Genomic DNA, 55504 nt, shown 5'->3' on the forward strand with positions numbered 1-55504 from the left:
AGGCGCATCAGGTGCGGCTGCTGGCCGCCGAACTCGGCGAGCACGGCGTCAAAGTGAACGGCATCAACCCCGACGGCGTGGTCCGGGGCTCCGGAATCTTCGCCGGCGGCTGGGGCGCGCAGCGCGCCGCCGTCTACGGTGTCGAGGAGTCCGATCTGGGCGCTTTCTACGCGCAGCGCACCCTGCTCAAACGCGAGGTGCTGCCCGAGCACATCGCCAATGCCGCGTTCGCGCTGTGCAGTGCGGACTTCTCGCACACCACCGGCCTGCACGTGCCGGTCGACGCCGGGGTCGCCGCGGCGTTCCTGCGATGACCGGCACCGGCGCGATCGCCGCTGTCGATCTCGGCGCCACGAGCGGGCGGGTCATGGTGGCCCGGGTCGGACCCGGCCGCATCGATATGCGGCAGGTTGCCCGGTTCGCCAACGACCCGCTGCCGCTGTGGCACGGCGATCGAGAGGTGCTGCACTGGGATCTGCCCGGTCTTTACCGGCATATCGGACACGGACTGGCCGAGGCCGCCAGGCTGGAACCGAACCTGCTGGGCGCCGGAATCGACTCGTGGGCAGTCGATTACGGTCTGCTCCGGCACGGCGCGGCGCTAGGTCTGCCCTACCACTACCGCGACCCCCGCTCGGCCGCCGGTGTGGCCGCGGTGCACGCGGTGGTGGACCAGGAGGAGCTCTACCGCCGCAACGGGCTGCAGTTCCTGCCCTTCACCACGATCTATCAGCTCGCCGCCGAGCAACTGTCGGGTGCGCTGGAAGTCGCGGACGAGGCGCTGCTGATCCCGGATCTGCTGGGCTACTGGCTGACCGGGGCCCGGGTCACCGAAAGCACCAACGCATCCACCACCGGACTGCTCGGGCTGGACGGCCGCTGGGACGACGAGGTGCGGACCCGGTTGGGGCTGCCGGACCTTTTCCCGGACGTGGTCGAACCCGGCACGACACTCGGCCCGATATTGCCCGGTGTCGCCGCGGCTTTCGGGCTGGACCGCGCCTTCACGCTGAGCACCGTCGCCTCGCACGACACCGCATCTGCGGTGGCCGCGGTGCCGATGGTGCCGGAGGCGGCCGCCTACATCTCCTGCGGCACCTGGGGACTGGTCGGCGTCGAACTGCCCGCACCGTTGATCTCGGAAGCCGGGCAGGCGGCCAACTTCACCAATGAGGCCGGGCTCGACGGGCGCAACCGCTACTTGCACAACGTCATGGGTCTGTGGCTGCTCAGCGAATCGGTGCGGCACTGGCAGCGCACCGACCGCACGGTGGACCTCGCCCGGCTGCTCGCCGCGGCCGCCGCCGCACCCGCCCCGGCGGCCGTCTTCGATGTGGACGATCCGGTATTCCTCACCCCCGGCGATATGCCCGGCCGGATCGCCGACTGGTACACCGCCCGGGAACTCCCGGTGCCGGACGGTCCGGTTCCGATGGTGCGTGCCATCGTCGAAAGCCTCGCCGCAGCCTTCGCCGCCGGCGTGCGGACGGCCGCGGAGCTGACCGGCATCCCGGTGCGCACGATCCACCTGGTCGGCGGCGGTGCCCGCAACCGATTGCTGTGCAGGCTGCTGGCCGAGCACGCCGGTGTCCCGGTATCGGCCGGCCCCGTCGAAGCCACCTCGCTCGGGAACATACTGGTGCAGGCCCGCACACACGGCCTGCTGCACGGCGATGTGGACGCACTGCGTGCCGAGGTGGCCGCCGCGTACCCACCGCAGCGTTACGCGCCGCGCACCGAACCCGTCAGGAAGGCAAGCTGATGAAACGACAGCTCCCCAAGCCCCGCGATCTCGCGCCGCTGATGCAGTTCAAGAAGCCGCACATCGGTGTTCGGCGGCGGCTCGACGCGGCACTCACCATCGAGGACCTGCGCCGTATCGCCAAGCGCCGCACCCCGCGTGCCGCCTTCGACTACACCGACGGCGCCGCGGAGGGCGAGATCTCCTTGGATCGTGCCCGGCAAGCGTTCCTCGATATCGAATTCCACCCGGCGATCCTGCGCGACGTCTCCAAGGTCACCACCGGCTGGGACGTGCTCGGCGGCCCGGTTTCCCTGCCGTTCGGGATCGCCCCCACCGGTTTCACCCGGATGATGCAGACCGAGGGTGAGTACGCGGGCGCACGGGTCGCGGGTCGCACCGGTATCCCGTTCTCGCTGTCCACCATGGGCACCGCCTCGATCGAGGATGTCGCTGCGGCGAACCCGCACGGCCGCAATTGGTTCCAGCTCTACATGTGGAAGGACCGGGACCGCTCGATGGCCCTGGTCGAACGTGCCGCCGCCGCGGGCTTCGACACCCTGGTGGTGACCGTGGATGTCCCGGTGGCCGGCGCCCGCCTGCGCGACACCCGCAATGGTATGTCCATCCCGCCCGCGCTCACCCCGGCCACCGTGCTCGACGCGCTGCCCCGCCCACGCTGGTGGATCGATTTCCTCACCACCGAGCCGCTGGCCTTCGCCTCGCTCGATCGCTGGTCCGGCACCGTCGCCGAACTCCTCGACTCCATGTTCGACCCGACGGTGAACTTCGACGATCTGGCCTGGATCCGCGAGCAGTGGCCGGGCAAAGTTGTGGTGAAAGGCATCCAATCCCTGGCCGACGCGCGCGCCGTGGTGGACCTGGGGGTCGACGGCATCGTGCTGTCGAACCACGGTGGGCGACAACTGGACCGGGCGCCGGTACCGTTCCATCTGCTGCCCGAGGTGGCGACCGAGCTGGGCAAGGACACCGAGGTCGTCCTCGACACCGGCATCATGTCCGGCGCTGATATCGTCGCCGCGATCGCGCTCGGCGCCAGGTTCACCCTCATCGGCCGCGCCTATCTCTACGGCCTGATGGCCGGCGGCGAGGCCGGTGTAGCTCGCGCGGTGGAAATACTGACCGGGCAGATCGAACGCACCATGCGCCTGCTCGGTGTGACCTGCCTGGAGGAACTGGAGCCCCGCCACGTCACCCAGCTGACCAGACTTGCCCCGCGCCCCGTCCCTGGCCAAGATCAGGGGTGAGCGATTCGGGCGAGGTGCCGGCACCGGCACGGAGGAGGTGCGGGTACCTGTGGTGAGCATGCGGGAGGTCGCCGCGGCGGCCCAGGTGTCGGTCGGCACCGTCTCCAATGTGCTCAACGCACCCGAGAAGGTGGCGCCCGCAACCGTCGAACGCGTGCACGCCGCTATCGACCGGCTCGGCTTCGTCCGCAACGACGCGGCCCGCCAGCTCAAAGCCGGTCGCTCCCGCTGCGTCGGCCTGGTGGTGCTCGATATCGGCAACCCGTTCTTCTCCGACGTCGCCCGCGCCACCCAGTCACGCGCCGCCGACCACGATCTCGTGGTGCTGCTGGGCTCCAGCGACGACGACCCCCGCCGCGAGCGCCGCTACCTCGATACCTTCGACGAACAGCGCGTTTCCGGACTCATGATCACCCCGGCCGGGCACGACCACGCACGTCTGGTCGCGCTGCACCAGCGCGGTATGCCGGTGGTGCTGGTGGACCGTGACGGCCACGGCACGCCGTTCTCCTCGGTGGCAGTCGACGATATCGCCGGCGGCGACCTGGCGGTACGCCATCTGTGCGCCCTCGGCCGCCGCCGCATCGCCGTGGTCGGCGGTCCCGCCACGCTGCCCCAGGTCGCGGACCGGCGTCTCGGCGCCCGCCGCGCCGCCGCCGACCATTCCGGTGTCGACCTGACACTGATCGACACCCCCGCACCCACCGTCCTGGCCGGCCGGGAAGCCGGCGAACGGCTCGCCGGCCTTCCTGCCGGCGAACGGCCGGACGCCGTGTTCTGCGTCAACGACCTACTCGCGATCGGTGTCCTGCAGGCCCTCACCCTGCGGGGTATCGCGGTCCCGGACGAGGTCGCACTGGTCGGCTACGACGATATCGACTTCGCCCAGTCCGCCGTCGTCCCGCTCACCTCGATCCGCCAGCCCCGCGCGGAGATCGGCTCCTCCGCCATCGACCTACTGGTCGCCGCCGCGAACAGCGGGGGAGGGGAACCCGAACACATCTGCTACCGCCCCGCCCTCATCGAGCGCGCCTCCACCGGACAGTAGCCGCGGTTCTCCTGTGTAATCGTGCGCCTCGCCTCGGGCCGAACCTGGTGGGCCGGGCATCCGGCGGTTCGCATGAACGGGGGATTCACCGAAAGCGGCTCCCGACTCAAACGCTACCGGGAGGTGGTGGGGCCGCCCACATACCCGAGGTGTTGCTGTTGGTGGATATCGTCACAGATGGCCAGGCTTTCGGGGAGGATTCGACTGTGGACGGGACGAGTGAGGTCGCGTGGTTGGGGCGCAGCGACCGGCGAGGGACGGACCGGCATGTAGGGCTGTTGGTCCGGGAGTATCGGCTGGCGCGAGGGCTGAAACAAGCAGCAGTCGCCCGGGACTTGGGCATCACTCAGCAGTTCCTCAGCCAGGTGGAGACCGGGGTTCGGAATGTGACTTTGGATCAGCGGCATGGATTCATGCGCGTATTGGGCATACCCGCTGAAGAACTCGGTCTCGCCGGTCGCAGGCGTGGTGGACACGCGCCGCAGGAAACAACCGCAGCCGTGGCGGCGAGCCGGGGGCGGTGGCGCGTTCAGCGTCAGTGGCTCAACCAGCATCGCGCCGAGCCCGGAAACACCCCGCTGCTGAAGGCATCCCGTTCACGGCATCAGCGGTCGACCGGCTGCTAGGGACCGCGCCACTCGCCGCGCCGGGCGCAGCTTGCCTGGCATTGGCATGGGAACATCGGCACAGTCTGATCAGCTGAGACCGACGCCCGGGAGTATGCGATGAGCCGGACCACACGCACGTTGACCGCGAGCGAGCGCGCGTGGATAGATACACGGACCTACGTGCGTGAGCACCGGCCAACACTCGACAATGCCGCAGCGCAGGGGTACGCCGCACTACCCCGTGTGGCCGACTCTCCACTGCTGGCGAACTCACAGTGGATTCCCGACGCACCCATCCCCTTGGGAGAGGTGACGCTGTCTCTGGATACCTCATCGGTGGCGGGCACTCCGGCGGCGGCGGGTGTCGTTCTGCCGGTCCGTGAGAACGGTGAGCAGTACACCAGCTACGCCCAGGCCATCGGCGAACTCGTCGCACCCACGGTGTTCGAGGATCGGCCGACGTTCCGGCTCCTGCATGCCGACCTCACCGGCGAGACACCGTCGATGCGATTCGGTCTCGGGTCCTACTTCGACAGCATCAACGTCGGGGAGGCCGCAGCGCATGAGTTCGCCCTGGTCCATCAAGGTCACGAAGACCTCTCCGGAGTTCGAGCAGCGGTTGAGAACCCCTGCGATCCTGCGCAGCGGCCTGTCAATGTGGCCATCAGCACGGTCACCATCCGCCGTGATCCGGGTACCGGCGCGAAGTCGTTCCTGCTGCACTGGCGTGATCCGCGCAAGGTCGGCCACGCCGGTGGGGTGTACCAAGTCGTACCGGTGGGGATCTTCCAGCCGTCCGGCTACGCCGAATGGAACATTCGAAACGATTTCTCGCTGTGGCGCAATATGACTCGCGAGTTCGCCGAAGAATTGAGTGGTGCGAGCGAAGAGCACGGCAGCGATATCGCGCCCATCGATTATGGAGCCTGGGAATTTGCCGCGCGCCTCGATCAGGCTCGCACGGACAGTGCCGTTACGGCATACTGCCTCGGCCTCGGTGTCGATCCATTGAGCTTCGCGACCGATCTACTGACCGCCGTCGTGATCGAGGGGCCGGTCTTCGATTCCCTCTTCGGTGCAGTGCTGAACAGCAACGACGAAGGTCGCATCCTCGAATGGCAACCGTTCACCCCTGAGCATGTGGCCGGCATTCTCTCCGAGCATCCGGTGCAAGCTGCTGGGATCGCCGCCTTGCGCCGCGCGGTCGCGTTCTTGGGCTGAACTCGTACAGCTCACCGTTGTACAGCGCCTGGTTGTTGGCGGCGGCGCCCCGTTCGGCGCGACGCTACCGGTGTGAAAACAGCGATCGGGTTCATCCGGAGGGATATCCCCGGCCACGGTACGGACCTGCACACTCTCGCCCACCGTCACGGCTATCGGGTGGTATTCACCGTCATCACCGACACGGGACCGGTGATCTCAGGAATGATTGTCGCGCAGCACCTCTGTGAATACGCCGCCGATGCGGTTGTCGTTCCTGGATACGAGCACGCCGAGACGATCCGTTGCCTGATCACAGATCTCGCCGCGCTCATCACACCGATGCGGGTGTATCCGCTCGGCTATCGGTGGCCGGGTTTCGACCGCGACAGCAGGCCCTGATGATCTGGAACATCGCACTCTTTGTTCTCGCGCTCGCGCTGGTTTTCCTGACAGTCGCACTGGCTTGGCCGGGGGATGACGACGAGCCGGTCGATGACGAGTCCGATCCGGCGCGGTGACGGCTATCCTCAGTGGCCGCCCCGAGCCACAGCCTGCGTTGTCCTGCCCGGTCTCGCTGACCGGAAACGCTGCGGGCGGCCTTACCAACCACACTTTATGGTCCGTAGTGCCAGCTGCTTATGACCGCCGTCACGGTGGATCTTCCCCGGTCCGCCACGTGGTGCCGGTGCGAGCGCTGGTGCCGTATTCCGCGGGGCCGTAGGCCCGCTGGGTTCGGTTGCCGTCATCCGATCGGGCGAGAGCCGCTGCGTCTCTCGTGTTCGACGCATGTGTGCGGGTCGGGAGCCGCGGCGGCCCGGCCCTGGATCCACCTCAGCTCAGGAGGACAATCGATGGCCGAACCCGCACCCCGGACCGCCGCCGGTACACCGGTTTTCCGATCGCCCGCGGTGATCATCACCGCGCTGGTTCTCGCCGAATCGGTCAGTGCCTTCGAAGCCGGCACGATTTTCATCGCATTGCCCAGGTTCGGTGAGATCTTCGGGTCGCCCGCATCCACGACCGGATGGGCGGTCACGGCATTCATGCTGGTGGCGGCGACGACGGCGCTGGTCGGTGGCCGTCTCGGTGATATGTACGGCCGCAAGAAGATCCTCATCGTCGTCATGATGATCTCGGTGCTCGGCTCGCTGATCAGCATATTCGGTGACTCGATGGCCGCGATCATCGCCGGCCGGGGGGTGCAGGGGGCCGCGGGTGCGATTCTGCCGCTCTGCTACGGCCTTGCTCGCGAGGCGCTACCGGAGCGGAAGGTCCCGGTCGCTGTGGGATTCATCGGGGGCGCCGCGTTGCTGGCCGGATCGGGTGGTTCGCTGATCGCCGGTCTGCTGCTCGATATCGCCGACTGGCACATGATCTTCGTCCTCGCCGCCGTCCTTGCTGTCGTGGCCTCCCTTGTCGTCGCTGTCGGGCTTCCCGGCTCTCCGCCGCCGCCGGGGCTTCCCCGTTTCGATTATGTCGGCGCGCTCCTGCTGACCCCCGGCCTGACCGCGCTCCTCTTCGGCATCACACAGGGTCCGGCGTGGGGGTGGACCAGTGCCGGCGTGCTCGGTTTCCTCGGCGTCGGCCTGAGCATTCTCGCGGTGTGGACCGGCTGGGAAATGCGTTGTCGCGAACCGCTGGTCGACCTGCGCGTGCTGGCGAGCAAGCGGATGCTGCTCAACCTGATCGCGCTGTCGGTGCTCGCGCTGGGCCCCATCGGGGCCCTGAACGTTGTCACCCCGATGATCCTGCAATCTCCGGCGTCGTTGCCGGTAGGGCTCGGGATGTCTGCCACGGCCACGGGCCTGGTGGCGGGGATCGCCGCGCTCACCGGTTTCGCTGCCTCTCCGATCGCGGGGGCGGTCGCGGGCCGGTGGGGAGGCCGGACTGCCTTTCTCCTCGGGGCCGCGCTGTTCGCCGCCACCAACCTCATGATCTTGCTGGGCCACGGATCGCTGCCCGCGATGATGGGGGTCTTCGCTGTTGCCGCGGTCGCCACCGCGTTCGTTTTTGCGGGCTACCCGAAAGTCGTCATCGAATCCGTCCCCGAGGGCGTCACGAGTGTGACGACGGGCGTCTTGGCGACTGCCCGGCAGGCCTTTTCGGCCGTAGGCGTCGCCATTGTCTCGGTCATGCTCTCGATGCACACCGTTCCGGAGACTACGGCGCCCGCGCTGTCGTCGTACAACCTGGCGCTGGGGTGGTTCCTCCTGTGCTCCCTGATCGTGGCCGCCCTGTGCCTGTTCATCGGCCGGCCGCCACAGCAGGCGTCGAAGGCCGCCGACATCACGAAAGGCGAGGAAGGCACCGCCACACCGGCCGCCTATGCCTGACGGCCGGCTGCTGGTACGACCGTTTTCGGGAGCGTTTCCGTCATCGGCCAGGGCCGGCAGCAGGAGTCCCACATCACCCGGGGTGCTGTGCTCGACAAGCTGGAACCAGTGCGCCGTACTCCGCGGTCGCAGCCCCGCGGCTCCTCCGGGCGGGAGGACCGCTGGGTGGGAAGGCGTCGTTGCGGCGGAGTTTGCGCGCCTTACGGTGTGGCTCCGGCCGGCGACCGCATCATCGAGGGAAGTGAATGTTGTGACAACTCAGGACAGCGATTTCGACGCCGTCGTGGTCGGGGCGGGGATCTCCGGCCTGTACGCGGTGTACACACTGCGCGGGCGCGGAATGCGGGTGCACGGTTTCGAAACGGCCGGAGGGGTGGGTGGTACCTGGTACCACAACCGGTACCCGGGGGCCCGCTGCGATGTCGAGAGCATCGACTACTCCTACTCTTTCGACGAGGAGTTGCAGCAGGAATGGACCTGGTCGGAGCGGTTCGCGACGCAGGAGGAGATCCTGCGCTACCTCGATCACGTCGCCGACCGGCACGATCTGCGCTCGGCCTACGACTTCCGGACGCGGGTGACGGCGGCGGTCTACGACGAGCACGCGCAGCGATGGACCGTCGCCACCGACACCGGCCGGACTGTCACCGCGCGCTTCTGCCTCCTGGCCACCGGCGTGCTGTCGGCGACCAACATGCCGGATATCCCGGGCCGCGACACATTCGGTGGCGAGATCTACCACACCGGTGAATGGCCGCACGAGCCCGTCGATCTCACCGGCAAGCGGGTCGGTGTCGTCGGCACCGGGTCCTCCGGCATCCAGGCCGTCCCGGTGATCGCCGAGCAGGCCGAGCATCTGTACGTCTTCCAGCGGACACCGAACTATTCGATCCCGGCAGGTAACCGGCCCCTCGACCCGGAATTCGTGGCCGAGGTGAAGGCGGACTATGCCGAGCGGCGGCGGCTGTCCCGGCTCAGCGGCGGCGGCACCCCCTACACTCCGCATCCCAAGGGCGCCCTCGACATCGACGCCGCCGAGCGGACCCGGATCTACGACCAGTGGTGGCAGCGCGGCGGCTACCTGTTCGCCAAGGCCTTCCCGGACCAGACAGCGAACCTGGCCGCCAACGACACCGCGCGCGAATACGTCGAGGCCAAGATCCGCGAGATGGTGCACGACCCCGAGCTCGCCGATCAGCTGATTCCCGACGATCATCCGATCGGCACCAAACGCATCGTCACCGACGACGGCTACTTCCAGACCTACAACCGCGACAACGTGACCTTGGTGAATTTGCGGCGCACGCCGATCGACGAGATCACCGGCACCGGTGTCCGGACCACAGCGGCCGCCTACGACCTCGACGTGCTGATCTTCGCCACCGGTTTCGACGCGATGACCGGATCGCTGTCCCGGATCGATATCCGCGGCCGCGACGGCCGGGAACTACGCGCGGAGTGGGCGGCGGGCCCGCGCACCTACCTCGGGCTCGCGGTGGCCGGCTTCCCGAATATGTTCATCCTGTCCGGACCGGGGAGCCCCAGCGTGCTGGCCAATATGGTGCTGATGGCCGAGCAGCACGTGGACTGGATCGCCGGCTGCCTGGACCACCTCGACGAGCACGGGTTCACCACCGTCGAGCCGACCGAGGAAGCCGTCGACGACTGGGTGGCCGAATGTAACGCCAAGGCGGCGGGCACCCTGTTCCCCTCCGCGAATTCCTGGTACCTGGGCGCGAACATCCCCGGAAAGCCGCGAGTGTTCATGCCCTATATCGGCGGATTCGGCAACTACAACACCCTCTGCGCCGAGGTCGCCGCCGCCGGGTACAAGGGCTTCGAACTCGCCCCGGCACCCACGGCCGGCTGAACTTGTACGAACAACGAGAAGGACGTGGTCGAAATGGGCGGACAACGACGGTCCGACCTGCATCCGGAAGTCGAGGCGATGCTCTCGGCGCTGGAGTCGTTTCCCGACGTGACCCGGCACGAGCCCGCCGAACTGCGCGAGCTCATCGCGTCCCGGCGGGCGCCGCTCACCCGGCAGCCTCGGATGCACCGTGCCGAGGACCTCGTGATCGAGGGCCCCGGCGGTGACCTGGCCGTACGCGTGTACGTGCCCGAAGGGGAGCGGCCCACGGCCCTGCCGGTGGTGGTGTTCGCGCACGGTGGCGGATTCGTGTTCTGCGATCTGGACAGTCACGACGAATTCTGCCGGTCCATGGCCGCCGCGGTCGGTGTCGTGGTGGTCTCGGTCGATTATCGGCGCGCTCCCGAGTCACCCGGGCCCGCGGCGATGGAGGATATGTACGCGGCCGTCGTGTGGGCCGCCGGGCACGTGGGCGAATTCGGTGGCGATCCGGACCGGATCGCGGTGGCCGGTGACAGCGCCGGCGGTAACCTCGCGGCCACGGTGAGCCTGGCCGCCCGCGACCGCGGCGGTCCGCGTATCGCCGCCCAGATTCTGCTCTACCCGGTCATCGACGACGACTTCACCACCGAGTCCTACCGGCGGTACGGCCAGGGTTACTACAACACCACCGACGCCATGCGCTGGTACTGGCAGCAGTACGCCCCGCACGGCACCGACAGCCCGTATCTGGTGCCCAGCAAGGCCGAATCACTGGCCGGGCTCCCGCCCGCGGTGGTGGTGACCGCCGAACTCGACCCGCCGTGCTCGGCCGGAGACGACTACGCCCGCCGGCTGACCGAAGCGGGCGTCCCGGTCACCGCGCACCGCTTCGACGGGCTCTTCCACGGGTTCCTGACCTTTCCGAGCCTGTCGCTGACGGGTCCGGCACGCGAGCTGGTCTGGAAGCTGATGCGTGATGTGCTGGAGGTGTCATGACCGGGGCGACCTGCGAGCCGGGAGGCGCCGGTCACCGTGCCCGGGGTCCGATTCAGCTCTGACGGCCGGTCTGCACGATCTCCGGCACCGTGTCGATGACCGGTGCCGGGATCACGCAGAAGCTGTGGCAGACCCGGTCTTTCACTATGCGCTCGGGACATTCCGGATCGAACCAGCGGTCCACGTGTCCCCAGTGGACCGGATGATTCATATAGGGCCCGAGCAGGGCGTCCACATCGGCGAACTCCTGCTCCCAGACATGCGTCCACCGGGAGGTGCCGACAGCCTGCCGTACCGGGCTCAGCTGCCAGGCGAGGATGGCCGGGATATGCCGCGGCATCTGCAGTGTGGCGTGTTCGAAGCGGCGGATCTCGGCCGGGCCGGCCGCGGCATCCACGCGCAGCAGCAGCGTCCGGTACACCCGGGGTGGGTGCGAATCCCGCCGGCGTCCGGCGCGCCCATCCGCCTGTGTCCCGCCGAGGTACTCCACCCCATCGATATGGCGGATCGCGGGCCCGGTGGTCGCCGCGTCGAGCGTGGCGCGATGCCGCGTCCAGTCCGCTTCGGAACGAAACTGCAGATGCGCCAGCACATCGCCGCCGTTGCGCGCCCCGGGCAGGGTGCGCGCGACCAGCGGATGCCGGGCGCCGGCCGATTCGGCTGCCGCGGTGAGGCGCCGCACGAGTGTCGCCGCGGTCGTCTCGTCGTCCGGGTCGGTCAGATGCACCAGGCGGGTCACGTTATACATCGCAGAGCCCTGCCACGTCCTCGGCGCGGCTCGCCATGGATCGGGAGCGCTCCACGATCAGCGAGGCCACCGATTCCCACCACTGCGCGGGCGCCGGATCGTGTCTGCCGCGGACGGCGGCGGCCCACCAGGCCGTCGTGCCCGACACGGTCCAGGTGGCGGTGACGGTGTTCGTCTCACCGTCGATCCAGACCGGCGGGCTCACCAGGATCCGCTCCAGCGTGAGGCCGCGGGCCCGGGCGCTCGGCACGTAGCCGGTGCGGTAGGCGTCGATGAACGCCGGTGCGGCGCCCGGCCTGAGCACGACGCGGTCGATGAGGTACAGGGTGGGTTCGGCCATGGAATCGAACGTAGGTGCCGGTTCGGCAGGCGGTGATCCGCCATCCCGGTGGCCGGGAGCCGGTCGCGCCGAGTAGCTGTCCCACCCTGGTGAGCTGCACGGTTCCGGCCACCTCGAGCGAATCGTGGGCACTGCCGATTCAACCCGTGGGGCAGCTGCTGGCCGTCGAGCGGAATCGAGCCGAACTCTCCCGCTCAATGGAAACGCGCGGCCGGCTCCTTGTTCGCCGAATTTAGGTTGAGATTTCCCGGCCCGATCTCTGAGAGTGGAGTCCCGAACCATGGCGAAGAAGCCTATGCCCCCGCTCGCGACTGCCTGCGAGACGACCGTCGATCTCCTGGTGGTGGGGGCGGGTACCGGTATGGCTGCGGCGCTCGCCGCGCACGAACGGGGACTGTCCAGCCTCCTCGTGGAGAAGACCGCCTATGTCGGTGGCTCGACCGCGCGTTCCGGCGGCGCCTTCTGGATTCCGGGCAGCTCGATCCTGCCCGAGCGCGGGGCGGCCGCGATGTCCGAGGCAGCGACCTATGTCCGTGCGGTGGTGGGGGATTCGGCACCTGCCGAACGGGGGCAGGCATTTCTCGATGCCGGCGCGAGTGCCGTCTCGATGCTGGAGCGAACCACCCCGATGCGTTTCTTCTGGGCGCAGGGCTATTCCGATTATCACCCGGAGGCGCCCGGCGGCCGGGCCGAAGGACGCACCTGCGAATGCCGCCCGTTCGATGCCTCCGTGCTGGGTGCGGAACGGCCGCGGCTGCGGCCCGGGGTGATGGAGGCACCGGTTCCGATGCCGGTGACCGGCGCCGACTACAAGTGGATGAACCTGCTCGCGCGCAAACCGGCGAAGGCGCTCTCGCGCATCCTGCGGCGGGCGGCGCTGGGTATCGGCGGCATGCTGATCGGGCGCGAATACCTGGCCGGCGGGCAGGCGCTGGCGGCCGGTCTGTTCGCCGGCGTGCTGCGCGCCGGGATCCCGGTGTGGACCGAGACGAGCCTGGTGCGCCTGATCCAGGACGGCGACCGGGTCACCGGGGCGGTCCTGCGGCAAGCGGGCAAGGAGGTCACCGTGCTGGCGCGGCGGGGTGTAGTGCTCGCCGCCGGCGGGTTCGACCACGATATGGCGGCCCGGCACAAGTTCCAGTCGCCGCGGCTGGCCACGGGCGCGAGCCTCGGCGCCGAAGGCAACACCGGTGACGCCATCGCCGCTGCCCAGGAAGTCGAGGCCGGGATCGCGCTGATGGATCAGGCCTGGTGGTTCCCCGCCTTCGCACCGCTGCCCGGCGGCGCGCCCCTGGTCATGCTCGCCGAACGGTCACTGCCCGGTTCGTTCGTGGTCGATCAGACAGGTCGGCGGTTCATCAACGAGGCCACTGATTACATGTCGTTCGGGCAGACACTGCTGGACCGCGAGCGCCGCGGCGACCCGGCCGAGCAGATGTGGCTGGTATTCGACCAGCGCTACCGCAACAACTACATCATGGCCGGGGGGATCTACCCGCGGCAGCCGTTGCCGCGCGCCTGGTTCGACGCCGGAATCGCCCATCGCGCCGACGATCCCGCGGCGCTGGCGCGGGCGATCGGCGTGCCCGTAGACGCGTTCACCGAGACCTTCCACACCATCAACCGCTACGCCGGAACCGGTACCGATCCGGACTTCGGTCGCGGCGAGAGTGCCTACGACCGCTACTACGGCGACCCCACGGTGACACCGAACCCGAATCTCGCACCGCTGGACAAGGCGCCCTACTACGCGGTGCAGATGATCCTCAGCGACCTCGGTACCTGCGGTGGTCTGGTGGCCGACCGCGACGCCCGGGTGCTGCGCGAGGACGGCGGCGTGATCGACGGTCTGTACGCCATCGGCAATACCGCCGCGAATGCCTTCGGCGCGACCTACCCCGGCGCGGGAGCGACCATCGGGCAGGGGCTCGTCTACGGATACATCGCCGCGCGGCACGCCGCCGCGCAGAAACCGGCCGGGTAGCACGCGGGCTGGGCGACGACACGACGGTGCGGGCGGGGGATGGCCCGAAATCGGGTGCGCCGCTGGTTTCGCTGACGCGTCAGGAGAGTTTTCGCGTGGTGACGGCCGACCGGCACCGGGAACAAGGCCGGGGCAGCGCTGCCCAGCCGGGCCGGTCGAACGCGCGGCCCAGGCGATCGGCCGTCCGATCCGGCCGGGTGATGCGAGAGAACGGTAGTGGTGGGCCCCACGGCTGCAGCGCCGTTGCCCGGGCACCCCTGGATGGAGTGGCGACGTGTCAGGTGCGTTCGGAGTTGGGTGTGGGCGGTTCGAGGCCGGCTATCAAACGCTCCACGAACGCGGTCAGCTCGGCATGGCCCAGTTCGATACCGAGGGTTTGCTCGTTCACCAGGATGGAGGCGAAGCTGCCGAGCATGATGGACAGCAGGACCGGTGGCATATCGTCGACGTTCACCCCTTGTGCGCGGAGCAGGAAGGTGAAGGCGGCCTGCTGGATCTCGCGGAAGCGCTCGATGTACCGGGCGATCTCGACGCGGATGTCCTTCCGGTGATTGGCCAGCGCCATGAACTCCATCAGCAGCTTCGCGCCGAACGGCCCGGTGCTCACCTCCCACAGTGCGTGCAGGGGGCGTTCCGCCGACAGTGACTGCCGCTGCCGTTCGAGGTTCGCTTCGGCGCCGCGCCGGAAAACCTCCAGGAACAGTTCGTCCATCGTGGCGAAGTAGTAGTAGACCAGTGCCGGATTGACGCCGGCCTCCGCGGCGACCCTGCGGGTGGTGACTGCTGCGTAGCCTTCGTCGATCATGACCTGTGTTGTCGCCTTGATGAGGGCGTCCCGGGTCTTCGAGTTCTGGGCACCGAGTTTGCGAGCGCTCGCCACTCCTGTCCTCATTCCTGATGGTCGGGTCGATGGGTCATGCATTTGCCCAAAACCTAACACGTTAGGCGATAGGCAATGTATGAGAGGCCGTTTGCGTAGATCGGGTGCCTGTGTACCGGTGAATTCGCTGAAACCGCACCCTGTACTGCTGCTTCTCGTCGGGCTGTGTGTGGGGGTGCCGACAGGTCATGATTCATAGTTGAACAAATGACTAAACATGAAAGCGTGCGGTCTGGCGCTGCTGTTGTCGCCCGCAGCGGCGCCGATTGATCGATTCTAGCTGGGAATATGGCTCAGTTGAAGACGGATTCGTTGACCGCATCGAACGGCGCATGCTAAACAAGTGACTAAGAAATCAGGTCCTGTGAGGGGCCTGCCGGGCAATCGATGGTCGCTGACCTATCGAGCGTGCCGAACGCAGCCCGTTCGCGCGCAATGAGGCACATCTGTGAGTGTAGATGCCATATCACCTGCTCGAAACCGATTCTGAGGCGATGCCGGTTGGGCTGGATGTCGCCGCCGAAGGTGAGCGCCGGGCCACCGGAAGCGGGGCTGTCGTGCCCCTGACTGAACAATCGCCCAAATATGACTCCGTTCCGGCCTCGGCGTGTATGCCCGGCCGACCGGTCATGGTGTGAAGGAGAACCCATGCGAACACCGCGTGCTCGCCGATCCGAGCTGGCGACGCCGGCCAGCAGCGAGTCCATGTGCGAGACAGCCGCAGCGGCGGGAGCCGACCTGGTCTTCCTCGATCTCGAAGATGCTTGTGCGCCGTCTGTGAAGGAAATGTCGCGCGGGATCGTCGTGGACGCGCTGACCGGGCTCGACTGGGGCCGCACCACGCGTGCGGTGCGCGTGAACGGGCTGGATACCGAGTGGTGCCACGACGACATCATCTCGGTGGTGACCGGGGCCAGGGACGCGCTCGATATCATCATCGTGCCCAAAGCGCGTACGGCCCGCGACATCTGGTGGGTCGATGTCCTGCTCACCCAGCTGGAAACCAAACTCGGACTCACTCGCCCGATCGGCTTGGAAGTCCTCATCGAAGAGGCCGAGGGCCTGGCCAACGCGACCCGGATCGCGTCGGCCAGCCCCCGGGTCGAAGCGGTCATCTTCGGCGCCGGCGATCTGTCGGCGTCATTGCAGGCGAGGGTGGACGGCAACTTCCAGCCGCGGGCCGGTTACCCCGGCGATTTCTGGCACTTCGCCCGGATGCAGGTGCTGACGGCCGCCAGAACGGCAGGGGTCGATGCCATCGACTCCCCCTACACCGCGTATCAGGATCCCGACGGATATCGGCGTAGCGCGACCTATGCCGGCGCCTTGGGATTCGACGGCAAGTGGGCCATCCATCCGAGTCAGGTCCCGATCGCGCACGAGGTCTTCACCCCCACCGCGGCGGAGGTCGCCGAGGCCGGCGCCACGGTGCGGGCGTACCGAGACTCCGAAGCGGGCGGTACGGGCGCGATCGGACAGGAGGGACAGCTCGTCGACGCGGCGCATATGCGTCATGCGGCGACGGTGCTCAGCCGTGCCGATATGGCCGGCGGAAATCGGGCAGGGGCACGGTTGTGAGTGAAAATAGCTCCGGCGCAGGGCGTTTGGCCGGAAAGGTAGCCGTGGTCACCGGCGCGGCCTCCGGTATCGGTCACGCGACCGCCGCACTGTTCGTCAGGGAGGGGGCGCGGGTGGTCTGCGCCGATATCAGCGGCAAGGAGAACCAGAGCGCCGCGGCGCTGGGTGCCGGCGCGATCGCGGTGCACGCAGACGTGGCAGATCCCGAGGCCGTGCAGCAGATGATCGCCACCGCGGTCGGCGAATTCGGCCGGTTGGATGTGCTGTTCAACAACGCGGGCTACGGCGGGCCGCGCGGTCCCCTCACCGAATTCGACGACGATATCTACGACCGGCTCGTCGCGGTCAATCTCAAGAGCGTGTATCTCGGGATGAAGTACGGGATCCCGGCGATGCTGGCCACCGGTGGCGGCTCGGTGATCAATACCGCGTCGACGGCGGGGCTGGTCGGCCAGAAAGGGCAGGCGGTGTATGCCGCGGCCAAGGGCGGCGTGGTCCAGATGACGAAATCCGCCGCCTTGGACTTCGCAACGCAGGGCGTGCGGATCAACGCGATCTGCCCCGGTATGACCTGGACCGGGTTGGCCCACCGGGGTGCCGGAGGCCCGCCACCTGCCGACCTGGTACCCCCGCAGCCGATGAAGCGGTGGGGTCGATCGGAGGAACTCGCCGCCGCGGCGTTGTTCCTGGCCAGTGACGAATCATCGTTCATCACCGGTACTGCCCTTCCGGTCGACGGCGGCTACGTCGCCCGCTGACCCACCCGAATCGCTCGATGATCGCAACGAGGCATCACCATGACAAAGCCGTTCCGGTTCGCCGTGCAGGCGACCCGCGCCGCCTCGGCCGGGCAATGGGTCGACCTGGCCCGCAAAGTTGAGGATCTGGGCTATTCCACGCTTTTCCTCGCCGACCACTATCTCGGCAAAGGATCGGCCAGTAAGCAGGCCCGGTGGCCACCGCAGCATTTCGCGCCACTCACCGCGATGGCCACCGCCGCGGCGGTGACCACCACGCTCCGGGTCGGCTGCCGCGTCTTCTGCGTCGACTATCACGTACCCGCTGTGCTGGTGAAAGAGGCCGCCACACTCGATCTGCTCTCCGACGGGCGGCTCGAGTTCGGGCTCGGGGCGGGGTGGAGCGCACCGGAATACCGGGCCATGGGCGTGCGCTTCGCGGAAGCCGCGAGCCGGGTGGACAAGCTGGAAGAAGTGATAGCGCTGTACAAGGCGCACGCGGCCGGCGATCCGCTCGAGATCGACGGTGAATTCGTCACCGCACAGGGTTACGCGGGCTCGCCCGAGCCCGTGCAGAAGCCGCACCCGCCCCTGATGATCGGTGGCAGTCGTCAGCGTGTGCTGGGACTGGCCGGGCGCGAAGCCGATATCGCGAGTATCAGCACTGTGCCGTTCGATCCGGTCGACGACAGGGGCCGGACGCCGCATCAGGAAGCCGTGCGCCGGACCGCCCACGTTCGTGCGGCGGCCGGTGAACGCTTCGGCGAACTCGATATCGAGAGCTCGCCGTTCTTCACGGCGGTCACCGCCGACCGCGCAGGAGCTGTCGACCGGATCGCCGCCATCGTCGGGGCACCCGCCGAGACGTTGATCGACCATCCGAATGTCCTCATCGGGACCGCCGCGGAGATCAGCGATCGGCTCGTCGAGCGCCGGGACACGCTCGGCGTGAACTACCTCAGCATTCAGCAATCCGAAATCGAGAGTTTCGCCCCGGTCGTCGCGCGACTGGCGGGGCAGTAGGAGAGGAACGGCATGGTCAAGCGCACGAGGTACAGCGAATACAAGGACCGGTATGCCAATTACCGCTTCGAGCTGAGCGACGACGGCATCCTGTTCATGCAGTGCCACACCGACGGTGATTCGCTGGTATGGGACTGGAAGTCGCACGACGAGATGGCCGACGCCTTCGCCGATGTGGCCGGCGATCGCGAGATCAAAGTGCTGATCCATACGGGCACCGGGGCGAACTACAACGCGAATTGGGGCCTGCTGCCCGACGGTAGCCTGCCCGAACCGATCTATCAGGCCATGCCGGGCGCTCGCGGGCAATGGAAGCTCGACGAAAAAGCTTGGTACAACCGCAATCTCATGTTCAACGTGCTCAACGTCGACGTGCCGATCATCAGCGCGGTGAACGGTCCGTGCAATATCCACTCCGAGGTGCCGTTGATGGCCGATATCGTCCTGGCCTCCGACGACGCGTGGTTCTCCGACGCCGCCCATTTCCCGCGCGGGCAAGTGCCCGGTGACGGCCAGCACGTGATCTGGAACTTCCTCGTGGGCCACAACCGGGGGCGCTATCTGCTGCTGACGGGCAAGAAACTCGGGGCGGCCGAAGCGAAGGAATGGGGAGCGGTAGCCGAGGTGCTTCCCAAGGACCAGCTGCTGGACCGGGCCTGGGAACTGGCGCACGACCTCGCCAAACGACCACCGATGGTGCTGCGCTACACCCGGCAACTGTTCACCCACGAGCTCAAGCGGGCGTTCCTCGACCAGATGGGTCAGGGGATCGGCTGGGAAACCTACGCCCAGCGTGAATTCTTCCCCTTCGGTGGCGGGATGGAACCGCTGGACCGGGCCTGGGACGACAAGCCCTGGTCACAGACCCAGTAGCACTCGCCGACGCCGGAGGTACGTCATGCATGCATTGGAAGGTGTCCGGGTCCTCGACCTGGGCACCTATCTGGCCGGCCCGTTCTGCGCGACCGTTCTCGGTGAATTCGGTGCCGAGATCATCAAGGTCGAACGTCCGGGATCGGGCGACAACCTGCGCCGGTTCGGCAGCGATACCGAATGCGGTGACACGCTCGTCTGGCTCAGTGAGGCCCGCAACAAGCGGTCGGTGACATTGAATCTCGCGGACCCGCGGGGGCGCGAATTGCTGGGCGAGCTCATCCAGGTCGCCGATGTTGTGATCGAGAACTTCCGGCCGGGCGTCATGGAACGGTGGGGGTTCGGCTTCGCCGAGATCCAGGCGCTGAACCCCCGCGCGATCCTGCTGCGTGTTTCGGCATATGGGCAGGAGGGACCGTATCGCGACCGTCCCGGATTCGCGCGCGTCGCGCACGGCTTCTCCGGTATCGCCTACCTGGCCGGCGAGCCGGACGGTCCGCCGGTCACCCCGGGGTCGACGTCGCTGGCCGACTATATGACCGGCCTCTACGGCGTAGTGGGTGTGCTGCTCGCGCTGCGCGCCCGCGAGGCGACCGGCCGCGGTCAATGCGTCGACCTGGCACTGTACGAATCGATTTTCCGTGCGCTGGACGAGATCGCTCCGGCCTACCAGCGAACAGGATTCGTGCGCGAACGGATGGGCGCCGACACGGTCAATGTGGTGCCGCACAGCCACTACCGCACCGCCGATGGGCTGTGGATCGCCATCGCCTGCAGCAACGACGAGATGTTCGCCCGGCTGGCCACGGCCATGTCCCGGCCCGAACTGGCGACCCCGGAGCGCTTCGGCCCCAAAGCCGCCCGGCTGGCGGCCCGCGACGAAGTCAACCGGCTGGTCGCCGAATGGGCCGGCGATCTCACCCGGGGCGAAGCGCTCGACCGCTGCCACCGCGCCGAAGTGCCTGCGGGCCCGGTGAATTCCATCGCCGACATCTTCGCGGACCCGCAGTACCGGGAGCGCGGAACGCTGGTCACCGTCGACTCCCGGATCGGTCCCTTGACCATCCCCGGAGTCATCCCGAACCTGTCCGGGACCCCGGGCGAAATCCGTTGGCTGGGCGCAGAACTCGGGGAACACACCGACGATGTTCTCGCCGGACTGCTCCACCGCGACACCGCGGAGATCGCGGAGTTGCGCGACAGCGGCGTCATCTGACCCCCCAACACAGGAGGAACAATCATGGCAATACAAGACAAACTTGCCACCGGCCGAGGCAAGTTCACCCCGGGGTATCCGGAGCTGGGCACCGCGCCGGTGAGTTACGAAGACTCCATTTCCGAGGAGTTCTTCCGCGCCGAGCGCGACGCGATCTTCAAACGGTCGTGGCTGAAGGTCGGGCGGATCGAACAGATCCCGGCCACCGGCCGGTACTTCACCCGAGAGCTGTCCGGTCTCGGATCCATTGTGGTGGTGCGCCAGGCCGACGGGAGTGTCAAGGCCCTGCACAATGTGTGCGCGCACCGCGGCAACAAGGTGGTCTGGCAGGAACATCCCGCCGCGGAGTCCGCGGGCACCTGCCGCACCTTCACCTGCAAATACCACGGCTGGCGGTACGGGCTCGACGGCAAGGTCGATCACATCACCAACGCCGAGCAGTTCTTCGACTTGGACCCGTCCGCGCTGAAGATGCCGGAGCTGCACTGCGATGTGTGGGCCGGGTTCATCTTCGTGAACTTCGCCGAGCACGCGGAGCCCTTACGGGCATTCCTCGGCGACCGGTTCGGTGTACTCGACGCATATCCGTTCGACAAGATGACCGAACACTACGGATACAAGACACGCATCAAGGGCAACTGGAAGTTGTCGATCGACGCGGTCCTGGAGTGGTACCACCCGCCGTATGTGCACGGCCGATTCATCGATCCGGATGTGTCCAAGGCGGAGAAAATGGTGCCGCCCATCGACTCGTACCACTACGACGTCTGGTCGACACATATGCTGACCTCCGTCCCCGGACCTCCGCCGTTGCCGCCACGCGCGCCGGGGAGCCTCGGTCCCGCACAGCGCGACCAGAAATGGATCTACAAGCTGTTCCGCGCCGGCCTGTTCGGTCCCGATGACGTCCAGGACGTCGGTGCGCCGCAGGAGGCCCTGAACCCGGGGAAGATCCGGTCGTGGGGTAACGACTCCTACTGGCTGTTCCCGAACTTCTCGGTGCAGATCTGGGCGCGCAATTTCTATATCACCTACCAGTACTGGCCCGAAGCCGTCGATTCGCACAGCTACGAACTCGATATCTACTTCCCCAAGCCGGCCGACGCCGCCGAACGGCTGGCACAGGAACTGGTGGCGGCCAGCACGATCGAATTCGCGATGCAGGACTCCAACACCGTCGAAGCCACGCACCAGTCGCTGTCGACGCGGGCGACCCAGCAGTTCCACCTGTCCGACCAGGAGTTGCTGATCCGCAACTTCCACAAGGTCATTCGCGACGCCGTCGCCGCCCACACCGCCGCGCACGACTGACCAGGAGACGAACAATGAGCACCACCACTCTGCCCGGCGCCTTCCGGGATCTCGAACCGCACGTCGCCGAATGGGCCCGGCCCACAAGACAAGAGCGTTACGACATGCGAGTGTCGAAGAACATCGAAGAACTCGAACAGTTCTACGACGCGATCGCCCCACGCGCGGAGGAGGCGATCGACTACCTCAACGGCTTCGACTTCGATGATCTCCCGGACGCGGAAACCCGACTGCTGCAGTTGCTGTACTCGCTGATCATGGTGTCGTACCCGGTCAATATCTTCCGCCAGCCACGGATCCCCGACTCCGGTGCCGCGTTCTTCGACACCACGGCCGAACCGGCGGTGTGAACCGATGGCTTACACCATGACCGATATCGGGGAAACGACCGGTGTGGAGTTCACCGGCATTTCCGGCAGCGAATTGGTCGACAGTTCGATCGCGCAGGCCTGCCTGCACGCCCTCGATCGGCGCGGCGTGGTGGTGTTCCGGGAGGCCCATGTCGACGACAGAGATCTGGTCGAATTCAGCAAGCTGCTCGGACATGTCGTGGCCCTGCCGCTGGGCGGGGAATCGGAATACCCGGAGATCCAGCGGGTGACCCGCGATCCGTCGAAGAGCAAACTGGCCGCCTACCGGGAGGCGACATTCTTCTGGCATATCGACGGAACCACCGACGAGGTACCGAACAAGGCGACCTTGCTGACCGCGCGGCAGGTGTCCGACGACGGCGGGGGCGATACCGAGTTCGCGAACACCTATGCCGCGTACGAGGAACTACCGGATGCGGAGAAGGAGCGCGTGCGGGATCTCCGCGTGGTGCACAGCTTCGCGGCGTCACAGTTGCTGGCGGTGCCGAATCCGTCTGCGGCCGAACGCGCGATCTGGGACCGCACGCCGGCCCGCGAACACCCGCTGGTCTGGACCCGGCCCAGCGGCCGCCGATCGATGCTGGTGGGTGCCACCGCCGGCGAGATCGTCGGCTGGTCGGAAACTGCCGGCCGGGAATTGCTGGACAGGCTGCTGGAGTGGTCGACCCGGCCGCGCTACGTCCTGCGGCATACGTGGCGGCGGGGCGATCTGGTCATCTGGGACAACACTGGAATGTTGCATCGAGCGCTGCCCTACAGTGAGTCGTCGGCGCGGCTGATGCACCGGACCTCCCTGGCGGGCGAGGAGGCGGTGGCATGAAAACGGCGATCGTGACAGGTGGTGGCTCGGGTATCGGCCGGGCCATCGCCCACCGACTGGCCGCCGACGGCCACCGTACGGCGATCCTCGATCTCGACACCGAGGCCGCCGACCGGGTAACCCAGGAGATCCGCAGCGCCGGTCACGAGGCAATGGCCGTCGGGGGGACCGACGTCTCCGATCGCAAGCTGGTCAACGCGGCGATCGACACCGTGCGAGAGCAGTTCGGTCCGGTGTCGGTCCTGGTCAACAATGCGGGCATGACCGGATTCGACAACTTTCTGCGGATCGAGGACGACCTGTGGGAAAGGATCCTGGCGGTCAACCTGAACAGCGTCTTCTACTGCTGCCAGGCGATCGTGCCGGACATGATCGAGGCCGGCTGGGGGAGGATCGTCAACATCTCCTCCTCCAGTGCGCACTCCGGTCAGCAATACATGACCCACTACGTGGCCGCGAAATCCGGCGTGATCGGACTCACCAAATCGCTGGCGCTGGAACTCGGCCGCAGCGGCATCACCGTGAACACCATCCCGCCGGGATTCGTCGATACGCCGATGCTGCGGAATTCGGAATCACAGGGACTGCTGGGCGGCTCGGTCGATCACCACGCCGAACGCACCCCGGTGCGCCGCGCCGGCAAGCCCGAGGATATCGCCGCGGCCTGCGCGTTCCTCGTCTCCGAGGAGGCCGGCTACGTCACCGGCCAGGTGATCGGTGTCAACGGCGGCCGCAATACCTGACCAGAGGAGTCCCATGTACCAGAGAAGTGAATTGTTCATCGACGGCGAATGGACGGCGCCCGGTGGCGGCCAGGTGCCGTTGATCTCACCGCATACCGAAGCACCGATCGGTACCGCACCGCGGGCCGACCGGAACGACGTCGACCGCGCGGTGCGCGCCGCCCGGGCCGCGTTCGACACCGGTCCGTGGCCGTGGATGCCGCCGGCGGAACGGCTCGCCGTCATCGAGCGATTCGCGGCACTGTACAAACAGCGGCGGGCGGAGATGGCGGAGTTGATCAGCGCCGAGGTCGGTGCCCCGATCAGCTTCGCCCGGCAAGCGCAGGTCGGCGTCGCCACCTTCGCGTTGTCGGCACTGCGCCGGTTGGCGGCCGACTACGAATGGACAGAGCACAGGCAGGGGTTCTACGGCCAGGAGATCACGGTCGCCAAACTGCCCGCCGGAGTGATCGCGGCCATCGTGCCCTGGAACATGCCGCAGTTCCTCACTATCGTCAAAACCATCCCGGCCCTGCTCGCCGGCTGCACGGTCGTGCTCAAACCCGCGCCCGAAACGCCCTTGGATGCATTACTTTTCGCAGAGCTGGCCGCTGAAGCGGGACTGCCCGCCGGTGTCCTGAACGTCATACCGGGTGACGGGGCCGTCGGCGCCCACCTGGTCGCCCACCCCGGCGTGGACAAGGTCTCGTTCACCGGATCCACCGCGAGCGGGCGGGCCGTTGCCCGAGCCTGCGCAGAGCGGCTCACACCGGCGAGCCTGGAACTCGGTGGGAAATCGGCGGCGGTGATCCTCGACGACGCCGACCCTGCCCGGGTCGCCGCCGGTATCTGCCAAGCCAGTCTGGCGAACAGCGGCCAAGTGTGTAATGCGCTGACTCGCGTACTCGTGCCGGAAGGGCGTGCCCAGCACTACATCGACGGCTTGGCCGCCGCCCTCGGTGACCTCACCGTCGGTGATCCCGCCGACCCGGCCACCCGGATCGGCCCGCTCGTCGCGCAACGACAGCAGGTGAAGGTACGTGACTACATCGAGGACGGCCTGCGCCAAGGCGCGAAACTCGTTGTCGGCGGACCCGATCTGCCGCCCGGCATAGATCGCGGCTGGTACATCCGGCCGACCTTGTTCACCGAAGTGGACAACAGCATGCGAATCGCCCGCGAGGAAATATTCGGCCCGGTGCTCACGGTGCTCACCTACCGCGACGAAGACGAAGCCGTCGCGGTGGCCAACGACTCCGAGTACGGACTCGCGGGCGCGGTGTTCACCTCTGATCCCGACCGTGGGCTGGCGGTGGCGGCACGCGTGCGAACGGGCTCGTTCGGCATCAACGAGGGCTACATCATGGATCCGCTGGCGCCCTACGGCGGCGTCAAGGCCAGCGGCTACGGTCGCGAGCTCGGCAAGGAAGGACTGGAGGGTTACCTCGTGAGCCAGTCGATTTCCCGCGCTGCGGAACCGGCCTGAACGCCGCGCGAAGGCGCGGCGCCGGGGTGGGTCGGCGTCACTCCGAGTAAGGGTGACGCCGACGCGACCGTGTCCGAGCTGACCGGTACCGGGACGAATTGATCGAGACCTGCTCCGGCAATCCGGGTTCAGCGGGTGGCGATAATTGCCGAGCCGTGGCCGAAGAGTCCTTGGTTCACGGCAATCCCCGCGCGGGCGTCTTCCACTTGACGACCCTCGGCCCGGCCGCGCAACTGCCACGTGAGTTCGCAGACCTGGGCGATCGCCTGCGCGGGGATCGCCTCACCGAAACAGGCCAAGCCACCACTGGGATTCACCGGGACACGTCCGCCCAATGTCGTGGCGCCACTGCGCAGCAGTTCTTCCGCGCCGCCGGTTTCGCAGAGCCCGATGTCCTCGTACCAGTCCAGCTCCAGTGCGGTGGACAGGTCGTAGACTTCCGCGAAGGACAGGTCGCCGGGCCCGAGCCCGGCCTCTTCGTATGCGGCGTGCGCGACGGCGGCCCGGAACTCGCGTGGCGGAGGCGCGACGGCCACGGCGGAATCCGTCGCGAAATCCGGCAGATCGAGCACGGTTTTCGGGAATGTCGGCGTCACCGTCGACAGTGCCCGGATACGGACCGGATCGGTGATACCGTGCCGGCTCGCGTATTCCATCGACGTCAGCACCAGTGCGGCACCGCCGTCGCTGGTGGCGCAGATATCCAGCAGCCGCAGCGGGTCCGAGACCACCGCCGAGGCCGCGATCTCCTCGGCCGAAACCTCCTTGCGGTAACGCGCGTACGGGTTGTTGAGGCCGTGCCGGGCATTCTTCACCTTGACCGCGGCGAAATCGTCGAGGGTGGCACCGTGCAGCGCCATGCGCCTGCGGGCATACAGCGCGAAATAGATGGGGTTCGTGGCGCCGAGCAGGTGGAATCGCAACCAGTCCGGATCGTCGCGGCGTTCCCCGCCGACCGGCTGGAAGAAGCCCTTCGGGGTGGCGTCCGCGCCGACCACCAGCGCCACATCGCACAACCCGGCCAGGATCTGGGCGCGCGCATTGGCGATGGCCTGGGCGCCGGAGGCACAGGCGGCGTAGCTGCTCGAGATCCGGGCACCCGACCAACCCAGTGCCTGGGCGAATGTCGCGCCCGACACGAAACCGGGATATCCGTTGCGGATCGTGTCCGCGCCGGCGATATAGCCGACATCGCGGTGGTCCACCCCGGCATCGGCCAGCGCCGCCCGCGCGGCGACCAGACCGTATTCGACGAAATTGCGTCCCCATTTGCCCCACCGGTGCATGCCCGCACCGAGGACGGCGATATCGCGGCTATTCGTTTCGGTCACCGACCGGCCTCCACATCCACACCATGTGCTCTGCTTCCTCGTCTTCGTACAGCACGCCGAGAGTCAGTTCGACCGGCATGCCGACGGCCAGGTCGTCCACCGTGAGGCCACGCACCACCTGCCCGAGGATCACCATCTGCTCGACCTCGAGTTCCACCGCCGCGACGACATACGGCTCGAACGGTTCGGGCGAGACGTAGGGCGGCGGCGGTTTGTACCGGGCGTCGGCATACGACCAGATCCGGCCCTGGGTGGAAAACAGGTATTCGGCGAGCTCGGAGCCGTCCTTGGGCCCTGCGCACTGCGGATTCCGGCAGGCCAGGGTGTTCCGCGGGAAATACGGCGTGCCGCAGGTCGTGCAGCGGCTTCCCTTCAGGCGCACCGTGCCGTCGTCCGCGGTGAACCAGTCGGCCACGGCGGGGCGTTGTTCTTTCTGCACACCCCGACCGTATAGGAACACGTTCTACTTTGGGTCGGAAATCCGCTCCGCCGGCGCGTGGGCGGAGGTACGGTGAGGCCGGATCAGGGATGCGACGGCATCCTCGAGTCGATCTGGAGTACCACAACACGATGGGCACCGAAGTCATCGAACCGCGGACGATCCGCAATGTCACGGTCATCGGCGACCCCGAGGAGACGGCACGGGTCGTCGACCGCCTGCTGGGCGGATCCGGCGAGACCGGAACAGGTGCGGCCACAGTCCAGTGGACGACGGACTGCCGCGAGCACACGATTCGTTTCACCGAGCTGTCGAGCCACGCACCCATTGCGACCCTGGAACGGTCGATCCGGGTAGCCGACGGTGTGATCACGGTGATGAACGCTGCCGCGACGAGCGCCCCACGGCTCGAGACGATCCTGCGGGTCGCCGACGATCATCAGGTCGCACGGTTGTGCCTGGTGACCGGCCTCGAACATGCCGCCGCCGATATCGGCCGCTGCCTCCGTAAGATCGCCGGTACCCATGGCGCGGTGCCCCTGGCACTGCAGCTACCGTACGGCCTCGGCACCGAGTTCGTGGGTGTCGTCGACCTGATCCCGATGTGGGCGCTCGAACCGATGGCCGCCGATTTCTACGGGAGTCAGTGGCAGGTTGCCGAGACGTGGTACCGCGATCTCGTGGACACGGTCGTGGAACAGGGCGCCGGCGATTCCGGCGACACCCTCGGCGTGCGGAAGATCCCGCCCGATCGGTTGCATCGCCGCGTCCGCCACCTCACCCATATCGGCGACATTGCCCCTGTGCTGTGCGATACGACGCCCTGGAGTCATATCGCCCCGCTCCTGGATGCCGTCGTCCGGTATCTGCCGTCACCCATCCACGTCTGTCAGCCCGAACACGCTCTCGACTACTGACAGCCGCAGCCGCAGGTGCCGCTGGAATCAGCGGCACCTTCCCGTGTCGACCACAACGCCCACGGTCGGGGAGTGGGGGTTGCGCCGAGCGGGGGTGGGTAGGTCACTCGGCCGTATGCGCGAGGACTGCAGCCGCCAGTTCCTCGTGCACTTCCGCCGGCAGCGTATGGCCCATGCCGGCCACGATCGTCAGCCGCGCCCCCGGGATCTGCTCGGCGATCATCGCACCGTGGCCCGGTTTGACCGGCTCGTGGCTGCCCTCGACGACCAGCGTGGGCGCCTGCACCCGATGGAGTACGCCCGCCGGTTCGAAGTCGGGCCGTGCGGCCGCCGCCAGGCGGTGGTTGGCTGCCGCTGACAGATCGTGCGCTCGATCGTAGATCCGTTCCTGCAGGTCTCGCGCCGCGTTCTCGTCGAACGGCAGGCCGGTGCCGTGGAGTACACGCTGTTCGGCGACCATGCCGTCGATTCGGGCGCGCCGGTCCGCCGGCGGCGGGGCTGCCATGAGCGTCCGGTAGAAGGACACGAACTCCGGCGCCGGCTCGGGCAGGCTACCCGGGGACTGGGGTTCGCCCAGCAGGGCTCGCATGAGGACTCGGCCTTCGCCACCGCCGAGTGGTGAGGACCCGATCACCGTGAGCGAGCGCACCCGTTCCGGGTGCTCCACCGCGATCAGCTGGGCGAGCAGGCCGCCCGCCGAATGGCCTACCAGATGTGCGCTTTCCACGCCGTGGGTGTCCAGTACCCGGTACACATCGTTTGTGATGTCGTCCCAGGTGTACGGCTTCGCCGCGAAGTCGATCGTGTCCGACATCCCGGTGTCGCGGTGGTCGTACCGGATGACGCGCCGGCCTCCGGCGACCAGGTAGTCGACGAACTCGTCCGGCCACAGGATGCCCTGCGACATCGATCCCATGATCAACAGGATCGGCGGGTCCGTCGCGGCGCCGAATTCTTCACTCCAGATTTTCACATCACGCATGTCGTCTCCTCTCCGGTGTGGTGCTATCGGTTCCCGCGCCGGCCGTGGCGGGGGAACCCTTTCTTGGCGACCGTGGCCGTGCGCGGGGGCGCCGGGGGAGCCGGGAAAGGCTGGGGATTGTTCGGAACGGGGAAGGTGCCGTGCAGTTTTCGCATATCTGTAAGGCCTTTCGTTCGGTGGCTACCGCCGGATCCGGCAGGAGTGAGGAGGCGGGTTTTCCATACCGTCTCATCTGTAGTACTCTGTGTGCAGTGGTTTGAACCGTAGTACTACAGATGGAGTGGTGTCAAGTGGTTCGCACGAATCCGCAACGCCGTCAGGCATTGCTGGACGCATCGATCGAGGTCCTGGCCCGGGACGGGGCCCGCGGGCTGACCTTCCGCGCAGTGGACAAGGAGGCCGGAGTGCCGGCGGGGACCGCCTCCAACTACTTCGCCAACCGCGACGACCTGCTGGTGCAAGCGGGTCACCGGTACTACGAGCGGCTGGTCCCCGACGAGTCGGTCATGGCGAAACTGCAGGGACCACGGTCCCGCGAGACCGTTACCGAACTCATGACCGAAGTCGTCGGACGCGTCACCCGGTTCCGTACCGGCTATCTGGCGCTCCTCGAACTCCGGCTGGAAGCCACCCGGCGGCCCGAACTGCAGGCTCTGCTCACCGAGCGGATCCGAGCCGATCTGGACTTCAATATCCGCAACCATCTGGACAACGAGATGCCGGGCGACGAGAACACCGTCGTTCTGCTGTTCCTCGCGCTGAACTGGCTCATTCTCGAACGTCTCACCCTCCCCGGGGTGTTCACCGAGAAGCAGGCCGACGAACTTGTGCGCCTGGCGGTCGAGCGCGCGATCCCCACAGCCGACGGGCGTTCGCGATGAATCCTCGTCCTACCCACCGGGCTCGTGGAGTGAACCGTCCGGCGGCAGTTCGCCGGCCGTCAGTGGCCTTGACTGCTGAATGGACACCCGTCTAGCTTCATGTGAGCTGCCGAGAAGTGGGACGGAATCCGCTGGAACTCCTCGGCGATACGGGTACCGCGTATGGCCGGCGGCGATACGCCCGACGATCGAAGGTGTCACGATGAGTAATCCGACCGAGCCGCTGCTGGGACAGGTGGCTCTGGTTACGGGCGCGGCCCGCGGTCAGGGCCGCGCGCATGCGGCACGGCTGGCCGCGCAGGGCGCCGACATCATCGCGATCGATGCGTGCGCGCCGATATCCGAGACCGTGACCTATCCCGCCGCCACCCCGGAGGATCTCGCGGAGACCGCACGGCTGGTCGAGTCCGCGGGCCGCAAGGTCCTCACCCGTCAGGTCGACATCAGGGATCTGCTCGCACTGGAGCAGGTGGTGGCCGAAGGTGTCGCACAGTTCGGCCGCCTCGACGTGCTCATCGCCAATGCCGGAGTGCTGAGCTGGGCCCGGTTGTGGGAGATGAGCGAAGAGCAGTGGGACACCGTCGTCGACGTCAATCTCAGCGGGACATGGCGGACGATCCGGGCCGCGTTGCCGGCGATGATCGAGGCGGGCAACGGCGGATCGATCGTGATCGTGAGCTCGTCGGCCGGGCTGAAGGCGACGCCGGGTAACGGGCACTACGCGGCGTCCAAGCACGGGCTGGTGGCGTTGACGAATACGCTGGCGCTGGAGGCCGGCGAGTTCGGTATCCGGGTGAATTCGATCCACCCGTACTCCGTGGACACCGTGATGATCCAGCCGGACGCCATGATGGAAATGTTCGGCAAACACCCCGCTTTCCTGCACAGTTTCCCGCCGGTGGCGTTGCGGCAGGCCTCCGACGGCCAGAGCGGCTTCATGCCGGTCGAGGATGTCGCCGAGGTGGTGGCGTGGCTGGCCGGCCCCGGTTCGGGACCCCTCTCCGGGGCCCAGATCCCGGTCGACGCGGGGGCATTGAAGTACTGAAGTCCGATACGCGGGTAATGATCACGCTGGGCGACAGCTCGCCGAGTGTCCGTTGGCCGTAACGCGAGAAATCTTGCGGGCATTGTGCCTAGGATGCGTCCGGTGACGCTCTCCGATCATCTATCGCCCCGGGCCCGGCACAGTTCACCGGTCGATACCGAAGGCCCGCGGATTCCGTTGTATGTGCCCGAATTCGCGGTCGATCCGCACCGGACCTATCGCGCGATGCGGGCACAGTACGGGTCTCTGGTACCCGTCGAGGTGGCACCGGGGGTGCCCGCGACGCTGGTCATCGGCTATTACACGGCCCTGCGCATCTACAACGACCCGGACCATTTCCCGGCCGACCCACGGGCATGGCAGCGCGATATCCCCGCGGATTGTCCGGTGCTGCCGCTCATGCAGTGGCGACCGAATGCCCGGCGCAACGACGGCAGCACGCATGCCCGCTACCGGCAGGCGATCGTGGCGGGGCTCGCCGAAATCGACCCGTTCGGCCTGCACGAGACCGTGGAGCGGGTTGCCGTTCCGCTGATCAACTCTTTCTGCGGTGACGGGTCGGCGGACCTGATCAAGCAGTACGCGTTCCCGCTCACCTTCGCGGTGCTGAACGCGATGCTGGGGTGTCCCACCGAGATCGCGCAGCGGGCCGCGACCGGGATGGCCGCGATGTTCGAGGGTGTCGGCGCCGAGGACGGCGCCGCGTTGCTGATGAAATCGCTGGCGGAGCTGATCGAGCTCAAACGCGCTCAACCCGGTGACGATGTGACGACCCGGATGATGCAGCACCCGAGCGCATTGACCGAACCCGAGATCGCGAACCAGGTGGGCACGATGTACGGGGCGGGTATCGAACCACTGCAGAATCTGATCGTGAACGCGCTGCGGTTGATGCTCACCGACGAACAGTTCGGCGACAGCGCGCTCGACGGCAGCCTGTCCACCCGGGACGCACTGGACGAGGTGCTGTTCAACGATCCGCCGATGGCGAATTTCTGTTTCACCTTCCCGAAGCAACCGATTCTCATCGACGATGTGTGGTTGCCGGCCCATCAACCGGTGATCATCAGCATGGCGGCCTGCAATACCGATCCGGTGATCGGGTCGAACCGGCACGCGGGTAACCGGGCGCATCTGGCTTTCGGTGGTGGACCGCATGTGTGCCCGGCCAGTTCGCTGGCCTACCTGATCGCTCAGGACGCCATCGACCAACTGCTCGACGGCCTGCCCGAGATCCGGCTCGGGGTGCCCGCCGATGAACTCACCTGGCGGACAGGTGCTTTCCATCGGGCCTTGACCGCGCTGCCGGTTGTCTTCCCGCCGTCGCCGCCGCTGTCGGGGTAGCCGTCAGGCCCCGCGCAGCCGGGCAATGTGGTCGAGCCAGTCGTCGACGACGCGGTCGGCCAGGGGCGAATCGGCGCGCAGGAGCCGGGTGAGTTCGAGTCCGCGCACGAGTGCCATGAGCGATTCGAAGGCCGTCCGGGCCGCTTCGGGATCGGCGATACCGGCATGCCGCTCGAAATGGTTCCGCAGCGCGGACCCCAGCCGTTTCTCGGCGGGCAGGAGTGCTTCGCGTAACTGTGGGTCAGTGCGGGACGCGGCCCACAGTTCCATTGCCGCCTGAAACGGTGGCCCGGTCATCGCCGACCGGACCGCGTGCACCATCTGCGGGAGGGTCTCGGGGCCGTCGCCCAGACCGGCGACGTGTTCGCCGAAATCGGCCAGGCGCCGGTCGGCGATATGGTGGATCGCGGCGACCAGCAACTCCGATTTCGACGCGAAATGATGCAGGAGTGCACCCCGTGAGACGCCGGCTTCCTCCTGGATCCGCTGTGTGGTCGTGCCCGCGTAGCCGTAATCGACCAGGCATCGGATCGTCGCATCGAGCAGTGCGGCATGGGTTTTCGCGTGCTGTTCTCTACGGGTCGGGCCGGCGGTGCGTGGCGCCGGTCGCACGGAAACCTGCTCGTGGTGCGCGCGCCCCGGCCCGCCGTTCACAGTGCGCCGAGCCGGCCGTCGGCGATCTGTTCCCGAAGCCGGAACTTCTGGAGTTTGCCCATGGCGTTCACGGGAAAGCTCTCGGCGACGTACCAGGATTTCGGGGTTTTGTGCGGGGCGAGACGTTCTCGCAGGTAGTCGTGCAGGTCCGCCGGGGTGGGGGCCGGTTGTGCCGGGTCCGGCCGGACCACCGCGGCCACGCTTTCACCCCAGGTCTCATCGGGGAGGCCGAGGACGGCCGCCTCGAGGAGCGCGGGATGGGCGGCCAGGACTTCTTCGATCTCGCGGGGATAGATGTTCTCCCCGCCGCGGATGATCATGTCCTTGAGGCGGCCGGTGACGCGGACGTACCCGCGGGCGTCCATTGTTGCGAGGTCGCCGGTGTGCAGCCGGCCCTCGGCATCGATCGTCTGCGCGGTTTCGGCGGGCATATCGAGGTATTCGATCATCTGCTGGTATCCGCGGGCACAGACCTCGCCCTCGACCCCGACGGGCTGCACCGCGCCGGTGGCGGGATCGCGGATCGATACCTCGACACCGGGAAGGGGACGGCCCGCGGTGTACAGGTTGTCGTCGCGGCTGTCGGCCGGACTCGTCTGGCAGATAACCGGCCCGAGTTCGGTCTGGCCGTACACCGCGCTCATCGGGACGCCGCAGGCCTGTGCCCAGCCGTCGATCAATGCCGGCGGGACGGCGTCACCGCCGGACATCACGACCCGCAGCGCACCGAGATCGAACTCGGCCAGCCCGGGATACGCGAGCAGGGCATGCAGCATGGCGGGCACGCCACCGTAGATCTCGGCGCGGTGATCCTGGATCGCCGTCAGCATCGTCGCCGGATCGAAGACTTCGGCGAGGACGAGGGTGGCTCGCTGATACACCGAACCCAGCGCCGCCAGACCGCAACCCGCGGTGTGGAAGAGCGGTAGGGCGGTGGCGAAGGTCGCTCCCGGGGCCGCGCCGCAGCGATCGCGGACGAAGGCCGCATTGGTCACCATCGACCGGTGCGCCAGTACCGCCGGCTTCGCGCGGCCGGTGGTGCCGGAGGTGAACTGGATCTGAGTGGCCGAGCCTGGGTCGACAACCGGTAACTGCGCGCGCTTTTCGGTGCCGCGCACCTCGTCGAGCCAACCGTCGAACGTCACCGCCACGCGCACCGCCGGTATCGCGGGCAGAACAGCGTGGACCTGTGCGGCCATATCGGTGCCGCGGAAGCTGCCGGTGTAGAAGACGCCCGCGGCACGGGAGCGGTCGAGTGTGTATTCGAGTTCGGGGCCGCGCAGGGCGGGGTTGGCCGTGACGAGCACCAGACCGCCGAGTGCGGCGCCGTACTGCAGCACAAGCCATTCGGGGACATTCGGTGCCCAGACCGCGATATGTTCGCCCGGCCGGAAACGGTCGAGCAACCAGGCCGCGGCGCGTTCGGCGTCGTCGCACAGCTCGGCGTAGGTCCAGGTGCGGGCGCTGCGTCGCGGAGCGACCGAGACGAGCGCGAGCCGATCCGGTACCGCGGCGGCCGCCTGCTGCAGCAGCCCGCCCACGGTGATCTCGAGAACGGACCGGCTTGTGTCGACCGGCCATACGGATTCGGTGAGCTCGGTCATCGGCCGCGCTCCGCCGTGGTGGCCGCCTTCTCCTCGAGTTCGCGTTTCATCCGGGCGATTTCGTCGTCGGCCGGGATATCGCCGCCGCCGTCGGGGATGAAACGACCGGTGTCGCGCCACTGGACCGCGGCGTCGAATCCGTGTTGCTGGGCGAAATCGACGAACCAGCGGCCCTCGGGGGAGTGGCGGGTGATGCCGTCGAAGAGAACGGCGAGATTCTGCGTGGTTTGCAGGCCCATGTTGTCGTATGCCTGGTTGATCATCATCTTCTGCATGACCAGCTGGTTGGTGGGGACTCCGGCCATTCGGTCGACGAGTTCTTCGACCGCGGTGTCGAGTTCGGACGCGGGCACCGCGTCGATGACCAGCCCCCACTCGCGGGCCCGGACCCCGTCGATGGTGTCGCCGGTGAGCAGCATGCGTTTGGCGCGTTCGGCGCCCAGGCGATAGACCCACATCGCGGTCGTGGGGCAGCCCCACACCCGGGCCGGCATGTAGCCGATCCGGGCGTCCTCGGCCATGACGACCAGGTCGCAGGACAGTGCGATATCGCTGCCGCCGGCCACCGCGTAACCGTGCACCTTCGCGACGGTCGGCTTCGCCGAGCGCCAGAGCGAGAAGAAGTGATCCGTATTGGTCTTCATCATCCGGAAGTCCTTGATCGGATCCCAGACCGCGCCCTGATGTTCCTCCCCGCCTTCGGCATAGAGCTTGAGGTCGTAGCCCGCGCAGAATGCCCGACCCGCCCCCTGGATCACGATGACACGTACCGAATCGTCGGCATTGGCCGCGGCGACAGCCTCACCGATTTCGCGGGCCATCTCGCCGGTGATCGCGTTGAGTCGCTCCGGACGGTTCAAGGTCAGGTAGGCGCGATGGTTGCGCACCTCGTAGTCGACCGTGTTCCCGATGAAAGTCATCTCGGCGTTCCAATCTCGGCAGCGATGGTGTCGAGAACGGTTTCACAGTCCGATTGGACTGTCAATGCACTCGGCTGGAGCGGGAGGCCCGCTGGCACTGTCCGTTTGGTGCGGATAGCGTCATGGCAATGCAGGACCACCTCGACGACCTCCGCTTCGCCCATGTCCTCATGGACACCGCCGCCGCGGCGAGCACGGACCGCTTCAGAGGTCTCGACCTCGACGTCGAGACGAAGCCGGATATGGATCTGGTGAGCGAAGCCGAGACGGAGGTGGAAAAGCTGATCCGGGGCCAGCTCCAGCGTTCCCGCCCCCGCGACGCGGTGCTCGGCGAGGGGGAGGGGCTGGAGGGCACCGGGTCTCGCTGCTGGGTGGTCGACGCGATCGACGGCCTCGAGAATTTTTCGCGCGGGGTGCCGGTGTGGGCCACTCAGATCTCTCTCCTGGAGGCGTCGGAGGGAGGTTTCCGGCCTGTGGTCGGCATGGTCTCCGCTCCCGCACTCGGTCGCCGCTGGTGGGCCGCAAAGGACCACGGCGCCTTCACCGGCCGCAATCTGTCCTCGGCCTCCCGGCTGCGGGTGTCCCGGGTCTCGAAGCTGCCGGACGCTTCGCTCGTGTACTCCTCCCTTACGGGCTGGGAAGAACAGGGGCGGTTGACCGGCTTCCTGGATCTCGCCCGCACGGTATGGCGCACCCGCGCCTACGGCGACTTCTGGCCCTACATGATGGTCGCCGAAGGTGTGGCCGACATCTGCGCCGACCCGGAGCTCTCCCCGATGGAAATGGCCGCGAACGCCGTGATCGTCACCGAGGCCGGTGGCACCTTCACCGGTCTCGACGGCAGCCCGGGGCTGCTCAGCGGTAGCGCGGCCGCGTCGAACGGCCTGCTACACGACGAGTTGCTCGGGTACCTGAACGAGCGCTACTGACGTAATCACCCTCAGCGGCGGCGGGTGCGCACCAGCAGACCCGCCACATGCGCGCAGGCCGCGGTCCGCGCGCCGGCGGCGTCACCGGACCGGATCGCCGCGAGAATGCGTTGGTGCTCGTCGACGGCGATGCGCCGGTTGTCGTCGTATGTCCACATATCCGAGCGGTACAGGTGGGCCTGGCCGTCCAGCCGGGTCAGCGCCTCGCTGAGCGGTTTGTTGCCGGCGATCTCCCGGATCGCGGTATGGAATTCCAGATCGAGGCGGGCATCGCGGCGCTGATCCGGCTGCTCGGTGAGCAGCGCCCGCTGGTCACCGACCATCGCGGACAGGTCCGTGAGATGCTGCCTGGTCGCGCGCAGGGTGGCCTGATAGGCGGCGAGGCCGTCGAGCACCTCGCGCACCTCGAAAACCGCCCGGATCGTCTCGTCGTCGACGGTATCGACCTTGGCGCCCGCATTGCGGGTGTAGACCGCGATCCCCTCGTTGATGAGGCGCTGCACCGCCTCGCGGACCGGTGTCCGGCTCACGTTGAGCTTCGCGGCGAGCGCGGGCACGCTCAACGGTGTGCCGGGCGGAAGTTCGCCGGCGAAGATCTGCTCGCGCAGGGTGGCATGGACCGATTCGGTGAGCAACGCGCGCTCGGTGGTGGTCATCTGTCTTTCTTCGCTGGTCTCGGCCACACCACACGCTAGCGCGCGCGAGGCCGGGGAGATGGATGGGCGGTCGCCGGGTTCGTCCCTGTTTCGTGGAGGTGAGACTATTTCCGCTCCGCGGAGGTGTGCCAGCCGCCGATCAATGCCTTGGACACGGCGCCGAACAGCATGAACACCGCGACACCGAACAGTGAGGCGAGCACGATCGCGGCGAACAGATCCTCCGATTGCAGGCGGCTGCGGTAGACATCGAGCAGGGTGCCGATGCCCGGCTCGCCCTTGGCGAAGAACATATCGCCGATGATCGCACCGACGACGACGAGCCCGGCCGCCGTGCGGATTCCGGTGAGGATGGCGGGCAGTGCGGCGGGGAGTTCGAGTTTGATCAGCCGATCCCATCGGGAGGCGCGGGCGAGAGTGAACAGTTCGTGCTGGCCGCGGTCCACCGACTGCAATCCGAAGAGGGTGTTGGTGATGATCGGGAAGGCGGCGATGATGACGCAGACCAGGGTGCGGGCGGCCGTGCCGTAGCCGAACCACAATCCGATCAGCGGAACGATCGCCAGAATCGGAATCACCTGGATGACCACCGCGTACGGGTAGATGGCCCGCTCCAGCCACCGGGCGCGGCTCATCAGTGTGCCGACGGCGACTCCGAGTACCGCGGCCACCACGAATCCGATGGCGGCGATCTGTGCCGTGACGGCGAGCGCTTCGAGCATGGGCAGCAGATGCGACCGGTCGAACAGCGACGCGGTGAGTACCCGATGGGGTGCGGGCAGGAGGAATCGGCGTTCGGGGGCGAGCACCAGATAGGTCACCGCATACCATGCGGCGATTGCGGCGGCGAACGAAGCGAGCGGAATCCCACCGGCGCGCAGCGCTGTACGGATCAGGCGCAGCGCGCGGCCGGTTCCCGCGGGGGTGCCGGCGGTGGTCGCGGTGCGGGCGGGATAGTCGGTCACCGTGGCGACGGTCATCGGGTACCTCCGTGCAGGGAAGCGGACAGCTGGGAGACGTAGTCGGTGAAGCGGGGGTCGTAGCGGAGCTCGGGTCCGCGTGGGTAGGGGAAGTCGATATCGACCATGTCGGCGATCCGGCCCGGCCGCGGGGTCAGCACCACCACCCGGTTGGCGAGGAACACCGCCTCGGATACCGAGTGGGTGATGAACATGGCGGTGAACTGCTTGTCGGTGTAAAGCCGCTGGAGTTCGACCTGCATGTCCAGCCGGGTCATCTCGTCCAGCGCACCGAACGGTTCGTCGAGCAGCATCACCTCGGGTGCCAGGGTGAGAGCACGGGCGAGTGAGGCCCGCATCTTCATGCCACCGGAGAGCGTGCGGGGCAGTTGCTCGGCAAAATCGTCGAGCCCGACGGCCCGGATGGCGGCGGCAGCGCGGGAGCGGCGAGCCGCCTTGTCGAGGTGGGCCAGTTCCGCCGACAGTTCGACATTGCGGCGTACCGAGCGCCAGGGGAGCAGGGTCGGCTCCTGGAAGATGAAGCCGATGGACTCGGTGGCGACGGCCACCGAGCCGGCCGAGGGGCGGTCGAGCCCGGCCGCCATCCGCAGCAGTGTCGACTTGCCGCATCCCGACGGCCCGACGACAGCGACGAAATCACCGTGCCGGACGCGCAGGTCGATCCCGTCGAGTGCGGTGGTGCCGGTTCCGAAGCGCTTGATCACGCGGTCGAAGGACACGGCGGTGCCCTTGGTCAGTGTCCGTGCGTCGCTGTCGCGCATGGTGTTCGCAAGTCCCATGGCCCGCCTCCGGCTCATCATTGCATGCAAAAAACTGTTCTATACCGAGGGAGATTCTCAATTGCATGTATGACAACACAGTTGCCCCGCGTTACGACGATGTCAAAAAGTTGACATATAGCGAGGCAATCAACGATTTTCTGGGCAAGATCGAGGGGATTAACCTGATCGCAACGCAGAAGATATTGCATGTAATCATGGCGGATGAATAGTTGTCGGCGTTCGTCGGTGACCACAGCGCCGGCTGCACCGCCCGCGGTACCCCGCGGCGGCCGATCTCCCGGCGGCATCCGCCGCCTCCCGCTTCGAGGAGACCTGTGACGATCTCATATACGCACCGAGTCCGGGCGGCTGTCTCGGCTCTGGTACTCGCCGCTGTCTCGTTGACCGCCTGTACCGGTGGTGATTCCGGGTCGGCCGCCGCCGCGCTGGACCCCGCCGCCGAACCACAACGACTGGCCGGGGTCTGCCCGGACAATGTCGTGGTCCAGCTGCAATGGCAGCCCCAGTCCGATATGGGCGCGCTGTTCCAGATGCTCGGGCCCGGCTACACCATCGATACCGACGCGCGATCGGTCACCGGACCGCTGGTCGCCGGTGGTAAGGACACCGGTGTCGACCTGACGCTGCGGGCGGGTGGTCCGGCCATCGGATTCCAATCGGTGTCCTCGCAGCTGTACGTGGACGACGCGATCCATCTGGGCATCATGCACGGTGATCAGCTGATCGCCGCCGCGGGTAGTCAGCCGGTCACCGGGGTGACTCCGTTACTGAAATACAGTCCGGCCATTCTCATGTGGGACCCCGCCAGCCATCCGGAGTGGCGCACCATCGCCGATATCGGCACATCGGATGCGACGGTGGTGGTGTCCAAAGAGCAGATCTTTCCCCAGTGGCTGGTGAGCCGCGGATTGATCGACCGGTCCCAGCTCGACACCACCTACGACGGTGCGCCGGCGCGCTTCGTCGGCGATCCGACCATCGCACAGCAGGGATTCGCGAATTCCGAGCCGTACTCCTACGAGCAGGACACCCCGGCCTGGAACAAGCCGGTCGCCTACCAGCTGGTCAAGGATGTCGGCTTCGAGATCTACGCCTCCAACGTGGTGGTACGCACCGACAAGCTGGAGGCGATGGCGCCGTGCCTGAGCAAACTCGTGCCGATCATCCAGCAGTCGGGCGTCGACTATCACGAGGCCCCGGAGGCGGCCAACGCCACCATCGTCGATGTCATCGCCGGGGATGTCGCCTATACGCCCTATACCGAGGGTGAGGCGGCCGCCAGTGCGGCGCTGCTGTCCGACAACGGCCTGCTCGCCAACGAGGCAGACGGCTCGTTCGGTACCTACGACCCGGCTCGCACCCAGCGCACCATCGACGATCTGGCACCAGTCCTCGCGGCGGGCGGCGCGAAGCTGCCGACCGGACTCACCGGGGAGCAGCTGTTCACGGGTCGTTTCACCGATCCCGCCATCGGCATCCCGTGAACCTGCCCGATTCTGTGCCAACCCTGAAGGAGATTCGATGACCCACTCCCTGACCGAACTACAGCGCGAAACCCGGATGGGAGCGCTCGGCACCGAAACTGCCGATCGGGAGATCCGGCGCATCAGCCTCGCGGATTTCGAGACCCGCCGGGACGAGATCACCGAGCAATTGTGGTCGGCGGCAATCGATATCGGATTCTTTCAGGTGGTCGACCACGGGATCGACCTGGCACGGGTGCGGGCCGCGTTCACCGCCGCCGAAGCCTTCTTCGCGCTGCCCGCCGACATCAAGGCGAAATATCCGTTGAAGAAGGGATTCAACTCCGGTTGGGAATCGCTGACCCAGGTGCGGCCGTCGATCGGAACCCCGGACCAGAAGGAATCGTTCCAGGTGACCCGCCCGCACATGGACGACCTGTGGCCGAGTGCGGCGGAACTGCCCGGATTCCGGGATACCGCACTGGAATTCGAGGCGGCGTGCTGGGAGCTGGCCATGCGGCTGCTGTCCTGTTTCGCGGCGAAACTGGGATTCGAACGCGATTTCTTCACCCGGGCCCATGACCCGTCGACGGTGAGCTATCAGAGCACCCTGCGAATGCTGCACTACTTCGCCATGCCGGAAGATCCGCAGGGAGGTGCGGAAACCTGGCGAGCCGGTGCGCATACCGATTTCGACTGCCTGACCCTGCTGTTCCAGCGGGCCGGTCAGGGTGGGCTGCAGGTATGCCCGGGCCGGGAGATGGACAGCCAGCGCTGGACACCGATCGAGCCGGCCGACGAGGTGATCACCTGCAATATCGGGGACATGCTCATGCGATGGAGCGACGACCGGTTGCCGTCGAACTTTCATCGGGTGAAGAATCCCGGACCGGATGATTTCCGCGGCGCCCGGTACAGTCTGGCGTTCTTCGCGCAGGCCAATCGCGAGGTGGTCATCGCCGGTCCGGCGGGCAAGTATCCGCCGATCAGCGCCGAGGACTACCTGTACCAGCGGGTGAATGCCAACTTCGATACCGCGGCCGGAGAACGGTCATGAGGCGCGTGCTGCGTGCGCTGCTGCGGGGAGTCGAACCGCGCACGGTGTATGTGTGCCTGCCCTACCATCCCGCCTGCTGACCTCCAGGAGTGTCCGAATGATCGAGGCCGTCAACGGCGTCACCGTGTATTCCGGTGGCAGCTGGCTACCGAACCGTGACGTGCTGATCGACGAAGGTGCGATCACCGCGATCGAACCGGGTGGCGCCGGCCGGTCGGTCGCGGAGCAGATCGACGGCACCGGGGCGTATCTGATCCCCGGTTTCGTCAACACCCACACCCACCTGCAACAGTCACTGATGCGCGGTATCGCCGAAGGCGCTCCGTTGCTGGAATGGCTGCTGGCCGTCGGTGCCGAATCGGTGGCCATCACCCCGGAGCGGGCCTACACCGCGACCGTCGCCGCCGCGCTCGAGGCACTGCGTAGCGGGACGACCGCGCTGGTCGAGCATATGTGGCCGCATCCGTCCACCGAGGTGCACGATGCGGTGCTGCGCGGACTGCGCGATACCGGGATCCGGGCCGTGCTCGGCCGGGGGATCGCGGACCGGCCCGACCCCACCCGCCGCTGGGGTTTCGAACCCCGGCTCCTCCAGCCGCTCGGGGAAGTGCTGGAGCATATCGAGCATATGGTGAAAGACACTGCGGGGTCGCGGATCTCGATCGGCTTGGCGGTGCCGAACCCGCGGTCGGTGACACCGGCGGGGATGGCGGCCATCGGGGAATTCGCCCGGCAGCGGGACCTGACCGTGTCCATCCATCTGCTGGAAACCCGGACCGACGACCTGATGTGCCGCGAGCACGCGGGGATGGGCGCGGTCGACTATCTCGACTCCCACGATTTCCTGTGGGATCGCCTGCTCGCGGTGCACTGTGTCGAACTCGACGACGCGGGCAGGCAGACCCTCGCGGAGCGCGGTGTCGCGGTCTCCTACAACCCGGTGAGCAATATGCGCCTCGGCAGCGGGGTGGCTCCAGTGCCCGATTGGCTCGCTTCCGGGCTCGCGGTCGGGCTCGGCGTGGACGGCGCCGCCAGCAACGACACCCAGGACATGCTGGAAACGCTGCGTGCCGGCGCCTACGTGCAGCGTGCGGTGCGGCGGCGGGCGGACCTGCTGGGGTTCGGTGCCATGCTCGATATGGCGGCGGGTGGGGCGAACTCGGCGCTCGGCCTGGCGCCGAGCGCGGGCGGGATCGCGGTGGGAGATCGCGCGGATCTGACGCTGATCCGTTTCGATCGCGATTTCGCGACCCTGCCGGTCCGCGACCCGGGCGCCGCCCTGCTCACCACCGGCACCAGCCGGATTGTCGATACCGTCGTTGTCGACGGCGAGGTGGTGCTCCGGGACGGGCGCAGCACCCGGATCGATGAACAAGAGCTGATCCGTGCCCTGTCGGCACTGAACCCGTCATGACCGCGGCGGCCCTGCGCGCGTTCAACGATCTTGACGCGGACACGGCGCTGGCCACCACGCTGGCGATCTGCGCATCCCCGGTGTGGGCCCGCGCACTGGTGGCGGGCCGCCCGTATCCGGCACCGGCCGCGCTGCTCGAGCTGGCTCACCGGGAACTGGAGAGGCTGTCCGACACCGAATTCGCCACCGCTCTGGCCGGCCACCCCCGGATCGGGGACCGGACCGGCGGTGCGATGTCGCGACGGGAACAGTCCGGGATGGCGGACGCCGACAGCGCCACCCGCGCCGAACTGCGCCGGCTGAATCGGCGCTACGAACAGCGTCACGGCCAGGTGTATCTGGTCGACGCGGCCGGGCGGTCCGCGGCGGAGCTGCTCGCGATCCTGACCACCCGTATCGATAACGACACCGCCGCCGAACGCGCCATCGCGCGCCGGGAACTCGGCGCGATCAACCGAAACCGATTGCGGCTGCTGCTCGCCGGTGCGCCCGCGCCCGACCCTCGAGGAGTCGACCGATCATGACCGCACTGTCCGGAGCCATCGAGCTCGGCCCGCATCAATACGGGAAATCGGAGAACCGGGTCGTCCGGATCTACCGGGATACGCCCCGGCACGAGATCCGCGATGTGACCGTATCGACGTCCTTGCGCGGTGATTTCGCGGCCGCGCATCTGGTGGGCGATCAGTCCGCGGTGCTGCCGACCGACAGCCAGAAGAACACCGCGTACGCCTTCGCCAAACAGCGCGGCCCGGCCGCGATCGAGACCTACGGATTGGATCTTGCGCGCCATTTCGCCGACACCGTCGACCCGGTGCGCTGCGCACGTATCGATATCGAGGAGTACGGCTGGCAGCGCGCCGAGGTCGAGGGCCGCGCGCACGACCACACCTGGGTCCGGCAGGGGCAGGAGGTGCGGACCGCCGCTGTCACGGTCGAAGGCAGGGGTGCGCAGCAGCGGGCGTGGGTGGTGGCGGGGCTGAAGGATCTGACGCTGCTGAAGTCGACGGGCTCGGAATTCGCCGGCTTCCTGGAGGACGAGTTCACCACGCTGGCCCCGGCCCATGATCGGGTTCTGGCGACCACGCTGATCGCCGAATGGCGGTACACGACCACCGAGGTCGAGTGGGACGCCACCTACGCCGGCGTGAAACGGCTGTTCGTCGACCGGTTCGCGCAGGTGCATTCGAAGGCGCTGCAACAGACGCTGTTCGAGATGGGCAAGGCGGTGCTGGCGGCGTATCCGCTGATCGCGGAGGTGCGGCTGGCGGCGCCGAACAAACATCATTTCGACTACGACCTGGACCGGTTCGGGATCGCCAATCACAACGAGGTGTTCATCGCCGCCGATCGCCCGTACGGGCTGATCCAGGCCACGGTACAGCGAGCCGATGCGCCCGCCGCCGGCCCTGCCTGGACGCGGGGACCGGCATGAGCGAGTCAGGGAGCCTCACCGTCAGCACCCATGTTCTCGATACCGTGGCGGGTCTGCCCGCCCGGAAGGTTTCCGTCCGGTTGACCGACGCCCGCGGTGCGGTGCTGGCCACCGCTACCACCGATGGTGACGGTCGTGCGCGGCCGTCACCGGTAGCGCCGCTGGTGCCGGGTGTGTACCGGCTGGTTTTCGAGACCGGTGCCTATTTCCGTGGTGTCGGCCGGGACTGCTTCTTTCCCGAAGTGGTGATCACCTTCGAAACGGTCCAGGGACACACACATATCCCGATATTGCTGTCGCCGTTCGCGTATTCCACCTATCGAGGGAGTTGATCGGCCGTGACGGCACCGCCTTCCACCCCGGCCACGTATCCGGGATCCACCGCCCGGCCCGCCGGGGCGACCGGTGAGCGCGCGATCCACCGGATCGACGCCCTGCTGGCACCGGTCGACGCGATGCTCGCGCACCGGTATCCGGATCACCGCACCGATACCCAGCCGGTGCACACCGTCTACGTCAGTGCGGCCACGGCCACCAGCGGCACCACCCGGGCCTGGGGTGAGACGGCGCTGTCGATCCTGGCCGCGCACCGCGACAGCCTCGGGGAGTGGTGCGACGACACGACCGTCGACCTGGTGGAGCGCACGCTGGCCCACCGGCCGATCATGGATCTGCGCATCGATTTCGAGGACGGCTACGGATGGCGGAGCGACGCCGTCGAAGACCGTCATGCGCGTTCCGCCGGGCAGACCCTCCGCGCGCGGGGGCCGTCCGGGCCGGTCGTCTGCGGCATCCGGTTGAAAGGCCTGGCCGCCGGCGAGCGGCGGCGGGCCGTGCGAACTCTGGAACTGGTGCTCGATGCCGCGGGTGGGGTGCCGCCCGGTTTCGTGTTCACGGTGCCGAAGCTCCGGGCCGCGGAGCAGGTTCCGGCCGTGGTGGCGCTGTGCGAGGAATTCGAACGCGGGCACGGGCTGGCGCAGCGCTCGCTGCGGTTCGAACTCCAGATCGAGAGCCCGCAGGCGATCATCGGTGCCGACGGGACCGTGACCGTGGCCCGGGCCATCGCCGCGGCGGACGGGCGCTGCGCCGGATTGCATTACGGCACCTACGATTACAGTGCCGCCTGCGGTATCGCGGCGCCGCACCAATCACTGGCACATCCCGTCGCCGACCATGCCAAGGCGGTGCTGCTCGTCGCCGCCGCGCAGACCGGGATCCCGGTGAGCGACGGCTCCACCCAGATCGTGCCCGAGGCGTCCGCCGCCGACGTGCGGGCGGCGCTCGACCACCATTTCCGGCTGGTCGGCCGTTCGCTGGAACGGGGCCTCTACCAGGGCTGGGATCTGCATCCCGGACATCTGGTCACCCGCTGGGCGGCGACCTTCCATTTCTACCGCGCGGCCCTCGCGGTGGCGGCTCCGCGAATCCAGTCCTACCTGGATCGGCGCACCGGTGGTGTGCTCGACGAACCGGCGACCGCCGAGGCTTTGGCGGCCTGCGTCCTGCGCGGATCGGGCTGCGGCGCCTTCACCGAGGCCGAGGTGCGGCGCCATGCACCCGGCTGTTCGACAGCGGTTCTGAAGGCCCTCGCCGACCGGACCTATGACATCGACACCGAGGAGTGAATTCCCCATGCCGACTTCTGGTTCCGCCCCCGACCTCGACCCGGCCGGCCTCGCTGTCGCCGGCCGGACGGATGCGGCCGGCTTCACCGCCCTGCCCGACCTCGCCGTCCGCACCCTCGGCGGCGCAGTCATCTGGGCCACCGATGAAACCTTCGCGGAGAAGGAGAATCTGATCAGCCCCGGGGCGTCGACCTACCGTCCGGCCACCTTCGGGCACAAAGGGCAGGTCTACGACGGCTGGGAGACGCGCAGGCGCCGGACACCCGGCGTGGACGAGGCCGTGATCCGGCTCGGCGTGCCGGGCATCGTGCGCGGTGTCGTGGTGGACACCGCGTGGTTCACCGGGAACTTCCCGCCGGAGGTCTCGGTCGCGGCCGCCTCGATCGAGGGTTACTCCGATCCCGCCGTACTCGCGGCCGGCGCCGAGTGGCATACGCTCGTACCGCGCAGCCCGATCGCCGGCGACACCCGGACGCCCTTCACGGTCGATTCCGAGCGCCGCTGGACGCATCTGAAGCTGACCATGTACCCCGACGGCGGGGTGGCGCGTCTGCGCGTGCACGGCGAAGGACGGCCCGACCCGCAGTTCCTCGACGCGGCCGGTATCGATCTGGCCGCACTGGAAAACGGTGCGCTGGTGACCGGTTGCTCGAATATGTTCTACGGTGCCCCGCAGCAGCTGCTGTACCCCGGACCGGCCCGGGTGATGGGGGAGGGCTGGGAGACCGCGCGCCGCCGCGACGACGGAAACGACTGGGTCGAGGTGCGGCTGGCCGGTGCGGGACAGGTCCGCATGATCGAAGTCGACACCTCCTGCTTCGTCGGCAACGCGCCCGGCGCCGCGCGGCTCCGCGGTCGTGACGGCACCGGCGCCTGGCGGGACCTGCTGCCACGCACGGTCGTCCGCCCCGACACCCGGCACCGGTTCCTGGTGCACGATCCGGCGCCGGTCACCGATGTGCGCCTCGATATCTATCCCGACGGAGGCATGGCGCGGCTGCGCGTCTTCGGTGCCCTGACACCGGAGAGTCGTGACCGGCTCGTTGTGGAACGGGGTAGGCGGTGAATTATCCGCGGGACATGGTCGGCTACGGCCCAGAGCCGCCGGACCCGCACTGGCCCGGCGGCGCCCGGATCGCGGTGCAGTTCGTCCTGAACTACGAGGAGGGGGCGGAAAGCAGTGTGCTCGACGGCGATCCGGGCTCGGAGACATTCCTGTCGGAGATGACGCCCGCCACGGCCTTCCCGGACCGGCATATGAGCATGGAATCGCTGTACGAGTACGGTTCTCGCGCCGGATTGTGGCGGATCCTGCGCGTGTTCGAACGGCGCGGCCTGCCCTTGACGATCTTTGCGGTCGCCCGGGCATTGCAACGCAATCCCGAAGCGACGGCCGCATTCCTCGCCGCCGATCACGAAATCGCCTGCCACGGTTTGCGCTGGTTGTCCTACCAGGACACCTCACTCGAAATAGAGCGGGCGCATATGGCCGAGGCGGTGCAGATCCTGCGTGAACTCACCGGCGCGGCGCCGCGCGGCTGGTACACCGGCCGGGATTCGCCCAACACTCGCGCACTCGTGGTCGAACACGGCGGTTTCGGCTACGACTCCGATTCCTACGCCGACGATCTGCCGTACTGGGTCTCGGTTCCGGTGGGCGGAACGATGGTCGATCACCTGGTCGTCCCGTACACCCTCGACACCAACGATATGCGGTTCGCTTCGCCGGCCGGATTTCCCAGCGGTGACCAGTTCTTCGCCCATCTGCGCGACGCGTTCGATGTGCTGTACCGGGAGGGTGCGGACGGCCGGCCGAAGATGCTGTCGGTGGGCCTGCACTGCCGCCTCGCGGGCCGCCCCGCCCGTACTGCCGCACTGGAGCGGTTCCTCGATCACGTCCAGGCACACGATCGGGTGTGGATCGCGCGGCGGATCGACATCGCCGACCACTGGCGCGCCGTGCATCCCCCTCCCGGGAGGGCCACGGGTGATGTCGAGGTCTGATTCGTGGTCGTTCACCGGCACTCCTACTGCGGGAAGAGGGGCAGGACTTGTGACATGACCTGCCGGGCGACATCGTCGGTGGCCGAGGTGACCTCCGCGACCGGAATGCGGGGGACGGAATCAGTGCTCGCCAAGGGTAGTTCGGGCCCGACCGGGGCGTGGTAGATCGGGATACTGCTGTCGTACAGCGATGTCGAGCGGAACACGGTGCGGCCGTCGAACTTCTCCTCGGTGCTGCGGGCCCGCATCTGCTCGGGTACGCGGTACGCGTAGCTCACCGTGACGGTTTCGTCCCGGTACCGGAACAGGCATTCGGTGAGCCGGAGCTGGTCGGTATCCGCGGTGCCGGGCAGGGTCGCGCGGACCGCGCACGGGTCGGCGCCGAGCAGTACCGTACCGACGGTATCGGGGGAGGTGCCCTGGCCCGGCGACTCCCGCCAGCGTTCGATCATCCCGGATAGCAAACCATCGGCAACCGCGCAGGAGTCGCGGTCCGGAACCGACAGGCCGAGGTAGAAGGCGGCGCCGGCCGGGAAGCGGGCGGTGGCGCCGCAGGCGCGCGGATCGCCGTCGCGGCCGGGCACCAGCAGGACACTCACATCCCCCAGCTGTTTGCTGATACCGCGGCTGGAGGTGAGCGGCGGCAGCAGAGTCGTATGCCAGGTCAGCGTGGACTCGCCCGCGGGTGGGGTGCCGAGGGCGGCCCGGCACGAGTCCAGGCCGATCGTTACGCTCCGGATATCGCCGAGTCCGAGGTCCGCGAGGGTATCGCGGGGGAGTAGCGCGCACACGTCGAGCTCGCGGGTGGCCTGGGCGACGGCCGCATGCTGTTGCGGGCTGTCCGCGGGTGTGGACCAGAATTCCGGCGGTGGGCCCGGGGTCGGCGGCGGCAGTGGGTCGCCGGCGCGGGTGCCGGTGTCGTCACCGCAACTCACCACGGCGAGCAATACGGCTGCGGCGAGCGTGAGCGTGCGATACATCGTCACCCCTGATTTCCCGGTGCGAGCCGCTCCGGATCGTTGCCAGCGTTGCCAGGTACCGAGTCTGCGCGCACCGGCAACCCCAGCGCAATTATCCCGATGCCTTCGGCCGGTCGATCGGCCCGGCGCGCGCGGAGCGCGGCCCCGGTGGGTTGTCTCAGTGGGTTACCAACGGCCGATCGCCTTACTCGGTGTCCTGGGCTTCCAGGGTGTGTAGCACGGTCCGGAGGAGGCCGTCGAGGGCGGCTTGCCCGGTGCCGGGGACTGCGGAGGTGTGACTATATTTGCCGGCCGCCGGCTTGGAACCGGACGACTCCACCGGCCGCGTGCGGGATCAGTCCAGGATGCGCCGCGAGACATTGGTGGTGACCAGGTCGAGCAGTTCGTCGCCGCGGCCGGCGAGGATGGTCCGGATGGCGTAGAGGGTGAAGCCCTTGGCCTGTTCCGCCGACACCGCCGGCGGAATCGTCAGTTCCTGCCGCGCCACCACGACATCGACGAGTGCGGGACCCTCGTGCGCGAAGGCTTCCTCGAGGGCCGGCTCCAGGTCACCGGGCTGTTCCACCCGGCGCCCCCAGATCCCCATCGCCCGGGCGGCGGCACCGAAATCGGGGTTCTTCAGCTCGGTGCCGAAGTTCACCACGCCGGCCGCCTTCATCTCCAGCTCCACGAAGTTCAGCGACGAGTTGTCGAAGACGATCACCTTGACCGGCAAATCGTTCTGCAGCAATGTGATCAGCTCGCCGAACAGCATCGACAGCCCGCCGTCACCGGCGAGGGCGATCACCTGGCGTCCCGGGTGGGCCGTCTGCGCGCCGATCGCATGCGGCAGGGCGCAGGCCATCGTGCCGTGGGTGAACGATCCGGTCAGACGTCGCCGGCCGTTCATGGTGAGATAACGCGCCGCCCAGGTCGTCGGCGTGCCGACGTCGAAGGTGAACACCGCATCGTCGGCGGCCAGTCGATTCACCAGGCCGGCCACGTATTCCGGCCGGATGGGCGTGCGATCCCGATCGTTCACCGCCAGCGCGTCCAGCGATGTGCGGGTGCGCCGGTAGTGTCGCAGCGATCTGTCCAGATGCGTGCGGTCGGACTTCCGCGACAGCAGCGGCAGGAGCGCGTCGATTGTGTCCCGCACGCTGCCGACCATGCCGACATCGATCGGTGTGCGCCGGCCTAGATGGCTGCCGCGGATATCGACCTGAATGATCGCGGCGTCCTCGGGATAGAACTGCGTATACGGGAAATCGGTGCCCAGCATCAGCAGCACGTCGGCTTCTTTGATCGCCTTGTATCCCGAGGCGTAGCCGAGCAGTCCCGTCATCCCCACGTCGTAGGGGTTGTCGTATTCCAAGTGTTCCTTGCCGCGAAACGCGTGCACGATAGGCGACTGCAGCATCTCGGCGAGGGTCATGACCTCGGCGTGGGCGCCGGCGGTCCCGGCGCCGCCGAGAATCGTCACCTTCGACCCGGCATTCAGGATGTCCGCCGCACGGCGCAGCGTGGCGTCGTCCGGCCGCAGTACCGACCGGGACGGCAGCACCGGCCGGCTGCTCCACCGCTCGCCGGCCACGCGGCTCTGGAACACCTCACCCGGGATCACCACCACGGCGACACCGCGTTCTTCCACCGCCGCTCGCATCGCCATCTCCACGACGCGCGGGGCCGACTGCGGGCTACTGATGAGCTCGCAGTACACACTGCACTCGCGGAACAACTCCTCGGGGTGGGTCTCCTGGAAGTACCCGGAGCCGATCTCGCCGACCGGGATATGCGCGGCGACGGCCAGTACCGGAACCCGGGTCCGCTGCGCGTCGTAGAGCCCGTTGACGAGATGAAGGTTGCCGGGCCCGCAACTGCCGGCGCAGACGGCGAGCCGCCCCGTCAGCGCGGCCTCCGCGGTCGCGGCGAACGCGGCGGCCTCCTCGTGCCGCACATGCTCCCAGCTGATACCGTCCGCTCGCCGTATCGCGTCGGTGAATCCGTTCAGGCTGTCCCCGGGCAACCCGTACACCCGGCTGACACCGCTGACCTGCAACGCGGAGATCATATGTTGAGCAACCGTCGCCATGGCCCGACCCTACGCGCGCCGAGTGCGATCTCCGGACAGGTGAATCGTGAAAGTTCTGCAGAGATCTGCATGAACTCTCGAAAAGTATTCGCCTCCAGTATCGTCCGCTGATTCTCGCGCACTGTGGCAAGTCGGCGCGCAAGGAATCCGGGGCCGCGTGTGCCCCAACACCTACCCCAGTCGCCGTCGCTGTTGTCCCGATCGCCTGCAGAAATGGCTGCGTCGTTGCACTGGAAATCAACCGAGCCGACGAACTGCTGGACTGATCGAAGGCGGCCGGCGCCACGCATTCGGCATTGGTGCAGGCCGCTGCTGTGAGTCGCGGGTGATCGCACGGAAGGTCGGCGCCGGCCCTGGTCTGGCGGAGCGGGGGCGAGTGGTGGCCGTGCGGTCCGCCGGTGCAGTTCGGGTCTATGGCGGAGCGGCTGCTGTCGGGTGGAAGCCGGAACTCAGGATGTGAGTCCGGAATCGCGGATGGCCTCGGCGAGTGGCTCGAGTACGGCCGGGTCGTGGGGTGGCGGTAGGTAGACGATCGCGAGTTCCAGGCCTTCGGCGCCCAGGGTGGCCGCCCAGTCGATGAGCTCTGCGTAGCCTAGTTGGGGGTCGAGCCGTTTCTGCGCCGAGAGCATGATCTCCTTCGGGTCGCGGCCGATATCGGCGCAGTGGCCGGCGAGGATGTCGCGTTTGCGGGCGAAGTCTTCGGGGGTTCCGGCGACGAAGTTCCAGTGCTGGGCGTAGCGGGCGGTGATGCGGAGGGTGCGTTTCTCGCCGTTGCCGCCGATGCAGATCGGGGGGTGTGGGCGTTGCGGGCCTTTGGGTTCGTTGCGGGCGCCGGTCAGTTGATAGAACTTGCCGTCGAAATCGGTGGTCTCCTGGCTCAGCAGCCCGATGAGTACTTGGCAGGCTTCTTCGAATCGGTCGAGGCGATCGGTGATGCTGCCGAGTTCGATGCCGTAGGCGCCGGATTCTTCCTCGTTCCAGCCGGCGCCGATGCCGAGTTCGAGGCGGCCGCCGGAGATGATGTCGAGGGCGGCGGCCATATTGGCCAGGACGGCGGGGTGGCGGTAGTGCACACCGGTCACCATGGTGCCGAGCCGTAGGCGTCGGGTGGCCTGGGCCAGTGCGGTCAGGGTGGTCCAGCCGTCCAGGCACGGCCCGGTGGAGTCGGAGAAGATCGGATAGAAGTGGTCGAAGGTCCATCCGGATTCGAAGATCTCGATATCGTCGGCGGCTCGCCAGACGGCGAGCATATCGGCCCAGGTGGTGTCCTGGGGGGAAGTCTTGAACGCGAATCGCATGGTGACAGGCTAGAAGTTGGAGTGAGCTCCAGGTCAAGACCGTGTCGGCGTGTCGGTACCGCCGGCATCCGAAACCCCTGGTCGCGACCTCGCTCGGAGATCCGCTGCCTCTGATGACACGACGACGGGGTGCCGCTGGGTGTGGTCAGGGGCTCGGCCGGCACTGGGTTGCGCCGGCCGGCCGGTCGCCGGAACGGGCGGTGAGCGATAGGCGGTTCCGGCTCGCGGTGCCCGGGATTTGTTGCGGGAGGGAGGATCCCGTTCCGGTGCCGGAGTGCAGCCCGTACCCTGGTCCGGCAAGCATGGGTCTGTGTGGGAGGAAAATTACGTTGGTTCGCAGGGAGCCGCGGGAAGATCGAGACGTTTCGCCGGAGAACCGCGAAACCATCCGCAACAACATCAAGAAGGAACTCGGCATCCCCGGCTCCTTCGAGGGCAGCGCACCGGACGACTTCGCGGCGTGGTTGTCCCGGGTCGAGAACATGATGGAGGACATCCCTCGGGAGAATCGGCAACCGTTCGATATCACCGACAGCCGCGGGGTGACCGACGTGGTCGGCGAGGCGTACATGCTTAGCCGGCTCACCGATATTCGCAAGGAACTACAAACCGGGCTGCGGAATGCCACGGCGCGGAACGAACTCGACCAGATCCAGTATGTGGCCGAGTCCGCGATCCATGATCCGGTGGCCCGGCAGATGGTCGCGGATCAGATTCAGCGAGCACAGGAAGTGGTGGCCAGGTCCTCGGTGATCGAGGACGCACGAGAGACGGCGCTGGAGATCGAATTGCAGAATATGGTCCAGGATCTGAAGGGGCGCCGCGCGGGGGCGCGGTGGTCGCTGTTCCAGCGGGAACCGATCGCCGTACTGATCGGCGCGTTCCTGCTGGTCGGATTCAGTGTCGTGATGGTGGTCGCGATGTTCACGCAGACGAAGGTCCCGGACCTCGTGATGAACTTGATCCTGCTGATCCTCGGGTTCTTTTTCGGTCAGTCGACTCTGGCCGGCCGGGACGATCGGGGGGCGAGCCGAACCTGATCACGCGGAGCCGGCGATACGCTCACGGGGACAGCTGTATTCAGGTGGTACGCAGATGGTCGATCAACAGGTCGAGAATCGCTTCGAGGTGGTCGGTGGAGCCGGTGGAGCGTAGAATCTGGACGCCACCCTGGATACCGGCGATGAACGCGGCGGCGGTGCGCGGCGCCGAGAGTTCGGGCCGGATATCGCCGGTGTCCTGCATGATCCGGAGACCTCGCTCGATATCGCTCTCCCATTGGGCGAGCAATACCGTGACCACATCGGAAGCGCCCGGTGTGTTCCGGACCTGATCCATCAGAACACCCAACGGGCACAGTCGTCCCTGCGCCCGGTACCGGGCGATCAGGGCATCGCGCCAGCGGTCCCAGGCCGCCCAGGTGGTGAGGTCGCCCAGATGTGGTTGCTGGTCCAGGAGCACCCGATCGGCCTCCAGGCGGGCCACCGCGAGGAGTAGTTCCTCCTTACCGCCGGGGAAGTAGTGGAAGATCTGCCCCTTGCTGGTCCCGGTGATCGCCCGGACATCGTCGAGGGTGACGGTGCCGGGGTCGGCGCCGCGCAGATAGGTCGCGGCGCCCTCCACGATCCGGTCGCGGGTCGCACGCCCCTTGGTGGTAAAGGCCATGCCGGAAAGCATACTTTCGCCCCGTTCTCACGGGTCCGTGAGCGGCTCTTTTCGTGGCGAAGTGGGCCATATTTCTGGACTTGCCGGTCCAAAAATCGAAGATTACCTTCGCCGGTATGAACACACGACTTCAGGGACGGACCGCCCTGGTAACCGGTTCCACCAGCAATATCGGACGCGCCATCGCCCTCGCCTTCGCTGCCGAAGGTGCCCATGTCGTCGTATCCGGTCGCGACCGCGGGCGCGGCGACGAGGTGGTGACCACGATCCGCGAAGCCGGCGGGCGCGCGGACTTCGTCTCGGCCGATCTGGACGGATCGGCCGAACGCAGCCACCGGCTCGCCGAGCAGTCGCGGCGGGTGCTCGGTGGCCGCATCGATATCCTCGTGAACAACGCCGGAATCTATCCGCCGGTCAGCACGGTCTCGGCCCGCGACGAGGATTTCGACCGCGTGTACGGGGTCAATGTGAAAGCGGCGTTCTTCCTGGTCCAAGCGGTCGCGCCGGCGATGATCGAGGCCGGTGGCGGGGTGGTGATCAATCTGGGGTCCTGGGTGGCCCGGGTGTCGGTCGGGGTGGGCGGCCTCTACGCCTCGTCGAAAGCGGCAGTGGAATCGCTGACCCGAGCGTGGTCCGCGGAGTTCGGTACCCGCGGAATTCGTGTCAACGCCCTCTCTCCGGGCGTGATTCGGGATCCCGCACTGGACCCCGCCGCCGATTTCCCCGGCGAACACCTCATGCGCAATACCCCCGCGGGGGCGCCAGGGCACCCCGACGCGATCGCCGCCGCCGCGGTATATCTCGCGTCCGATGAGGCGGCCTTCGTCCACGGGACCGTCCTGGATGTCGACGGTGGCCGGGTGAATGTCGCCGAGGCGACGCCGATACCCGGGTGAGAAGCGCCGATCACCCATGATGCCGGCAGCCGCGGCACCGGCAAACTGGCTGTCCGGCGCGCCGCCGGCAACTGCCGAAGCGGATCCCGGGTTCGAGGGCGGCCGCCGGTGACCGCAAGCTACTGCCGCTGGAATCGAGCGCGAACGGTATCCATCCGTGCGCTCAGCTCCTCCGGGGTGATCAGTTGCCGCTCCAGCATCGTGTGCGCCGTGACGACGAGTGAACGTGTCCGCACCGGGAAGTCGTGGTAGATGGTCTCGCCGAGATCGTCTTCTGCGTGCCGGCGGGCGAGATTGTCGAATGCGCCGCGCCAGGACAGGCATTCGCAGGTCGCCTGCATACTCGATTCCCATGGATCCGGCTTGCCGTCGAGCTCGGGCAGCGTACTCGCCCGGCCCGGCCGCGAATCCAGGGCACGCAGGATGACCTCGTAGGGTTCGCTCGTCATCGCCGGGCCCTTTCGTCGATTTCCGCCCGATCCGGCGGGGTGCGGGCGGTCCAGTCGACCTGTGGCAGGGCCACACCGATCATGGTGTCCCTGGTGACGATGGCCGCCAGATGTTCCTCGGTCCAGCCCTCGGTGCCCGCCGGGCGCATCGGCATCACCATGAAACGCGACTTCTGGTTCGAATCATGCACTCGGACTTCGACTTCGGGTGGAAGGTGGAGCCCGAATTCGGCCAGTACCTCGCGGGGACGGCGCACCAGCCGCCGCCGGTAATTCGGGGTGCGATACCAGTCCGGGGACATGCCCAGCACCGGGCGCGGGTAACACGAACACAGGGTGCACACGATGACGTTGTGCAATTCCGGGGTGTTCTCCAATACGTAGAAATAGGTGTAATCGCTCGGGGTTCCCGACCCGGTCGGGTCACGCCAGTCGATGCCGACTTCCTTGCACGTCTCGGTGCCGTCGGCCAGAAGTCGTGCCTTGAAATCCGGATCGGTCCACGCCTTGGCGACCAATGTCGAGCCACCCGACGGTCCGACAGA

Annotated in this window: 56 protein-coding genes (2 of these 56 only partly in view); 38 read left to right on the forward strand and 18 right to left on the reverse strand. The window is 67.5% G+C overall.

Annotation, left to right across the window (positions count from 1 at the left end; all coding sequences use genetic code 11):
- From ACIA75_RS17660 to ACIA75_RS17705, 10 genes are all read left to right on the forward strand, one after another.
- Positions 1–314: the end of a bifunctional aldolase/short-chain dehydrogenase gene (locus ACIA75_RS17660; RefSeq protein ID WP_397105013.1), read on the forward strand. The gene continues 1723 nt to the left of window position 1, outside the view; the window shows 314 of its 2037 coding nt (coding positions 1724–2037); the start codon falls outside the window, past its left edge; its stop codon occupies positions 312–314.
- A complete protein-coding gene (locus ACIA75_RS17665) occupies positions 311–1762 on the forward strand; it encodes a rhamnulokinase family protein (protein WP_397105015.1) in 1452 nt (483 codons plus the stop codon). Before ACIA75_RS17660 ends, ACIA75_RS17665 begins: the two co-directional genes overlap by 4 nt.
- Complete coding sequence (locus ACIA75_RS17670) at positions 1762–3009, forward strand: alpha-hydroxy-acid oxidizing protein (RefSeq protein WP_397105018.1); 1248 nt, start codon at positions 1762–1764, stop codon at positions 3007–3009. The genes ACIA75_RS17665 and ACIA75_RS17670 overlap by 1 nt, the downstream gene beginning before the upstream one ends.
- 58 nt (positions 3010–3067) lie before the next feature.
- On the forward strand, positions 3068–4057 hold the full coding sequence (locus ACIA75_RS17675) for a LacI family DNA-binding transcriptional regulator (protein ID WP_397105376.1): 990 nt from the start codon (positions 3068–3070) through the stop codon (positions 4055–4057).
- 206 nt (positions 4058–4263) lie between these two features.
- On the forward strand, positions 4264–4683 hold the full coding sequence (locus tag ACIA75_RS17680) for a helix-turn-helix transcriptional regulator (protein WP_397105379.1): 420 nt from the start codon (positions 4264–4266) through the stop codon (positions 4681–4683).
- 99 nt (positions 4684–4782) lie between these two features.
- Positions 4783–5886, forward strand: a complete 1104-nt coding sequence (locus tag ACIA75_RS17685; RefSeq protein ID WP_397105020.1) for a hypothetical protein — start codon at positions 4783–4785, stop codon at positions 5884–5886.
- Between the two features lie 72 nt (positions 5887–5958).
- Complete coding sequence (locus ACIA75_RS17690; protein ID WP_397105022.1) at positions 5959–6267, forward strand: hypothetical protein; 309 nt, start codon at positions 5959–5961, stop codon at positions 6265–6267.
- Positions 6268–6719: 452 nt separating this feature from the next.
- Positions 6720–8201, forward strand: a complete 1482-nt coding sequence (locus tag ACIA75_RS17695; protein ID WP_397105024.1) for an MFS transporter — start codon at positions 6720–6722, stop codon at positions 8199–8201.
- 250 nt (positions 8202–8451) lie between these two features.
- Positions 8452–10071: a flavin-containing monooxygenase gene (locus ACIA75_RS17700; protein WP_397105381.1), complete on the forward strand. Its 1620-nt coding sequence runs from the start codon at positions 8452–8454 to the stop codon at positions 10069–10071.
- 33 nt (positions 10072–10104) lie between these two features.
- Entirely contained in the window at positions 10105–11049 is a 945-nt protein-coding gene (locus ACIA75_RS17705; RefSeq protein ID WP_397105026.1) for an alpha/beta hydrolase, read from the forward strand.
- Positions 11050–11101: 52 nt separating this feature from the next.
- Here ACIA75_RS17705 and ACIA75_RS17710 read toward each other — a convergent pair whose 3' ends face one another.
- A complete protein-coding gene (locus ACIA75_RS17710) occupies positions 11102–11797 on the reverse strand; it encodes a Dabb family protein (protein ID WP_397105028.1) in 696 nt (231 codons plus the stop codon).
- Entirely contained in the window at positions 11790–12137 is a 348-nt protein-coding gene (locus tag ACIA75_RS17715; RefSeq protein WP_397105030.1) for a hypothetical protein, read from the reverse strand. Before ACIA75_RS17715 ends, ACIA75_RS17710 begins: the two co-directional genes overlap by 8 nt.
- Positions 12138–12417: 280 nt before the next feature.
- Here ACIA75_RS17715 and ACIA75_RS17720 point away from each other — a divergent pair, with 280 nt between their 5' ends.
- Positions 12418–14121, forward strand: coding sequence for a 3-ketosteroid-delta-1-dehydrogenase (locus ACIA75_RS17720; RefSeq protein WP_397105032.1), 1704 nt, complete (start codon positions 12418–12420; stop codon positions 14119–14121).
- Positions 14122–14398: 277 nt separating this feature from the next.
- Here ACIA75_RS17720 and ACIA75_RS17725 read toward each other — a convergent pair whose 3' ends face one another.
- Positions 14399–15001, reverse strand: a complete 603-nt coding sequence (locus tag ACIA75_RS17725; protein ID WP_397105035.1) for a TetR/AcrR family transcriptional regulator — start codon at positions 14999–15001, stop codon at positions 14399–14401.
- Positions 15002–15649: 648 nt separating this feature from the next.
- Here ACIA75_RS17725 and ACIA75_RS17730 point away from each other — a divergent pair.
- The 10 genes from ACIA75_RS17730 to ACIA75_RS17775 are packed head-to-tail and all read left to right on the forward strand — an operon-like array spanning position 15650 to position 25138.
- The gene (locus ACIA75_RS17730) at positions 15650–16579 is read left to right on the forward strand and encodes an HpcH/HpaI aldolase/citrate lyase family protein (protein WP_397105037.1); all 930 of its coding nucleotides are present in this window, start codon (positions 15650–15652) and stop codon (positions 16577–16579) included.
- On the forward strand, positions 16576–17337 hold the full coding sequence (locus ACIA75_RS17735; protein WP_397105039.1) for an SDR family NAD(P)-dependent oxidoreductase: 762 nt from the start codon (positions 16576–16578) through the stop codon (positions 17335–17337). The genes ACIA75_RS17730 and ACIA75_RS17735 overlap by 4 nt, the downstream gene beginning before the upstream one ends.
- 39 nt (positions 17338–17376) lie before the next feature.
- The gene (locus ACIA75_RS17740; RefSeq protein WP_397105041.1) at positions 17377–18339 is read left to right on the forward strand and encodes a TIGR03621 family F420-dependent LLM class oxidoreductase; all 963 of its coding nucleotides are present in this window, start codon (positions 17377–17379) and stop codon (positions 18337–18339) included.
- Positions 18340–18351: 12 nt separating this feature from the next.
- The gene (locus tag ACIA75_RS17745) at positions 18352–19212 is read left to right on the forward strand and encodes an enoyl-CoA hydratase/isomerase family protein (RefSeq protein ID WP_397105043.1); all 861 of its coding nucleotides are present in this window, start codon (positions 18352–18354) and stop codon (positions 19210–19212) included.
- 25 nt (positions 19213–19237) lie between these two features.
- Positions 19238–20428 carry a CaiB/BaiF CoA transferase family protein gene (locus ACIA75_RS17750; protein WP_397105045.1) on the forward strand — a complete coding sequence of 397 codons (1191 nt, stop codon included), beginning with the start codon at positions 19238–19240 and terminating at the stop codon, positions 20426–20428.
- Between the two features lie 24 nt (positions 20429–20452).
- A complete protein-coding gene (locus tag ACIA75_RS17755; RefSeq protein WP_397105047.1) occupies positions 20453–21739 on the forward strand; it encodes an aromatic ring-hydroxylating dioxygenase subunit alpha in 1287 nt (428 codons plus the stop codon).
- A 14-nt stretch (positions 21740–21753) separates the two neighbouring features.
- Positions 21754–22089 carry a hypothetical protein gene (locus tag ACIA75_RS17760; protein ID WP_397105049.1) on the forward strand — a complete coding sequence of 112 codons (336 nt, stop codon included), beginning with the start codon at positions 21754–21756 and terminating at the stop codon, positions 22087–22089.
- Between the two features lie 4 nt (positions 22090–22093).
- Positions 22094–22930, forward strand: coding sequence for a TauD/TfdA dioxygenase family protein (locus ACIA75_RS17765; RefSeq protein WP_397105051.1), 837 nt, complete (start codon positions 22094–22096; stop codon positions 22928–22930).
- The gene (locus ACIA75_RS17770) at positions 22927–23673 is read left to right on the forward strand and encodes an SDR family NAD(P)-dependent oxidoreductase (protein WP_397105053.1); all 747 of its coding nucleotides are present in this window, start codon (positions 22927–22929) and stop codon (positions 23671–23673) included. Before ACIA75_RS17765 ends, ACIA75_RS17770 begins: the two co-directional genes overlap by 4 nt.
- Positions 23674–23686: 13 nt before the next feature.
- A complete protein-coding gene (locus ACIA75_RS17775; RefSeq protein ID WP_397105055.1) occupies positions 23687–25138 on the forward strand; it encodes an aldehyde dehydrogenase in 1452 nt (483 codons plus the stop codon).
- Positions 25139–25266: 128 nt separating this feature from the next.
- Here the strand turns inward: ACIA75_RS17775 and ACIA75_RS17780 are convergent, their stop codons facing one another.
- Complete coding sequence (locus ACIA75_RS17780; RefSeq protein WP_397105057.1) at positions 25267–26469, reverse strand: lipid-transfer protein; 1203 nt, start codon at positions 26467–26469, stop codon at positions 25267–25269.
- Complete coding sequence (locus ACIA75_RS17785; protein ID WP_397105383.1) at positions 26453–26884, reverse strand: Zn-ribbon domain-containing OB-fold protein; 432 nt, start codon at positions 26882–26884, stop codon at positions 26453–26455. Before ACIA75_RS17785 ends, ACIA75_RS17780 begins: the two co-directional genes overlap by 17 nt.
- 113 nt (positions 26885–26997) lie before the next feature.
- Here ACIA75_RS17785 and ACIA75_RS17790 point away from each other — a divergent pair, with 113 nt between their 5' ends.
- Positions 26998–27825 carry a hypothetical protein gene (locus ACIA75_RS17790; RefSeq protein ID WP_397105059.1) on the forward strand — a complete coding sequence of 276 codons (828 nt, stop codon included), beginning with the start codon at positions 26998–27000 and terminating at the stop codon, positions 27823–27825.
- Between the two features lie 103 nt (positions 27826–27928).
- Here the strand turns inward: ACIA75_RS17790 and ACIA75_RS17795 are convergent, their stop codons facing one another.
- Positions 27929–28807 carry an alpha/beta fold hydrolase gene (locus ACIA75_RS17795; RefSeq protein ID WP_397105061.1) on the reverse strand — a complete coding sequence of 293 codons (879 nt, stop codon included), beginning with the start codon at positions 28805–28807 and terminating at the stop codon, positions 27929–27931.
- A gap of 290 nt (positions 28808–29097) precedes the next feature.
- Between ACIA75_RS17795 and ACIA75_RS17800 the strand changes: the two genes are divergently transcribed.
- The 3 genes from ACIA75_RS17800 (at position 29098) to ACIA75_RS17810 (ending at position 32077) form a co-directional block, all read left to right on the forward strand.
- Positions 29098–29688 carry a TetR/AcrR family transcriptional regulator gene (locus ACIA75_RS17800; RefSeq protein WP_397105063.1) on the forward strand — a complete coding sequence of 197 codons (591 nt, stop codon included), beginning with the start codon at positions 29098–29100 and terminating at the stop codon, positions 29686–29688.
- Positions 29689–29890: 202 nt separating this feature from the next.
- Positions 29891–30733: a mycofactocin-coupled SDR family oxidoreductase gene (locus ACIA75_RS17805; protein ID WP_397105065.1), complete on the forward strand. Its 843-nt coding sequence runs from the start codon at positions 29891–29893 to the stop codon at positions 30731–30733.
- Between the two features lie 102 nt (positions 30734–30835).
- Entirely contained in the window at positions 30836–32077 is a 1242-nt protein-coding gene (locus ACIA75_RS17810) for a cytochrome P450 (protein WP_397105067.1), read from the forward strand.
- A gap of 3 nt (positions 32078–32080) precedes the next feature.
- Here ACIA75_RS17810 and ACIA75_RS17815 read toward each other — a convergent pair whose 3' ends face one another.
- The 3 genes from ACIA75_RS17815 to ACIA75_RS17825 are packed head-to-tail and all read right to left on the reverse strand — an operon-like array spanning position 32081 to position 35255.
- Positions 32081–32689, reverse strand: coding sequence for a TetR/AcrR family transcriptional regulator (locus tag ACIA75_RS17815; protein WP_397105069.1), 609 nt, complete (start codon positions 32687–32689; stop codon positions 32081–32083).
- A 38-nt stretch (positions 32690–32727) separates the two neighbouring features.
- Positions 32728–34335 carry a class I adenylate-forming enzyme family protein gene (locus ACIA75_RS17820; protein WP_397105071.1) on the reverse strand — a complete coding sequence of 536 codons (1608 nt, stop codon included), beginning with the start codon at positions 34333–34335 and terminating at the stop codon, positions 32728–32730.
- Positions 34332–35255 carry a crotonase/enoyl-CoA hydratase family protein gene (locus ACIA75_RS17825; RefSeq protein ID WP_397105073.1) on the reverse strand — a complete coding sequence of 308 codons (924 nt, stop codon included), beginning with the start codon at positions 35253–35255 and terminating at the stop codon, positions 34332–34334. Before ACIA75_RS17825 ends, ACIA75_RS17820 begins: the two co-directional genes overlap by 4 nt.
- A 128-nt stretch (positions 35256–35383) precedes the next feature.
- On the opposite strand from ACIA75_RS17825, the gene ACIA75_RS17830 reads away from it, so the two are divergent.
- The gene (locus tag ACIA75_RS17830) at positions 35384–36184 is read left to right on the forward strand and encodes an inositol monophosphatase family protein (RefSeq protein ID WP_397105385.1); all 801 of its coding nucleotides are present in this window, start codon (positions 35384–35386) and stop codon (positions 36182–36184) included.
- 11 nt (positions 36185–36195) lie between these two features.
- On the opposite strand, the gene ACIA75_RS17835 is transcribed toward ACIA75_RS17830, so the two are convergent.
- The 3 genes from ACIA75_RS17835 to ACIA75_RS17845 all read right to left on the reverse strand — a co-directional run bounded on the left by ACIA75_RS17835 (position 36196) and on the right by ACIA75_RS17845 (position 38599).
- The gene (locus tag ACIA75_RS17835; protein ID WP_397105075.1) at positions 36196–36840 is read right to left on the reverse strand and encodes a GntR family transcriptional regulator; all 645 of its coding nucleotides are present in this window, start codon (positions 36838–36840) and stop codon (positions 36196–36198) included.
- A gap of 104 nt (positions 36841–36944) precedes the next feature.
- Positions 36945–37820 carry an ABC transporter permease gene (locus ACIA75_RS17840; RefSeq protein WP_397105077.1) on the reverse strand — a complete coding sequence of 292 codons (876 nt, stop codon included), beginning with the start codon at positions 37818–37820 and terminating at the stop codon, positions 36945–36947.
- Complete coding sequence (locus ACIA75_RS17845; protein WP_397105079.1) at positions 37817–38599, reverse strand: ABC transporter ATP-binding protein; 783 nt, start codon at positions 38597–38599, stop codon at positions 37817–37819. Before ACIA75_RS17845 ends, ACIA75_RS17840 begins: the two co-directional genes overlap by 4 nt.
- Positions 38600–38664: 65 nt before the next feature.
- Here ACIA75_RS17845 and ACIA75_RS17850 point away from each other — a divergent pair, with 65 nt between their 5' ends.
- The 10 genes from ACIA75_RS17850 (at position 38665) to puuE (ending at position 47600) form a co-directional block, all read left to right on the forward strand.
- Positions 38665–38811 carry a hypothetical protein gene (locus ACIA75_RS17850; RefSeq protein ID WP_397105081.1) on the forward strand — a complete coding sequence of 49 codons (147 nt, stop codon included), beginning with the start codon at positions 38665–38667 and terminating at the stop codon, positions 38809–38811.
- 105 nt (positions 38812–38916) lie between these two features.
- Positions 38917–40086, forward strand: coding sequence for a nitrate ABC transporter substrate-binding protein (locus tag ACIA75_RS17855; RefSeq protein WP_397105083.1), 1170 nt, complete (start codon positions 38917–38919; stop codon positions 40084–40086).
- Positions 40087–40123: 37 nt separating this feature from the next.
- Positions 40124–41122: an isopenicillin N synthase family dioxygenase gene (locus ACIA75_RS17860; RefSeq protein ID WP_397105085.1), complete on the forward strand. Its 999-nt coding sequence runs from the start codon at positions 40124–40126 to the stop codon at positions 41120–41122.
- Between the two features lie 97 nt (positions 41123–41219).
- Positions 41220–42536, forward strand: a complete 1317-nt coding sequence (locus ACIA75_RS17865; protein WP_397105087.1) for an amidohydrolase family protein — start codon at positions 41220–41222, stop codon at positions 42534–42536.
- Positions 42533–43060 (forward strand): 2-oxo-4-hydroxy-4-carboxy-5-ureidoimidazoline decarboxylase, encoded by a 528-nt coding sequence (gene uraD / locus ACIA75_RS17870; RefSeq protein ID WP_397105089.1) that lies wholly within the window; start codon positions 42533–42535, stop codon positions 43058–43060. Before ACIA75_RS17865 ends, uraD begins: the two co-directional genes overlap by 4 nt.
- A complete protein-coding gene (pucL, locus tag ACIA75_RS17875) occupies positions 43057–43971 on the forward strand; it encodes a factor-independent urate hydroxylase (RefSeq protein WP_397105091.1) in 915 nt (304 codons plus the stop codon). Before uraD ends, pucL begins: the two co-directional genes overlap by 4 nt.
- Complete coding sequence (gene uraH, locus ACIA75_RS17880; RefSeq protein ID WP_397105093.1) at positions 43968–44303, forward strand: hydroxyisourate hydrolase; 336 nt, start codon at positions 43968–43970, stop codon at positions 44301–44303. The genes pucL and uraH overlap by 4 nt, the downstream gene beginning before the upstream one ends.
- An 84-nt stretch (positions 44304–44387) precedes the next feature.
- Positions 44388–45596, forward strand: a complete 1209-nt coding sequence (locus tag ACIA75_RS17885) for a DUF6986 family protein (RefSeq protein WP_397105387.1) — start codon at positions 44388–44390, stop codon at positions 45594–45596.
- A 7-nt stretch (positions 45597–45603) separates the two neighbouring features.
- Entirely contained in the window at positions 45604–46662 is a 1059-nt protein-coding gene (alc, locus tag ACIA75_RS17890; RefSeq protein WP_397105095.1) for an allantoicase, read from the forward strand.
- A gap of 14 nt (positions 46663–46676) precedes the next feature.
- Positions 46677–47600 carry an allantoinase PuuE gene (gene puuE, locus ACIA75_RS17895; protein ID WP_397105389.1) on the forward strand — a complete coding sequence of 308 codons (924 nt, stop codon included), beginning with the start codon at positions 46677–46679 and terminating at the stop codon, positions 47598–47600.
- 23 nt (positions 47601–47623) lie between these two features.
- Here puuE and ACIA75_RS17900 read toward each other — a convergent pair whose 3' ends face one another.
- From ACIA75_RS17900 to ACIA75_RS17910, 3 genes are all read right to left on the reverse strand, one after another.
- Entirely contained in the window at positions 47624–48580 is a 957-nt protein-coding gene (locus tag ACIA75_RS17900; RefSeq protein ID WP_397105391.1) for a peptidase, read from the reverse strand.
- Between the two features lie 334 nt (positions 48581–48914).
- On the reverse strand, positions 48915–50651 hold the full coding sequence (gene poxB / locus ACIA75_RS17905) for a ubiquinone-dependent pyruvate dehydrogenase (RefSeq protein ID WP_397105097.1): 1737 nt from the start codon (positions 50649–50651) through the stop codon (positions 48915–48917).
- A 449-nt stretch (positions 50652–51100) separates the two neighbouring features.
- Complete coding sequence (locus ACIA75_RS17910; protein WP_397105099.1) at positions 51101–51949, reverse strand: LLM class F420-dependent oxidoreductase; 849 nt, start codon at positions 51947–51949, stop codon at positions 51101–51103.
- Between the two features lie 329 nt (positions 51950–52278).
- Between ACIA75_RS17910 and ACIA75_RS17915 the strand changes: the two genes are divergently transcribed.
- Positions 52279–52989 carry a hypothetical protein gene (locus ACIA75_RS17915; protein ID WP_397105101.1) on the forward strand — a complete coding sequence of 237 codons (711 nt, stop codon included), beginning with the start codon at positions 52279–52281 and terminating at the stop codon, positions 52987–52989.
- Between the two features lie 40 nt (positions 52990–53029).
- On the opposite strand, the gene ACIA75_RS17920 is transcribed toward ACIA75_RS17915, so the two are convergent.
- Positions 53030–53614 carry a TetR/AcrR family transcriptional regulator gene (locus ACIA75_RS17920; protein WP_397105103.1) on the reverse strand — a complete coding sequence of 195 codons (585 nt, stop codon included), beginning with the start codon at positions 53612–53614 and terminating at the stop codon, positions 53030–53032.
- 116 nt (positions 53615–53730) lie between these two features.
- Here ACIA75_RS17920 and ACIA75_RS17925 point away from each other — a divergent pair, with 116 nt between their 5' ends.
- On the forward strand, positions 53731–54510 hold the full coding sequence (locus ACIA75_RS17925; RefSeq protein WP_397105105.1) for an SDR family NAD(P)-dependent oxidoreductase: 780 nt from the start codon (positions 53731–53733) through the stop codon (positions 54508–54510).
- Positions 54511–54629: 119 nt separating this feature from the next.
- On the opposite strand, the gene ACIA75_RS17930 is transcribed toward ACIA75_RS17925, so the two are convergent.
- Positions 54630–54959, reverse strand: coding sequence for a ScnB (locus ACIA75_RS17930; RefSeq protein ID WP_397105107.1), 330 nt, complete (start codon positions 54957–54959; stop codon positions 54630–54632).
- Positions 54956–55504, reverse strand: the 3' portion of a protein-coding gene (scnC, locus tag ACIA75_RS17935; protein WP_397105109.1) for a thiocyanate hydrolase subunit gamma. 156 nt of this gene lie beyond the right edge of the window; the window shows 549 of its 705 coding nt (coding positions 157–705); its start codon lies off the right edge, out of view; its stop codon occupies positions 54956–54958. Before scnC ends, ACIA75_RS17930 begins: the two co-directional genes overlap by 4 nt.

Source organism: Nocardia sp. NPDC051750, from assembly GCF_044453135.1.
Lineage (GTDB): Bacteria > Actinomycetota > Actinomycetes > Mycobacteriales > Mycobacteriaceae > Nocardia.

What these genes read in the sequence shown, in the direction of transcription:
- ACIA75_RS17665 (WP_397105015.1), top strand. Translation starts at nt 311, where the DNA reads ATGACCGGCACCGGCGCGATCGCCGCTGTCGATCTCGGCGCCACGAGC.
- ACIA75_RS17670 (WP_397105018.1), top strand. Translation starts at nt 1,762, where the DNA reads ATGAAACGACAGCTCCCCAAGCCCCGCGATCTCGCGCCGCTGATGCAG.
- ACIA75_RS17675 (WP_397105376.1), top strand. Translation starts at nt 3,068, where the DNA reads ATGCGGGAGGTCGCCGCGGCGGCCCAGGTGTCGGTCGGCACCGTCTCC.
- ACIA75_RS17685 (WP_397105020.1), top strand. Translation starts at nt 4,783, where the DNA reads ATGAGCCGGACCACACGCACGTTGACCGCGAGCGAGCGCGCGTGGATA.
- ACIA75_RS17695 (WP_397105024.1), top strand. Translation starts at nt 6,720, where the DNA reads ATGGCCGAACCCGCACCCCGGACCGCCGCCGGTACACCGGTTTTCCGA.
- ACIA75_RS17705 (WP_397105026.1), top strand. Translation starts at nt 10,105, where the DNA reads ATGGGCGGACAACGACGGTCCGACCTGCATCCGGAAGTCGAGGCGATG.
- ACIA75_RS17710 (WP_397105028.1), bottom strand. Translation starts at nt 11,797, where the DNA reads ATGTATAACGTGACCCGCCTGGTGCATCTGACCGACCCGGACGACGAG.
- ACIA75_RS17715 (WP_397105030.1), bottom strand. Translation starts at nt 12,137, where the DNA reads ATGGCCGAACCCACCCTGTACCTCATCGACCGCGTCGTGCTCAGGCCG.
- ACIA75_RS17720 (WP_397105032.1), top strand. Translation starts at nt 12,418, where the DNA reads ATGGCGAAGAAGCCTATGCCCCCGCTCGCGACTGCCTGCGAGACGACC.
- ACIA75_RS17730 (WP_397105037.1), top strand. Translation starts at nt 15,650, where the DNA reads ATGCGAACACCGCGTGCTCGCCGATCCGAGCTGGCGACGCCGGCCAGC.
- ACIA75_RS17740 (WP_397105041.1), top strand. Translation starts at nt 17,377, where the DNA reads ATGACAAAGCCGTTCCGGTTCGCCGTGCAGGCGACCCGCGCCGCCTCG.
- ACIA75_RS17745 (WP_397105043.1), top strand. Translation starts at nt 18,352, where the DNA reads ATGGTCAAGCGCACGAGGTACAGCGAATACAAGGACCGGTATGCCAAT.
- ACIA75_RS17750 (WP_397105045.1), top strand. Translation starts at nt 19,238, where the DNA reads ATGCATGCATTGGAAGGTGTCCGGGTCCTCGACCTGGGCACCTATCTG.
- ACIA75_RS17755 (WP_397105047.1), top strand. Translation starts at nt 20,453, where the DNA reads ATGGCAATACAAGACAAACTTGCCACCGGCCGAGGCAAGTTCACCCCG.
- ACIA75_RS17760 (WP_397105049.1), top strand. Translation starts at nt 21,754, where the DNA reads ATGAGCACCACCACTCTGCCCGGCGCCTTCCGGGATCTCGAACCGCAC.
- ACIA75_RS17765 (WP_397105051.1), top strand. Translation starts at nt 22,094, where the DNA reads ATGGCTTACACCATGACCGATATCGGGGAAACGACCGGTGTGGAGTTC.
- ACIA75_RS17770 (WP_397105053.1), top strand. Translation starts at nt 22,927, where the DNA reads ATGAAAACGGCGATCGTGACAGGTGGTGGCTCGGGTATCGGCCGGGCC.
- ACIA75_RS17775 (WP_397105055.1), top strand. Translation starts at nt 23,687, where the DNA reads ATGTACCAGAGAAGTGAATTGTTCATCGACGGCGAATGGACGGCGCCC.
- ACIA75_RS17790 (WP_397105059.1), top strand. Translation starts at nt 26,998, where the DNA reads ATGCGACGGCATCCTCGAGTCGATCTGGAGTACCACAACACGATGGGC.
- ACIA75_RS17795 (WP_397105061.1), bottom strand. Translation starts at nt 28,807, where the DNA reads ATGCGTGATGTGAAAATCTGGAGTGAAGAATTCGGCGCCGCGACGGAC.
- ACIA75_RS17805 (WP_397105065.1), top strand. Translation starts at nt 29,891, where the DNA reads ATGAGTAATCCGACCGAGCCGCTGCTGGGACAGGTGGCTCTGGTTACG.
- ACIA75_RS17820 (WP_397105071.1), bottom strand. Translation starts at nt 34,335, where the DNA reads ATGACCGAGCTCACCGAATCCGTATGGCCGGTCGACACAAGCCGGTCC.
- ACIA75_RS17825 (WP_397105073.1), bottom strand. Translation starts at nt 35,255, where the DNA reads ATGACTTTCATCGGGAACACGGTCGACTACGAGGTGCGCAACCATCGC.
- ACIA75_RS17830 (WP_397105385.1), top strand. Translation starts at nt 35,384, where the DNA reads ATGCAGGACCACCTCGACGACCTCCGCTTCGCCCATGTCCTCATGGAC.
- ACIA75_RS17835 (WP_397105075.1), bottom strand. Translation starts at nt 36,840, where the DNA reads ATGACCACCACCGAGCGCGCGTTGCTCACCGAATCGGTCCATGCCACC.
- ACIA75_RS17840 (WP_397105077.1), bottom strand. Translation starts at nt 37,820, where the DNA reads ATGACCGTCGCCACGGTGACCGACTATCCCGCCCGCACCGCGACCACC.
- ACIA75_RS17845 (WP_397105079.1), bottom strand. Translation starts at nt 38,599, where the DNA reads ATGGGACTTGCGAACACCATGCGCGACAGCGACGCACGGACACTGACC.
- ACIA75_RS17850 (WP_397105081.1), top strand. Translation starts at nt 38,665, where the DNA reads ATGTATGACAACACAGTTGCCCCGCGTTACGACGATGTCAAAAAGTTG.
- ACIA75_RS17860 (WP_397105085.1), top strand. Translation starts at nt 40,124, where the DNA reads ATGACCCACTCCCTGACCGAACTACAGCGCGAAACCCGGATGGGAGCG.
- ACIA75_RS17865 (WP_397105087.1), top strand. Translation starts at nt 41,220, where the DNA reads ATGATCGAGGCCGTCAACGGCGTCACCGTGTATTCCGGTGGCAGCTGG.
- uraD (WP_397105089.1), top strand. Translation starts at nt 42,533, where the DNA reads ATGACCGCGGCGGCCCTGCGCGCGTTCAACGATCTTGACGCGGACACG.
- pucL (WP_397105091.1), top strand. Translation starts at nt 43,057, where the DNA reads ATGACCGCACTGTCCGGAGCCATCGAGCTCGGCCCGCATCAATACGGG.
- uraH (WP_397105093.1), top strand. Translation starts at nt 43,968, where the DNA reads ATGAGCGAGTCAGGGAGCCTCACCGTCAGCACCCATGTTCTCGATACC.
- alc (WP_397105095.1), top strand. Translation starts at nt 45,604, where the DNA reads ATGCCGACTTCTGGTTCCGCCCCCGACCTCGACCCGGCCGGCCTCGCT.
- puuE (WP_397105389.1), top strand. Translation starts at nt 46,677, where the DNA reads ATGGTCGGCTACGGCCCAGAGCCGCCGGACCCGCACTGGCCCGGCGGC.
- ACIA75_RS17900 (WP_397105391.1), bottom strand. Translation starts at nt 48,580, where the DNA reads ATGTATCGCACGCTCACGCTCGCCGCAGCCGTATTGCTCGCCGTGGTG.
- poxB (WP_397105097.1), bottom strand. Translation starts at nt 50,651, where the DNA reads ATGGCGACGGTTGCTCAACATATGATCTCCGCGTTGCAGGTCAGCGGT.
- ACIA75_RS17910 (WP_397105099.1), bottom strand. Translation starts at nt 51,949, where the DNA reads ATGCGATTCGCGTTCAAGACTTCCCCCCAGGACACCACCTGGGCCGAT.
- ACIA75_RS17920 (WP_397105103.1), bottom strand. Translation starts at nt 53,614, where the DNA reads ATGGCCTTTACCACCAAGGGGCGTGCGACCCGCGACCGGATCGTGGAG.
- ACIA75_RS17925 (WP_397105105.1), top strand. Translation starts at nt 53,731, where the DNA reads ATGAACACACGACTTCAGGGACGGACCGCCCTGGTAACCGGTTCCACC.
- ACIA75_RS17930 (WP_397105107.1), bottom strand. Translation starts at nt 54,959, where the DNA reads ATGACGAGCGAACCCTACGAGGTCATCCTGCGTGCCCTGGATTCGCGG.